We start from the raw sequence: 57,671 nt of genomic DNA on the forward strand, positions 1-57,671 counted from the left end.
ATTGGTGATCAGCTTAGTAGCATCAAAGCCGAAACTTCGAACAGTTTTGCTGAAATTGGTGATCAGCTTAGTAGTATCAAAGCTGAAATAGTCAAAATAGATGCTGCTGCCCGGTATGAACAATTTCATGAAGACCAAAAGAAATTTGATATCCCGAAATAATTTTCGATAATTACATACCCCATAATAAAGCTCCTTATAGAGCTTTATTATTTTTTGCACTATCCATTGCCGGTAACTTTCATCGGTGTTATATTCAAATATCTGAGTGTAATCAAATAAATCAATTATTTTGTCCCTAAAAGCGCAGCCCGATTGTCAATGTTATCAATTAACCAGGTATTTATTAAACAGAAGATTTATGAAAGAGTTTCTAATGCTAATCAGAGAAAATGCGGACTACGGAGAAATGACCGCACAGCAGATGCAGGACGACATCGAAAAGCAAATCAAATGGGTAGAAGAACTGATGGCCAAAGGCAATTTTAAGGATGCAAATCCGCTTAGTCCTGAAGGAGCACATGCTAAAGGAAATGTCATTACCGATGGCCCTTATGTAGAAAGTAAGGAATGCATCAGTGGCTATTATTTTCTACTGGCCAATTCTTTGGAAGAAGCAACTGAACTGGCAAAAGGATGCCCGTCATTAGCGATTGGCGCCAGTGTGGAGGTCAGAGAAGTTATTCAGGTTGGACTATAACACACATATTCCTCAGCTAACAGCACATCTTTTCCGTGAAAATTCGGGAAAGATGACTGCTATTTTATCCAGGATCTTTGGTTTACAGCATCTTGACCTGATCCTGGATATCGTTCAGGATACCTTTGAAGCTGCATTGACGACCTGGCGGTTTAAAGGAATTCCGGACAATCCTTCCGGCTGGCTGATGAAAGTCGCCAAAAACAAAGCGCTTAATGCAGTGAAGAGGGCCCAAAAGAGCGAATCATTTTCCCCTGATCTGATTTTATCCGCATCAATTGATCTGGAGGATCATTTTGAGCTGATCTGTACAGATCATGAAATTAAAGACAGTCAGCTCAGGCTGCTGATCATTTGTGGTCAGCCTGTCTTTTCCAGCAGGAATCAAATCATCATCACCTTACACATCTTATCCGGCTTTGGTGTTCCTGAGCTAGCCAACGCCTTATTGATGAAGGAGGAAGCGGTCAAAAAAAGTTTGAGCAGGTGTAAATCATCTCTCAAAGCGATTCCTCAGCTCCTGAATGTTCCGGTTGTCCTTCCTTCAGATGAGCAAACGGAAACACTCCTTCACATTTTATATTTAATGTTCAATGAGGGCTACAAAACGACAAGAGCGAAGAAGGGCATCAATAACGACTTATGTTATGAGGCGATCAGGTTAACTAAACTACTTTTAACCCCTCAACAGACCTGTTACCATCAGGTGAATGCCCTTCTGGCTTTAATGTTTTTCAACCTGTCGAGGTTCCCTGCACGTCTGACTGAAAGTGCGGAATGGCTGAGCTTAGCGGAGCAGGACAGCGGACTTTGGGAGCAAAAATTTATTCAGGAAGGCTTTTATTACCTCCATATTTCCACCCAATCCACACAAATCCACCGCCTCCATCTGGAGGCCATCATCGCTTCCTTACATTGCACTGCCCCGGATTTTAAACAGACCAACTGGACAAAGATCGTCTACCTCTACCAGCAACTGGAACTGCTGGAGCCCGGTTCTCCCTATGTCAGGCTCAACAGGATCATCGCGCAAAGCTATCTGCTAAATGCAGCAGCCTGTATAAAGGAAATCAATGAATTGGAAATCAGCTCGGGACTCCGGCAAAGTTTTCTTTTTTCTGCAAGCAAGGCCGATATCTATCAAAGGATCGGAGAAAGAGAAAAAGCAATAACGGCTTATGAGGAAGCCTTTCGGCTGAGCAATGCTGTGCTTGACAGGAAATTTTTATTGCGAAAAATTGCGGAATGTAAATCAGGAAGCAATGATGCAGCAGGCAGGCAGCACTAAGGCTTAAGTTTAAAATAATTATCTTCGCGCTTTGATACATAATATTAGGATATGAAACTGGAAGAACTATTGCTGCAGAGAAGCGAAAACAAATGTGAATTATGCCAATCCGGAGATACGCTTAGCGTATACGAAGTACCTCCGCAATCAAAGAGCAATGAGGACAACTGCATCATGATTTGTGATAAGTGTTTAGCTCAGATTGACAATAAAGAAGAACTGGACAGCAAACATTGGGCTTGTTTAACAGGCAGCATGTGGAGCGAAGTTCCCGGAGTACAAGTAGTTTCCTGGCGTTTATTGAACCGCCTGAGCAATGAGAGCTGGGCAATGGATAACCTGGATATGATGTACCTGGACGAAGAAAGATTGGCATGGGCAAAGTCTGCCGGCCTTGAAAATGGTGCCGCCGCAGAATTCCACAAAGATTGTAACGGCAGTATTCTTCAGGCAGGAGATTCGATTGTTTTAATCAAATCTTTAGATGTAAAAGGTTCTACATTGAATGCAAAAATGGGAACAGTGGTGAAAAATATCCGCCTGGTGGAAAACAATACCGATCAGATTGAAGGTAAAATCGAAGGTCAGGTTATTGTGATCCTTACCAAATATACCAGAAAACAAGGCGCTTAATTGTTAATGTTTTTTTGAGAAAAGGCTGGTCATTTCTGTTAATGGCCGGCCTTTTTTTATGGATTAGTACATAAAATGCTTTCCTAATAATTTTTCACCGGCAAGAATGGGGTTTTCATCGGTAGAATTTTCAAGCTGGTTCATGGGTAGATAGTTTTGACAAAAATTAAAAAAGATATGTCACTATTTACACCACTTATCTGGATGCTCATCATCCTGCCAATTGTCATCATTGCATTGATCAAATCAGAAAAAGGCCCGCTAAAATACCTGGCTTTCTTTGTCCTGTATTTCTTATTCGATTGTTACCTCCAACAGCTGTCCATGAAATTTATAAACCTTGAATTTATGGGGCTCCGGTTTACCTGGGCTGGTAAACTATTGAGTCTGGCAACCTCTTTAGTCGTCATCTATACGGTATCAAAATCCGACAGACAAGAAATAGGGTTTACCACTAAAACGAACGCTAAAAAGTTAGTCAAATCCGGCCTTTTGTTTTTCTTTGGCTTTTTACTTTTTGATTTCATTTTCAAGATGATTTTGTTCCCAAAAGGAGGCAGTTTCAACCTGGAAACTTTTGCTTTTCAGGCAACAATGCCGGGATTAACCGAAGAAATCGCTTTTAGAGGAATCAGTTTATGGCTATTGGACAAGGTATTTATATCGGAATGGACATTTAAAGGCCTAAAGTTTGGCTGGGGATTCATCATCGTTACGCTTTTGTTCGGGGTTGTTCATGGCGCCGTTCTCACGGAGCAGCATGCATTTAAATTTGATGTCGTCACCATAGTCTACCTCGCCTTAATTTCCTCATTGAGTGTTGGACTGCTCAGAAAATTCTCCGGAAATCTCATCTATCCTATTCTGGGGCATAACACGATCAATCTCATGAATGCCATTATCAGAATTTTATAATATAGGACCAGAAAGGTCGAAAAAGTTATCTTTGGCCAGCTTTAAAAGAGACAAAATGCAGCATACACCCGTTTTTTCCGGCTATTTTACAGAGAAGATCGCAGAATTTGATTTTGAAAAATTCTATACCAAAAAGAAGCGCATTTTGCTTCATAGTTTGATGTGGTCTGGCTTTGCCTTACTGCTATTTTTGAGCTATAGAATTGCCTATCACCTCACTGACTTTAATAGTTTCATACTGACATTACGCATGACTGTGGTGAATATGATTGTTTTCTATTCATTTTTTTATATTGCGGTACCAGGAATTTTTAAGGCAAGTGTGGGTATGGCTGCCTTATTGATCGCCATTGCTTTTCCGGTATTCATCAGCATCTGGCTTTTGATCACTTATTTATTCTCAATAACCTATCATGCACTTGGTTTTGAAATCTTAAGCGGTGAATTGAAAGGGGCGATTAAAGGCAGTGCAAGTCAGACTTTTTTCCAGGCCATAGCGCTAAGCAGAATGATCTCACAGGCCATTATCATTATTTCCATCCTGGCCCCTTTCTTCTTTGTGAAAATCCTGTTTGAAATATCCAGGTTATACAGCAGGACACTCAATATCCAAAAACAAAAGGCAACATTGGAAATTCAAAACATCAATATTGAAAAAGACTTTCTCAAAGCCCAGCTTAACCCACATTTCCTTTTTAATACCTTGAACAATCTCTACAGCCTGACACTCAGGAAAGATAAACTCGCACCCGAAGTGATCCTGAATCTTTCAGATACCATGAGCTATACCCTGTATGAATCCAATACGGAAAAAGTTCCCCTGTTTAAAGAACTGGAATTTATCAAAAACTACGCAGAGCTTGAAAAAATGAGGTATTCCGGAGATAAAAACATTCAATTTGACTTTCCCTCTGAATCCGAATGTTCCGGGCTTTACATTGCACCGCTGTTAACCTTTACTTTTATTGAAAACGCGTTTAAATACGGTTTGAAATCCAGGAAAGATGCTTTCCTGAGTTTAAAGATAAAGATTAAAGAGGGCTGCTTTTATTTTGACATTGAAAACGACGTTGATCCAGCAGGAGAAAAAGCTGATTTTGGAGGAATAGGTTTAGAAAACTCAAAAAAACGATTACAGCTGTTGTATCCCGCTAAACATGAATTGCAAATTCAAAATCCGGAAAGCTGTTTTAAAGTATCATTAAAATTAGGTTTGGAAAACTAATGGAAAAACTAAAATGTGTCATTATAGACGACGAGCCTCTGGCCAGAGATGTCATTGAATCTTTTGCCAAGGAAGTTCCTTTTTTAAGTGTTGTAGCAACATTTGAAGATCCTGTTGAAGCCCTTTTATACCTAAAAGATCATCCCGCAGATATCATTTTCAGCGATATAGAAATGCCCAAGCTGAATGGTTTGGAGCTGGTCCGCTCTTTGGAAAATTCGCTGGTTATTATTTTTATCACTGCTTACCGGGATTTTGCATTGGAAGGCTTTGATACAGGGGCGACTGATTATCTGGTTAAACCGGTAAGATTTGACAGGTTTCTGAAAGCCATTCATAAAGCCAAAGACTACCTGGAGTTAAAACGATCTTCCTCCATACAACAAGTAAACAATGATCGCATATTCATAAAATCAGAGGGGAAACTCACTAAAATTCTGCTCGATGAAATTTTATATGTAGAAGCCCAGGGGGATTATTTAAACATCGTTATCCCATCAGCTGTTTACAGCACCCAGGCCACACTGAAATCTATGGAAGAAACCCTTTCTTTGCCAAAGTTTTTTAGGATTCAGCGTTCATTCATTTTAAATCTTGAGGCCGTAAGAAGTGTAAATGGCAATATGGTGGAGCTCGTTAACGGCAAGTCGATCTCTATTGCGGTCAATAAAAAAGAAGAATTCTTTAATGCCTTAGGAATCAGGTAAACCAGTTTCTTCTTTTCCCACAGGAGGCAGCATGATGCTGATCAATCCCATACAAAGCCCCATTGGAAGCAGGAAGTCAAAGGAGAAATCCATAAAAATATCCAGATACTCAGCCACTGAATACTGCTGAAAGTCGGACAGATACCCTGGATACAAAAACAACCAGCTCAGGAGCGTAAAGAAGAGAAAAGGGGTCATAAAGCGGAAAAAGACATTGGGATAAAGAATTCCGCGGGCCTCCAGGGCAAGAATGACATAGCAGTAAATGATGGTAAAAATAAATACTCCCGGGCTGCAGCTGGCAAAAAAGAACAAAGCATATAAGGAGTCAGAACTTGCCGTACAGACAATGACCGCAAGCAGAGACACCAACAAAGCAATCGTAAAAACCCTTGAGGTTGATAATCGTTGTGACTTTATCATTTTTTATAATTTCTTTACTGATCTGGACTTTAAGATGTAACATTGGTAATTCTCGTTGATGATGATCGGGAAGGACATGGTTTCATCTCTGAAATACTGGAGCTGATGGTGATAATTTAGGGGATGTTCTCCCTCAGACTCTTTAACCGTCATCTCTGTCTTCAACTTTAACGTATCTTTTCCCAACATCAGATTTAAATAGGCCATTCCGTTCCATTCCTGATATCCTTGGCTTTCTTTATGAAAATTCGCGACATACAGATAGGGATTAGGTACCCCCAACCGGTCCAGGTTGAGTGCTTTGATGGAATCCAGTGTCGCTTTTTTCTCTCCCCCAGGCATCCCCTCCAGGTCTTTCCCAAACAGCGCATGCCATTTGTTCTGAATTAAAAAGATGACCTTATCCGTCTTTGTATCGTAAAATCGCCTTCTATCCCCCTCAGTAACGCCATTCTTTCCCCAAAGCATCTGATAACCAAAAAACTGGACAAGTGTTGCTTTCTTATAAAGCGCTTCATATTCTTGTCGCAAAGCTTCAGTTCCGAGCTTTAAGTCTTTATTTACAGGCAAATATTCCTGTCGACCTGAACTGCCGTCCAGAAACCAGGAGTAATAATAATCAGGGTGAATGATATATTCCCTGTTTAAGCTGATATCATAGTCCTCAACACGCAGCGAATCCAGGAGTGTACCATTGGCGTCGATCCTGTAATATACATTTACATCCGTGGAATTCGTTTCTTCCTGTAGGGCATGCAACAGGATCATCCCGGTTTTCGGATCCCTCAGCGGAGGAAAAAGTTTTCTTCTCTCTCCTGGATCACCTACCAACAGTTTTAACTCAAGCGCATTGCTCTTCGCAGCAGCACCCAAAGGCAGATAACCAGCGTATTGACCTGGCAGAGGGGGCTGATCGATCGTATTTCTGAATGCGAAAAACAAAACATGGCTCAGCATAAACAAGCCACTGATCAGGATCAGCAGTATTATATTTGTTTTATAGGGATTCCTTTTTTTCGATCCTTCCATTTATCAGTCTTCTTACCAGACACTAAGTAAGCATAAATATTTTTCCTTCAGGGATAAAATTAACAAAAGCAGGTTTGAATTTATCAAATGACCATGATCAAGCCCTAAGCGTAAAGCAATCTGTATGCTCAAAAACTTTTCCTCCTGTATTTTTGTTACTCCTTTATTTCTCACAATAATACTACATTTACCTGAACTATAATTAAAAACAAATGAGCAACACTGCAACAGACTTAAAAGAAATTCCCATGGATTGGGATAGCTATTTCAGCCGTGTAAACGACCTTCCGGCTTCTATCCGTTTAAATCTGGCTTTAAACCAGATTGCTCCCATTCCAGGCTTGTCAAAACTGCTGTGGTGTGGCATAAAGTTCCAAAAGCCGGACGACAATGGTTTTACCACCAACGAGGAGTTCCAAACGATTTGCGACATTGAAGACGCGATAGATGCAGCCTTAACCGGAATAAATGCCTTGTTTACCGCAGCTTTGAAATCCGACGGAAAGCTGGAATTGTTCTTTTATGCCCCAACAAATGAAGGATATGAAAGTCTGGTTCAACAGGCAATGATGAATTTCCCCCAATACCAGTATGCAACTGATAGTTCTGAAGAGCAGGACTGGAAAACCTATTTTGAGTTCCTCTACCCTAACCACTACGAATACAAATGTATTCAGAATGGAAAGGTATTGAGACAATTGCAGCAGAGCGGTGATGTGTTTGAGCTGGAGCGCGAAGTAGACCATTGGATCTATTTCAATTCCGAAGCGGACCTGAATGCCTTTACCCAGGAGGTCAATACCTCCGGTTTCAGGGTCTTATCACAGGATAAACATGATCGTGAAGATTTTCCTTATGTGGTTAACATCTCCAGAAAAAACACAGTATTGCCCTATGAAGTAAACAATTATGTATGGGAACTGGTCGAAACCGCAGAAAAGCACAAAGGCTTTTATGATGGCTGGGGTTGTCCTATAGCTAAATCTGAAGGATAGTCTTTGCCAGATTGATCATTCCTTCCGTTCCGGTATATTTTCCATGTTCGTCGGAAAGCTTCACCACTTCTGTCCATTCCCCATCTTTAGGATGTGCTTCGGTCATCTTAATGACGATATTCATCGGATCGGGTCCGGCATCATTGGTGAGGTTCGTCCCTATTCCAAAAGACATTCCTATTTTATCCCGGCAGTAGTCCGCAATGCGGGCTACTTTTTCATAGTTCAGTCCATCAGAAAAAATAATCGTTTTAGATTTAGGGTCTATGCCCATATTTTGGTAATGAGAGATCACCTTATCTGCGAAAAGCAAGGGATCACCACTATCGTGTCTCACGCCATCGAAAAGTTTGGAGAACATTTTATCAAATTGCTTAAAGAAAACTTCGGTGGTATAAGTATCCGATAAAGCGATGCCCAGGTCTCCGCGGTAAACATTTACCCAATGCTCCAGCCCCATGGCATTGGCCATTTTAAAGCCATATCTCGCGGCATGAAACATGAACCATTCATGGGCGTGCGTTCCGATAGGTTTTGTTTGATGAAGCATGGCCATGTGGACATTGCTCGTCCCGATGAATGAGCCTGTACCATAGCGGCTCAGGGATTCCAGAACCAGGCGATGAACCTGGTAAGAATACCTCCTTCGGGTTCCAAACTCCGCTACGGTAACCCCTAAATCCCTTAAGCCTTCTATTTTTTTACGGGTAACTTCCACGACTTCTTCATTGCTGATCCTTTCTGAGCCCGTCAGTACATAAAACAATTCGCAGATCAGCGACATGAGGGGAACTTCCCATAAAATGGTACGGTACCAAAGGCCTTCTACCTGAACCTCAAGCTGGTCGCCATGCTGCTCAATGCGTACTTCTTCCGGGTTATAGCGGTATCCTTCTAAAAAATCCAGGTATACGGGATCCAGATATGGACAGTTGGCCTGCAGGAAATGCTTCTCTTCCCGACTCAGTTTCAACAAAGCCATCTGATCAACCGCTGCTCTCAGTGCGTCTGAAAATCCCGGAGGAAAGGAATGTTTACCCCGGTTGATGAACTTATAACGCGCACTTGCAGCGGGAAATAAGCGGACCACACCTTGTTGCATCGTGATCTTGTAGAAGTCGTTATCCAGAATGGAAGAAAGCGTTACCCTTGGGTTTAGTTGCATCGTTAGCTGTTGACAAAGTTTATTCCAAAACTACCGATTTTAGTTTTATTTCTTTTTATCCGCAGCAGCAATCACGATCAAAGCGATGATCAACAGAAAACTATATTCACAACCTCCGGTACCATGCTCCCCTACAAACCAGCCATTTTCAAGATGGATGATCACAATGCCAAGGGCAATGATCCCAATAAATCCTGCCGATAACCATTTGGTAAAAAATCCGAAAGCGAGCAGAAATCCCCCGACGACTTCATAAACGGTAAGGCCCCAAACCAATGGCGTTCCATAAACAAAACCTTTGTTATTTAGATAATCTCCAAAGCGGACTACCGTTCCTCCGGTTACACGGATGATGGCATGGGCCAGAAAGATGAAGGCCACGGAAAGCCGCAGCAACACGAGGGTGTTCGGCAGACTTATAAAAGGGAAATTTTTCATAAAAACGAGTGCGTATTTAGTTAAATTAATGTAGGTATCCTCAAATTTGCCGATTAACATTCACAATTGCAAGTCATTCTAAAATTACAGCATTTGATTTTCTGGTCTTTATCATTGCCAAAGGTAAAGGTCCGGTACGTTGTCGTTCTTCGTTGTCCTGTTGCTGCGTTATGCCATAGCAAAACCCTTTTTAATGCTCAGAGACTATTTATTGGCAATAAAAAAACCACAGGCGCTTGTTTTATAAGGGAATTTAGCCTTTATTCGTTATGGGAAAATATTTACACCTTAATCATTACCGGAATTTCGGTTATTAATTTTTTATAGAATAGCTATATTATGTCACCAAATAAACGCTTGAAAGTTGGCCAGGGCCAAATTAGTGGGTACCTCTCCATCTTTTTATCCATTCTTGCCCTCCTGGGGATTTTCTGTTTCCGATACCCTGAACAACTGACCACTCCTGAATTTCGCGAAATCTATACGGAAGAAGTGGTAGAGATGATGATGACCGTGGGAATTATTACTTCTTTCTTTTTTGCAGTACTCAGCCTCATTTTAAGTAAAAGAATCAAATGGGCATTAATCGGAACTTCCATCGCGGCGGTTGCCATTATCCTTGGCGCTTTTACCGTTGAGGGACGCAGTGTAGAAAAAACCAACTGGCATTTCGGACTGGACTGGATGATCCTGGACTTGTTACTGATGACCGCTATTTTCATTCCACTGGAGTTGTTTTTCCCAAAAAACAAATCGCAAACCAAGTTTCATGAGGAATGGAGAACCGACCTGATGTACTTCGTCATCAGCCATTTATTCATTCAGTTCTTCGGGATTGTGACGCAAAAACCTGCAGTCTTATTCTTTGGCTGGATCGGACTGGAACAGCTGCAATTATGGGTACAGGGGCTTCCTTTTATCCTGGCCTTGTTTCTGGCTTTCTTTACCACCGATCTTTTCCAATATTGGGCGCACCGCTTTTTCCATACCCGTGTCTATCTCTGGCGCTTTCATTCCATCCACCATTCGACAAAAAGCATGGACTGGCTGGCAGGAAGCAGGACTCATTTTATGGACATCTTTTTTACCAGGGCAATGACCTTTATCCCTTTATACGTTCTTGGATTTTCTACAACGGTTTTCAACGTATACATCATTTTTATCGCCATACATGCGGTATTGATCCATGCAAATACAAGGGTAAATTTCGGCCCGCTGAAATACATTTTCACCACTCCGCAATACCACCACTGGCACCATTGCGAAGATCCTAAGTACTATGGCCATAATTTCGCTTCCATCTTCCCTTTTATCGATTGGATGTTTGGCACTTACTATCTGCCCGGAAAGAAATGGCCGGCCGGTACCGGGGTGCATGAAGCACAATATCCAAAGGGATTTGTCAGACAATCTATTTATCCCTTTACCAAAAGTCCTTTTGATACCGACTTAAATATGGACGAGCGCAGCGACCGGTAAAAAACAGCGCTGATCTTATTGTTTTTCAAAAATAGGGATGTAATTTAGTAGTAACAAACAACTTAAATTAACCACCACTAAACCAGAAAAACAATGAAAATCTTAAAAGTAATCTTAGGCGGAATCGTACTGATTGTTGTACTCCTGCTGATTGTTGCCTTATTTATTAAAAAAGATTATGCTGTAGAACGGGAAATCACGATCAACAAACCTAAATCTCAGGTGTTTGACTATATTAAACTGCTAAAAAACCAGGACCTTTACAGCGTCTGGATCAAAAGAGACCCTGCGGCAAAAAAAGAATACAAAGGCACCGACGGAACCGTAGGTTTTATCGCTTCCTGGGACAGCAACAATAAAGACGTTGGAAAAGGAGAACAGGAAATCGCTAAAATTGCCGAAGGGGAAAGAATCGACATGAAGCTTCGTTTTAAAGAGCCTTTTGAAGCGAATGATGATGCTTATATGATCACTGAATCTGTTTCTGAAACCCAGACTAAGGTAAAGTGGGGCTTTAAAGGCTCGATGAAGTACCCTATGAACCTGATGCTACTCTGTGTAAATATGGAAGATATGCTGGGCAAAGACCTGCAAAAGGGATTGGATGATTTAAAAGTGATCCTCGAAAAATAGTATCTTAGGGCCATGAAGAAAGTCACCCTGGACCTTTCCGGAAATAAAGTACAACTTTTGGAGGCTGATGCAGCACTCTCTTTCAGGCCTTTTATGGAATACCTCAGAAAAAGGATTGCAAAAGAGAAGACGGTGAGAAAGTCTTATTATCAGCAGGCACTGAAGGCATTTGAAAATCAGGCCGGGTCTGAAAAAGACATTCCACTGGAAAACATCCATGAGTATGAGCTCTTGCTGGAGTACATGTACGCCTGCCTTTCTCCGGTTCAGGATGACCAGGAATTTATTGCCTGGGGACTGTGTTTCCCCTTGCAACCCATTAATTTCTATGGAACGGACTCGCTGTATGAACTGCTAAAGAACAAACTGGATGAGAAAGAGGAAATTCTTGACGACAGAACTCCGGAAGACATTAACAGGGAAAGGCTGAGGTATGTTTATGCTTTTATCCTGGGCAAGCTTTACGACTTTCATATTCCGCTGCCAAAAGAAAAATATCATGCCAGAATCAATCATGAGACGGGCTTACTGAATTACTATCATGTGCTTGTCAATACGGACTTTATAGAGGTTAGCGTAAAAGGAGAGCTCCCAAAATTAGATTTCAGGGAGGTCCATGAACACCTTGGCCAGGGCATGGGATATGAAATGCTGGAAAACATCCTTCCCCTTGATATTTTTCAGTTCCGGGGGATCTCTATACTTACCGTAAGAGATGTGACGGCTCAAATGGCCGTAGAGAACATCAACAAAATGCGGTTAAACCGTGTTCCCGGAGAAGAAGATGAAGGTTATCAGGTCGTCATGCAATCCTTAAAAAGTCTGCTGCAAAATAGCCGGATTGAGTTTGATTTCTTTCCGTTTGTCAGGGTCAACGACAAACCGGTATATGGTTATGAAAAAGGTGGTACGGGAATTCTATTTTCTGTATGGGGCGAAAAAAGACTTAGTCCCGACGCGTTTCAACAACTGGCTTCTTCTTATATCGCCAATCCGAATTCCTTTTTCTCTCCGGATATTACCAAAGAGGACCTGAAACAATTTGCATTCCTGGTCAGCTTTATTGAATTAGGCATCAGGTCGCTGGCGCTGATTCCCTTATTTTACAACCAGACCCTTGTAGGGGTATTGGCTGTCCATACTTATGATGGTGAATTTTTCAATGAATCGGCCCTGGCCCGCCTGGAGCCAGCCTTTCCACCGATTGCGCAATTGCTGCAGATTTATGTTAACGAGTTCAATCTTGAAATAGAAAATATCATTAAGGAAAAGTTTACTTCCATCCAGCCTTCTGTGCAGTGGAAGTTCAATGAAGTGGCCTGGCATTACCTCCACAATAAGAAGAAACACCTTCCTGAACGAACAGAGTCTATTTATTTTAACGCGGTTTATCCGCTGTATGGGGCCATAGACATCAGAAATTCAACGATAGAAAGAAATATTGCCAGCAGGGCCGATCTGGAACACCACCTGAACCTTCTTTCTGAAACCTTACAATCCCTGACGCTGAATCACAGTTCTTCCCTTATGGAGGAGATGATCTTTAACTGTAAAAAATGGCAGTCTGCACTGAATGATGAGCACTGGAATACGACAGAAGAAAACAACCTGAACAACTTCCTTAAAACGGAGATGATTGACTATCTGAACCATCTTGCCCAACAGGATCCAAAAACACAGAAAGTCGTTCAGCATTACCTGGACCGTTCTGTGAAAACAGATGGGGAGGTCCATAAAAACAGGTATGCTCTGGAAGTGTCGATGCAGATGATCAACAATGCCGTGAACAATTATTTTGAGGCAGAAAAGGAGAAACTGCAACAGCCTTATCCCTGCTATTTTGAGAAATTCAGGACAGATGGTGTAGAGTACGACATTTATATTGGCCAGTCTATCGCTCCGAAAAAACCTTTTAACCATTTTCACCTTAAAAACCTGCGCCTCTGGCAGCTCTCTTCTATGGCAGCCATTGCAAAGCTTACCCATTCCCTCCTACCGGGCATGCCAAAGAAACTTCAAACGACACAACTCATCTTTGTACACAATCAGACCATCGACATCAGTTTCCGTTCGGACGAGCGCAAATTTGACGTAGAGGGGGCCTATAACATCAGGTATCAAATGATCAAAAAGCGAATTGACAAAGTATTGGTCAGTGAAACCGGAGAGCGCTTAACACAACCAGATAAACTGGCGATCATCTATTTTAGCAAGAAAGATGTGGAAGATTACCTTCCATTTATACAATACCTGCAGGAAACCGGGGTTTTTCATCCGGAACTGGAAGAGCTGAACCTGGAGGATGTCCAGGGTTTGAGCGGATTGAAAGCATTGAGGGTCGGGATTGTGCAGGCGTAGTTTCCGATGATGATTTTTCATGGCCAACTTATTGTTTGAATTTTATAACTTTATAAAATGAACCATACGGAAACTATTGAAGAATTTTATAAACGTGTTCCACAAGCCAATGCCGCTGGTCTTCGGTTAAACAATGCCGGAGCAGGTCATTTTAACGTCTATACCAGGAACCTGTGCAGGGTTCAGACGCCCTATAGCCGCCGTGATTTTTACAAGGTTTCCCTGATTCTCGGCGAAGGGATCCTTCATTATGCCGATAAATGGATTGCCATTGACCGCCCCGCATTGCTGTTCTCCAATCCGGTAGTTCCCTATTCCTGGGAGCCTTCTTCGGAAAAACAGGAAGGTTGGTTTTGCCTGTTCACGGAAGCTTTTGTAAATGCAAATGAACGTAAAGACGGCCTTCAGGACTCCCCTTTGTTCAGGATTGGCGGCAATCCGGTTTTTTTCATCAATGAAATACAACAGGAAGAACTCTCCGCTATTTTCAGAAAGATGGTCCTGGAAATGGACTCTGAATACACCCATAAATATGATTTGCAGCGCAACTACCTGCACCTGATCATCCATGAAGCCATGAAAATGCAGCCGGCAGGAAGCTTTGAAAAACATGCCAATGCACCGACCCGGATTACCAGTCTTTTTATGGAGCTGCTGGAAAGACAATTTCCTATTGACAGTCCGGAGGAAGCATTGCGCTTAAAAACAGCGAATGATTATGCACAAAGTTTGTCTGTACATGCCAACCACCTGAACCGCTCGGTAAAAGAAGTGACCGGCAAAACCACTACCGCCCTGATCTCAGAACGGATTACCAAAGAAGCGAGGGCACTTTTGCAGCATACCGACTGGAATATTGCTGAAGTGGCTTATAGCCTTGGCTTTGAATACCCGGCTTATTTCAATCAGTTTTTCAAAAAACAAACGGGTGTCACCCCGGGAGATGCACGAAGCATGACTGTTTGATTATTATAATCATCTGTTTGAATCCTATAAACAGCACAAACCCATATCCAGGTACTTTTGATATATAAAACAACGACGATATGAAATACAGAAATCTAGGAACAACAACAGAAAAACTATCTGCCATTGGATTGGGATGTATGGGTATGAGTTTCGCTTATGGTCCGACAGACGACACAGAAAGCATTGCAACCTTACATAAATCATTAGACTTAGGGATTAATTTTTGGGATACTGCCGATATGTACGGCAATGGCCTCAATGAAGAACTGATCTCAAAAGTCCTTGTTCCCAACAGGGATAAAGTATTTATTGCCACCAAATTCGGTTTCCGCTTTAAAGACGAAAATGCAGGGGCAGGCAATGTGAACGGCACTTACTTTGACGGCTCTCCGAAATGGATCAAAATTGCCGTAGAAAACAGCCTCAGACGCTTAAATATAGACACCATCGACTTGTATTATGCACACCGTATAGACCCGGATGTGCCTGTTGAAGATACAGTAGGTGCCATGGCCGAGCTGGTAAAAGAAGGAAAAGTACGCTACCTTGGATTGAGTGAAGCTTCGCCGGCTTCTATCCGGAAGGCACATGCCATCCATCCTATTGCGGCTTTACAAAGCGAGTATTCCTTATTGACCAGAGATGTGGAAGGGGAAATCCTGAATACCGTAAACGAACTGGGTATTTCTCTCGTTCCTTATTCCCCATTGGCCAGAGGATTGGTGATCAATACCACAGACATCAGCAGTCTGCATGAAAGCGATTTCCGCAGAACTTTACCGCGTTACAGTGGAGAGAACCTGGAAAACAACAAATCTCTATCCAATGATTTTGCCGCACTGGCCAAAGATAAAAATGCAACTCCTGCCCAGCTGGCGATTGCCTGGGTATTGGCACAGGATGATCAGATCATTCCTATTCCGGGCACAAAAAAAAGGAAATACCTGGAAGAAAATGCAGGTGCTGTAGACCTGGATCTTTCCCCATCTGATTTAAAGGCAATTCAGAAAGTGATTGAGCAATATCCGAATACAGGTGCACGCTATAGTGAAGGCGCAATGAGAATGGTCAACAATTAGTTAAAAGCTTTTTGTATTCAAATAATAAGGCCGGGAAGTGATTGCTTCCCGGCCTTATTATTGATATCTTGATATCTTTAATTAATGATACTTTTAAGGTGTTTATAATTGGATTTCACGGTATCCAGTACCTCATCAAACTTCCCTCCCAACATGAGTTTAGTCATCGAAAGGGCCATGCCTTTCATCATTTTAAATTCTATTTTTGGTGGCATTGCCAATGCGTTGGGATCGGTCATGACATTGACCAATACCGGTCCGTTGTGCAAAAAGGCTTCTTTTAGCAACAACTCCAGGTGATCAGGATCACTGATCGTCATTCCTTTGATCCCCATCGCTTCTGCTACCAATGCAAAATCAGGGTTTACCATATCGGTTTCCGCATCGGGTAATCCGGCAACTTCCATTTCCAGTTTTACCATGCCCAATGAACGGTTGTTAAATACAACCAGCTTAATTGGCAGGTTGTATTGCTTAATTGTTGCCAGGTCTCCAAGCAACATCGAGATCCCGCCATCGCCACAAAGTGCCACGACCTGTCTGTCCGGGCTGGAAAGCGCAGCACCGATGGCATGAGGCATGGCATTGGCCATAGACCCATGGTTAAAGGAACCCAACATGGAACGCTTACCTGTAGCATCAATGTATCTGGAGCCCCATACACAGCACATTCCCGTATCTACGGTAAAGATCGCATCCTCTGCGGCAAGCTTGTTCAGTTCAAAAGCAACTGCTTCCGGATGAATGGCATCGATTTTACCTTTATCTTCCACATAGGTATGGAGGTGTTCTTTTACTTTCTCATAAACTTTCAGCTGGGCATTCAGGAAACTGTCGTCTTCATTGGGGTCCAGTAAAGGAATCAAAGCAGCTAAACTCGCTTTGATATCACCATGCAGGCCCATTTCCAGTTTTGCCCTTCTCCCCAGACGCTCCGGCTTAGTATCAATCTGGACCAGGACCTTATCCTGAGGAATAAAAGGAACATAAGGGAAATCCGTACCTAAGAGAATGACAAGGTCACTTTCATGCATGCTATGATAAGCGGAAGGCAAGCCCAATAAGCCTGTCATCCCAACTTCATAAGGGTTGTCGTATTGAATCCCCATTTTGCCACGGAAAGAATAACCAACAGGCGCTTTCAGCATTTCTGCCAGTTTAACGACTTCATCATGTGCCTCTGCCGCCCCTATTCCACAAAAGATGGCAATCTTTTTATGCCGGTTGATCAGTTTCGAGAGCGCCAGTAATTCTTCGTCTGCGGGCCGGATCACTGCTTTTGAAAAGTAGGTCCTGTCTGCCGACATGTTCTCCACCGCATCCATACTGCTCACATCGCCTGGCAGGCCTAGCACCGCCACTCCTTTATGATGAAAAGCATGCTGCAATGCCGCCTGTGCCATTCTTGGCAATTGAGCCGGTGTGGTTGCGATCTGGTTATAATGACTGCAATCGTCAAAAAGTTTGGTGATATTGGTTTCCTGGAAATAACCAGAACCAAATTCTGTGGTGGCACAGGTAGAAGCAATGGCCAGAACCGGGGCACCTGCACGGTGTGCATCGTAGAGGCCATTGATCAGATGAACATGCCCCGGACCACTACTGCCTGCGCAGCAGGCCAGGCCATGAAGCTCTGCTTCTGCAGCCGCAGCATAAGCACCAGCTTCTTCATGCCTCACATGAATCCACTGGATATCCGGGCTCCGCCTTACGGCATCATTTAACTCATTCAGACTATCGCCTGTTACGGCATAAATACGCTTAATACCTGATTGAATCAGCATATCGACCAATTGCTCTGCAACTTTCTTTGACATATCTCAATTTTTAATGTTTAAATAAAATCGCAGATCTCAGAAATTTAAGATGGATATTATCAGTTGTTATAACATCCATCCTCTTGCTATGGTTTTAGCTAAAAGCGTTTAAATCCGACTCAGGTAGCCGCGCAGTTCTAAAACACGTTTTTTAGTGAGCTCAAGATAGGCGGAAGCCAGTATGATCCGCTGCATCGTTCCGCCTCCGGAGTATTTATCTTCAGTCAGCAGTACATTCATTTTTCTTTCTGAATCTCTGTATTTCAACCAGTTTTTCTGTACTTCTACCAGTAATGGCTTATCCTTGGCTTCCAGCACTTTGAGTACTTGCTGATAATACCTGTTCAGTAAAAGATCATATTCCTTTTCTGCGTCATAAGCTGCCTCTACCATTCCTGCAGTAGAATAATCAATGGCAAGCCGCTGTTTCATGAACTGCTCAATTTTGGTCGTATCTGTTTTAAACTCCAGGAAATCTTTATCCTCATAGTTATCCTTCTCCGGTTTTGCAAGCCATTTTTTCAACTGCTCATCTGCTGCTTTATGGGCTTTCAGCTTCATCCGGGCCAGATCCTGCTCATTGATTTGTCTCGGGAGCTGTGCCATACCTGTGCTGAAAGAGAACAGGCCAATGGCCAATAGTAGAGGTAATTTCATTTGTATTTTTCTTTGGATAAGGATTAACCCATCAGTTCTTTCATCAGCTTATCAAAAGCTTCTTTCATTTCAGCCAGTTCCTGTTCTACTTTTGCCAGCCGGCTTTCGATTTCACTTGCAGGCTTACTATAATGTTCTTCCTCATGCTCTTCCTGATTAAGATCCGGGGTTCCCGCAAGCAAATGCGTATACCTCATTTCTTTTTGTCCGGCTTTTCTTGGCAGTTGCAGGATGTAAGGCTGCTCAGCATCAGAAAGACGCTCCAATACCGATTGTACTTCTTCCAAAGATTCAAATTCATATAAGCGTCCGGAATTGGTATTCAGTTCGCCCGGGGTTTGAGGGCCCCTGAGCATCAGCAGGCAAAGCACCGCTACCTCTTGCGGGGTAACAGGAAAGACTATTGCAAAATTATGTTTGTATTTAACGCTGCGGCTTGATCCACCGGTAGCGGTAGAAATCAGTCCTTTTCTTTTGAGTACATCCAGCGTCAGTACCACCGTTTGTTCATCGTACTGAACGACAGGTTTCCGGGAAGTTTTTTGATTACAGGCCGCAGTAATTCCATTGATCGTCATTGGATAATACTCCGGTGTCGTTTTTGATTTCTCCATCAATACGCCAAGAACACGAAGCTCTTCAGCGTTTAATACGGGCAAAGTTTGTGTAGATTCCATGCCTAAAGATAAAAATTAAGGTGGAATGCCGTTTCTCTTTTGATTTCTTTTAAGACAAAACTGCTGCTTAGGGTGGAGATATTTGATAAGGATGACAAGTGCGTGACCACAAAGGTATGGTAGTCGTCGACATCATCAACAACAATCTTTAACAGGTAATCTTGTCCGCCGGCAATACACAAGACTTCCAATACCTCTTTAAATTGGGTTACCGATTCTTCAAAGTTCTTCAGGGTCTCGATAGACTGCTCTTTTAACGTCACAGTGCACAAGACCAATAAATGTTTACCCAGCTTTTCCCGGTTCACCAGGGCCACATATTTTTCGATATACCCTTCCGCTTTGAGCCGCTTAATCCGTTCATGGGTAGGCGAAACACTCAGACCAATCTGCTCTGCGATGTCTTTAGTGCTCAATGAAGCATCTTTTTGCAGTATATTCAGGATCCTGGTGTCGAGTTTATCTAATTTATAAATCATTGCATTTTACTGAAATGGGATTCAGCAGAATACAAATATGAGGCTTTTTACTGCTAAGGAAGCATTCTACAGGATTTTTTATTGAATATAATATAATCAAAGGAAAATATATGGTACTTATCTAATTTTGAAGAATTAAATACCAACACACCGCCATGAAAACTCAATTAAACACCAAGGATAACGAGCGTTTAAGCACCTATATGCAGTTAGCTGAGGAACGTTCAAAATACTTTATTGGTTATCCTATCGCTCAGGATTTCGATTATTCGGAACTCTACCCCCTTTTAAAATTACCCTTAAACAATGTCGGAGATCCCTGGGTCGAATCGACCTACGACCTGAATTCCCGTTCTCTGGAGCTGGAAGTGCTTGAATTCTTTGCCGAGCTGTTCAATGCACCCGCTAAAAACTGGTGGGGATATGTAACCAATGGTGGTTCTGAGGGGAATCTATACGGCCTGTATGTAGCGAGAGAGCTGTATCCTAACGGAATTGTTTACTATTCAGAAGCCACTCATTATAGCGTTCAGAAGAACATCCAGTTGCTCAATTTGCGCAGCATCGTTATCAGGACACAGAAAAATGGGGAAATGGATTATGAAGACCTCAATGAAATGGTTCAGATGCACCGGGATCAGCCAGTGATCATTTTAGCCAATATCGGGACAACGATGATGGAAGCCAAAGACGATTTGCAGCAAATTCAGCAGATCTTGCGCAGACAGGCTATCAAAAACCATTATATCCATTGTGATGCCGCACTTGCAGGTACTTACAGCGCATTGCTGGACCTGAAACCTGGTTTTGATTTTAACCATGGGACAGACAGCATGGCCATCAGCGGGCATAAATTTATCGGTTCCCCAATTCCCTGCGGATTGGTGCTGGTAAAGAAGAACTATAAAGACAGAATTGGCAAAGCCATTCCTTATATCGGAACAGTAGATACCACGATTACCGGCAGCAGAAATGGACATAGTCCGGTTTTCATGTGGTATGCATTGAAAAAATTAGGGAAAGAAGGATTGAAACAACGTGCGCTGGAATGCCTGGAAACCGCTGCTTATACGGTAAAGAGCATGAACGACATCGGGATTCCTGCATGGACAAACCCTTCGGCCCTTACCGTTGTGTTTCCTGCCCCTTCTGTTGAGCTGCGACAAAAATGGCAAATTGCAACGGAAGACGGCAACAGCCATATCATCTGTATGCCCGGCGTAAGCAAAGCACAGATTGACCATTTTGTGTCAGATTTGTTCGCGGAAATTAGCCTTAAGGCAAGCGTCGCGCTATAAAAACCAAAGCAAATAAAAAGGCAGGGAATTTATTCTTTGCCTTTTTTATGCCTTTATTTTTCAGTTAAGAAGCTAAGATCTGATCGATCTTTTGAAGTTCATCTGCGCTGAAAACGATGTTATTCAGGCATTTTAATGAATCTGCCAGCTGTTCAGGTTTACTTGCGCCAACCAGTACAGAAGTGACACGTTCATCTCTCAGAATCCAGGAAAGGGCCATCTGTGCCAGTTTCTGACCACGTCCTGCAGCGATGGCATTCAGCTCATTGAGCTGTCTGATTCGATCCGGGGTAATCTGGTCCTGCTGTAATGCGCCATGCGATTTAGCTGCTCTGGAATCCAATGGGATCTCTTTCAGGTATTTATCCGTCAGCATTCCCTGGGCAAGGGGAGAAAAAGGGATACAACCTACGCCTTCATTGCCCAATAAGTCCAATAATCCGCCTTCAATCCAGCGTTCATACATGGAATATTTAGGTTGATGAATCAGACATGGTGTTCCAAGATCTTTCAGGATCTGAATGGCTTTTGCCGCTTCTTCTTCCGCCTGGTAATTGGAGATCCCTACATATAATGCTTTTCCCTGACGTACAATCAGGTCCAGGGCGGCCATGGTTTCTTCCAGTGGTGTTTCCGGATCCGGGCGATGGTGATAAAAGATATCTACATAATCCAGTCCCATCCGTTTCAGGCTTTGATCCAGACTGGAAACCAGGTACTTTTTGGAGCCCCAGTCGCCATAAGGTCCGTCCCACATGGTATATCCGGCTTTGGAAGAAATGATCATTTCATCCCTATATCCTTCGAAATCTCTTTTCAATAACCTGCCAAAATTTTCTTCAGCGGATCCCGGAGGCGGGCCATAGTTATTGGCAAGATCAAAATGAGTGATTCCATTGTCAAATGCCAGTTTTAAGATATTGCTGCAATTCTCGAGCTGGTCTACATGTCCGAAATTGTGCCATAAACCTAAGGAGATTGCGGGCAGCTTTAATCCGCTTTTTCCGCACCTGCGGTATTGCATTTGAGAATATCTGTTTGGGGCAGCAATATAAGACATAGTTTTTGAGGGGAATGGGGGTATAGGATATGGGAATAAGCATCAGTAGCCATACCTGATGGCTACTGATGTTCGAATGAATCGATATTATTTATCGCTGTTCTTTTTTTCTGTTACTTCAGTACGGATTTCCTGTGCAAGAACTTTTAAATCCTGCATAGCTTTACGTACTCTTGTTCCTGCTGCACTGTTTCCTGCATTATAAAACTTCTCTGCATCAGCTTCAACAGAAGCTAGTAATTCTTTAACTTTTGAAAATTTTTCCATGTTTTGATTATTTAATTTATAGCCAAATATATATTATTTTGGAAATAAACGTACATAACTTAGCTTCTATTGCGCTTTTTCTGCTAAATCTCTGTCATTTCCCTGATTTTTTGGCTTCATTTAACCTGCACAGAGGCCCCTGGAACGCTTTTCAGGGACGCAGATACAGCTTCTCCTGCATAAAATCAAGGCGTCCGGCAAGGGAATTATAGGCTTTTGTGGCCTGTTCTTTCAACCTTTCAGTAAACAGAATTCCGTTCAAATGATCCGTTTCATGCTGGAAGATCACCGCTGTAAAACCTTCAATAATTTCTTCTTTTGCCTTGCCCTGCTGATCAAAATAACTCAGCCTGATGGCATGATGACGGACCACCTCTCCTACCGCGTCCGGAATGGATAAACACCCTTCGGTGCCTTTCCTTAACAATTCCGATTTCCAGCTGATTTTTGGGTTCAGGTACAGTTCAAAAGGTTCTCCTTCCTTGTCATAGCGCTTTACCCAGATGATGTTACGGTTAATGCCTACCTGAGGCCCTGCAATTCCTATTCCCGGGCGGGTTACATCCCGCATGGCGAGGTACATGCGCTGTGCCAGCACCTTGATCAAAGGATCTTTGGGATTGATATCTTTGGAAACTGTGGTCAGTATCTTCAACTCTTCGGCTTCGGTGATCTGAGTGACCCGCAGCATCGTTGCGCTATCCCCGGAGAGGATAATTGATTTTTCGTTATTGGTAAAGCCCTGTGTGAAGCCGGAGACAGGTTTAAAAATCAGGAAGCCCAGCAGGGCTAAAAGGAATGTTCTCATCATATGATACCTATAGTCTGACTAAGGTAATGATTTAAAATAAAACGCTTTTTACTTTGAATTTGTAAAAAAGCTACCGAGATTAGCAAAAATGAAACAGAAAACCGGTCTATATAAAGCAACACTAATGACTTATAATAAAAGTCAGCTGCAGGTATATGCCCTTTTCAAAAGGTTTTTCAGGGAGAACTATCCCTTTGGCTTTACTTACCAGATAACGAGTAAAGACTTTATTAATTAAGCCCCGAATCATTTCTTTTATACCTTCGATTCAGGGGCCTTCTTCTTCTGATCAATTCTGCTATTTAATATTTTAAGCAAGAGGAACCTTCTGTTTTGCAGGTTTCTTTTCACAAAGACTGATCTTTTACGCGATAATCCTGTTGCGTTGCCCTTCATTTTTCAAAGCAATTAAATATTTTTTTACATCAAGACATTTAAAACATGGAAACAAAATCATTATCACTGTCAAAAAGCGATTTAAAACTCTTAAAAGAACACCTGGACAAATCCAACATGAGCCCTTACAATAAGGAAAAGCTGAGACAGGAAATTAAAGAAGCCACCATTTATGCCGACCAGGAGCTTCCTGCCGACGTGGTTTGTCTGAAATCTGAAGCCAGGATCGCCAATACCAAAACCGGTAAGGAATTTACGTTCAGAATTGTGATGCCGGAAGAGGCAAACATCAAACTACAGAAAGTATCTGTTTTTGCGCCAATCAGTATCGCCCTTTTCGGATACAGAACCGGAGACATCATTAACTGGGAGATGCCCGATGGCATTCAGGAGTTTAAAATACTGGAAGTAAAGAAGATTTCCTAACTCCTCCTGCCCGCTTCAAAGCCGCATTCCATGCCCCCTCAAAGCCAGGATTGTCAGGAATGCGTCTTTGTTTGGAAAATATTCTAAAATAGATAGAAAATATTCCTACATTTGAAATAACAAAAATGAAGTATTATGGCAAGCACTCCAAAACCCTACAAAACTAAAGCTAAAGTATCGGTAGTTGCTGAAGCTGCGCTCATCGCGCCTTATCAATCTTTGTATACCAATTCAATCAGTGTACTTACCAGCGCTAAAAACGGCTTATCGGCAAAGGCGGCATTAGACTTCCTCACGCTTTCCGGCTTTACCAGGGAGGAGTTTCAGGATACCTTTAAAACAAATGTAAAAACAATAGAAAATTATGTGTCCAATGCTTCCAAACTGGATGCTTCCTTAAGTGAAAAACTGCTCAAATCTTTCTCCCTTTTCGAAAAAGGGATCGAAATTTTTGGAACCGCAAAAGCCTTTCACCTTTGGCTGGACACACCTTCTTACGGCCTGGGTAATCAGATTCCTTTTAACCTGATGGATACCATTACCGGAATCTCCCTGATAGAAGAAGAATTAATCCGCATTGAATACGGTGATTTAGCATAAGATGCAGGTATTTCGTATCGCCCTCACAAAATATGCCGGCGCTTTAATGGCCTCAGGCAGAGCTGCACGCTGGAACCCGAATGAAGTAGAAGTGATCTATAGTGCAGGGTCACGCTCTCTGGCCTGCCTGGAAAATGTGGTCCATAGAAACCAGATCGGGCTGAACAACTCCTTCCAGGTGATGACCATTGAAATTCCTGATGACATCATGATTCAGACGATTGAGCTTAAAAAGCTCCCTGCAAACTGGGTCGATTTTGAAAATATGCCACTCACACAGGAAATTGGTGAAAACTGGATAAAACAGAGCAAATCAGCAGTATTAAAAGTCCCCTCTTCCATCATCCCTGCAGAATACAATTACCTGATCAACCCGCAGCATCCGGATTTTAAGTTCATCAAACTGTTAAAATCTGAATCTTTTGTATTTGACAAAAGGATCAAGCTATAAAGGGATTACCTTCCGGCCATTTTGATCATGCGCTGTGCCAGGTCTTTTCCCAGATAACCATCAATGATGCCATGAACGAGGTATAATATCGGGGTCATCAGAATGGCGACGATAAACTTATAGGTGTAATTGACCAATCCGATGGCAGCCACCATTTGCCAGCTCCAATGGTATTGAGGGTTGAGGTAAAAGGCAATAAAGATTACCACAAAGCTATCGATACACTGAGAAACTACGGTTGAACCCGTTGCCCGCAGCCATAAGGCCTTATCCCCAGTCACCTTTTTTATCTTATGGAAGATGAGTACATCGGCGATCTGTCCGATCAGGAAAGCAATGATAGAGCCTACAATGATCCACATCCCCTGTCCGAATATCCCCGCAAAAGCAGCATTCATATTGAGCTGATGCCCCTGAATGTTCTGGTTTACCCAAAAGTCTGATGGCGTCAGTTTCATCGCAGCACCTACAATAAAAAAGGCATAAGCAATCAGTACTGCGGTTAAGATCGACAGAAACCGCACCTGTCTGACTCCAAAATATTCATTGATAATGTCTGTCATGATGAAGATCAATGGCCAGGTCAATACGCCTGCAGACATGTTAAAGGAAAGATTGGGTACCCCCAATAAATTAATGTCAAACTGCTTGATGCCAAGCGTCCCCTCGACCGTAAATATTTTTACTCCGATAAATTCTGAGAGAATGGCATTGGCGACAAAAAAAGAGCCTAAAACGAGCAGCAACCTGCTTTCTTTTGTTTTAAAAGTCATAGCAGGATGAAATTATTAAATAAATCTGATATAAGAGGATAAATATTATTTCTATTTTCGTTGTCACATGATATCTACTCAATCAAAACTACCTGGAACAGGCACGAATATTTTTTCGGTCATGTCCAAATTAGCCGAAGAACACAAAGCAATTAATCTTTCTCAGGGATTTCCTGACTATGACTGCGATCCTAAACTAATTGAATATGTAGCGGATGCAATGAAACAAGGATTTAATCAATATGCCCCTATGACTGGCCTTCCGGTCTTAAGGGAGTTGATTTCTGAAAAGATGAATAGTCTTTATGGCGCAGATTACCATCCTGAAACAGAGGTTACCGTTACCGCGGGTGGTACACAAGCGATATTTACCGCTTTGAATGCTTATATCAATGCCGGGGATGAAGTGATCATTTTTGAGCCTGCATACGACTGTTATGCACCCACGATCAAAATGCTCGGTGGTTTGGTGAAACCTTATCAGCTCGCCCCGCCAAACTACGAGATCGATTGGGAAATGGTGAAAAAGCTATTTTCTGCCAATACCAAAATGATCATTTTAAATAGCCCTCAGAATCCAACGGGTTGTGTTTTATCAGAAAAAGACATTAAAGCGCTCATCAAACTGACTAAAAACACCGACATCATGATTTTGAGTGATGAGGTCTATGAGCATATTATTTTTGATGGTAAAAAACACCAGAGTGTGGCCTTATACCCTGAACTTCGGGAAAGAAGCTTTATTGTGGCTTCCTTCGGCAAATTACTCCATACTACAGGCTGGAAATTAGGCTATTGCCTTGCCCCTGAAGCGCTGATGAAAGAGTTCAGAAAAGTACATCAGTTTAATGTATTCAGTGTGAATACCCCAATGCAGCTGGGTGTAGCAAAGTACCTGAAAGATCCGCAGAGCTATCTTGGATTATCGGCTTTCTTCCAGCAAAAACGCGACTTGTTCCGTTCCCTGCTTGCCGAAACCAAGTTTAAATTATTACCTTGCAACGGTTCTTATTTCCAATGCGTTAGCTATGAGCACCTCAGCGATGAAAAAGATGTCGCTATGGCCGAAAGGTTAATTAAGGAGTATGGCGTAGCCGCTATACCGGTTTCTGCCTTCTATATCCGGAATACGGACCACCATGTTTTACGTTTTTGTTTTGCTAAAAAGCAAGAAACTTTGGAAAAAGCCGTTGAAAGACTAGTTAAATTATAATTTACATCCCCTTAAATTAGAATAATGGAAAGTCCAGATTACCTGAATATTAAAAACCTGAAGATCACTATTTTTCAGGCCTACCTATTTTGGGAAAATATTGACAAGAACCTTCAGAACTTATCTTTGAGATTATCATCGGGTGTTAAAGAAAAAACAGACCTGATTATTCTTCCCGAGATGTTCAATACCGGATTTAGTATGAATGCGGAGGCACTTGCCGAAGAGATGGGTGGAAAAACCATGCAATGGATGAACGAAATTGCACAGAAATACGAATGTGTGGTTACCGGAAGTCTGATCATTAAAGAAAACGGACATTATTATAACCGCATGATCTGGATGCTTCCGGAAGGCGGATACAGTCATTACGACAAAAGGCACCTCTTTGGTTTAGGTGAAGAAGATAAAACCTACACCCCCGGAAATGATAAAGTGATCGTGGAATTAAAAGGCTGGAAAATCCGCCTTGCGATCTGCTATGACCTTCGTTTCCCGGTTTGGCTGCGCAACCAGAATGAAGAATACGACATCCTGTTGTTCGTTGCCAGCTGGCCGGATAAACGCGCCATACATTGGAATGCGCTCATCCCTGCCCGGGCTATCGAAAATCAAAGCTATGTGATCGCCGCTAACCGCGTAGGTCATGATGGCAAAGAAGTATACCATAGTGGTCAGTCTCAATGTATCGATCCTATGGGTAAAACCGTGTATTACAAACCTGAAGATGAAGATCTGTATACCTTCAGTATCGGTTATGAAGAACTTGTAAAAACCCGTCAAAGCTTCCCTTTTTTAAAGGATGCCGACAATTTTAATATCATTTAACCCAACAAACAAGACTAAACCAAACCATGTTTAACCGTAGAAAATTTATAAAAGCATCTGCGCTTTCCGCTTCGTTACTGGCCATCGACAGAACAAGCGCGGCGGCGATGATCCCTGCTCCTTCTTCCCATGAACCCGTAAAACCGATTGTGATCTCTACCTGGGATTTCGGTATTGCAGCCAACCAGGCGGCATGGAAAGTGCTTTCCGCTGGGGGCCGGGCTTTAGACGCGGTGGAAAAAGGTGTCCACGTTCCTGAAGCTGACCCAAAAAATCAGTCGGTAGGATATGGTGGTCTACCGGACAGAGATGGTCATGTGACCCTGGATGCCTGTATCATGGATGATTTGGGCAATTGCGGTGCGGTAGCAGGTTTAGAACACATTATGCACCCGATATCTGTGGCAAGACTCGTGATGGAAAAAACGCCACATGTGATGCTTGTTGGTGATGGTGCGCTTCAGTTTGCACTGGAAAACGGCTTTAAAAAACAGAACCTGCTCACTAAAGAAAGTGAAAAAGCATGGAAAGAATGGTTGAAAACGGCCAAATATGCGCCGGTCATGAATATAGAGAACAAACTTTACGATAAAGCTGCTCCCACTAAATTGCCGGGAAATCAATATAACCATGATACCATCGGTATGCTGGCCATTGATGCCAAAGGAAACATCTCCGGTGCCTGTACGACGAGTGGAATGGCTTATAAACTCCATGGACGTGTAGGCGACAGCCCGATCATCGGTGCAGGTTTATATGTAGACAATGAAGTTGGGGGTGCTACTTCTACCGGAGTAGGCGAAGAAGTGATCCGCAATGTAGGCAGCTTTTTAGTGGTAGAACTGATGAGACAGGGTTATGCTCCGGAAGATGCCTGTAAAGAAGCCGTAATGAGGATCATCAAGAAGAAACCAGAGATTGCAAAAGGCATTCAGGTAGGTTTCCTTGCTTTAAACAAAAAAGGTGAATACGGAGCTTATGCCATTCAAAAAGGCTTCAGTTATGCGGTATGTACCAGTCAGAAAGACGACTTGCTGATCCCTGGGAAAAGCTATTATTAATATTTTTCTTTTTATAAAATGATTCAAATGGAAGTTTGCGCCAACTCCCTATCCTCTGCCCTTGCGGCTCAGGAAGGTGGCGCTGTGAGGGTAGAATTTTGTGACAACTTACATGAAGGTGGCACGACTCCAAGCTACGCCCAGCTAAAGCTCGCAAAAGAAATGCTGCACATTCTTGTTTATCCGATCATCCGGCCGAGAGGTGGAGATTTTTTATATTCGGACCTGGAGTTCCACATCATGAAAGAGGACATTAAAATGTGTAAATCTTTAAATTGTGATGGTGTAGTGATCGGGATTCTAAAAGCAGACGGCAGTATTGATAAGGAAAGATGCGCGGAATTGATTGCGCTGGCAAGGCCGATGAAGGTCACTTTTCACCGGGCTTTTGACATGTGTAAAGACCTGGAAAAAGCTTTAGAGGAGCTTATTGAACTGGGCTGTGAAAGGATATTAACTTCGGGAGCTGCAGCTTCTGCGCTTTTGGGTGCAGAGAAGCTAAAAGGTTTAATCACCCAAGCTGCCGGAAGGATCAGCATCATGCCCGGAGCAGGCGTCAAAACAGAAAACATTGCAGAAATCATCCGGATTACGGGAGCAAAAGAGTTCCATGCTTCGGCAAAACATGCCGTAAAGAGCGATATGAAATTCAGAAATCCAGGATTGAGTATGGGGACTTCCGTAGATGAGTTCAGCTTTGACCTGACAGATACCGCAACGGTAAAAAAACTGATTGAACTCGCCAACAGCAATAAATAACGCCATAATTATCGATAATAATGATACAAAAACTGACCAGCACAACCTTAGTTGTTGCCCTGTTCTTTTCCATCAGCACTGCTCAAACTAAAAAAGATTATACGCAATATGTAAATCCATTTATCGGAACAGGTGGCCACGGACATACTTACCCCGGCCCTTCTATGCCCTTTGGCATGATTCAGCCTGGCCCTGACACCCGCTTAACGGGATGGGACGGTTGTTCCGGCTACCACGATACAGACAGCGTAGTTTACGGGTTCTCACATACCCATTTAAGCGGCGTTGGGATTCCTGATTACGGAGATATCCTGTTCATGCCGACTATAGGGAAACCAGAGTTTCAGAATACGGCTTATGCCTCTCCTTTTCAAAAGAAAAATGAAAAAGCTACGGTAGGCTATTATGCGACGAGACTTGACAAATATGGCATCGATGTAGCCCTGACAAGCACCAGAAGAGTTGCTTTACACCAATATACCTTTCCTGCTTCCAAACAATCGAATATCATCATTGATTTAAAACACAGAGACCGGGTACTGGATTCCTGGATCGAAGTGGTCAGCCCGACTGAAATCCGCGGATTCAGAAGATCCAGAGCCTGGGCAAAAGACCAGCCTGTTTATTTCTATGCGAAGTTTAGCAAGCCTTTCAAGTCTTACGGTATTGCGGTTGATGATGTCGTACAAAAAGACCTGAAAAAGGCATCCGGTAAGAACATCAAATTATTTATACAGTTTGACACCAGGGCTGGTGAAAACGTGCTTTCAAAAGTGGCCATCTCGGCAGTAAGCGCGGAAGGTGCCTTAAAAAATCTGGATGCAGAAATGAAAGGCTATGATTTTAAAGGTACTGTGGCTAAAGCTAAAACGATTTGGAATACTGAACTTTCCAAGATTGAGGCAGAGAGTACCGACCAGAAACAACTCCGTACTTATTATACCGCATTGTACCATAGTTTCCTCAACCCCAATTTATTTATGGATGTGGACGGGCAATACCTGGGTTTGGACAAAAAAGTGCACCGGGCGGTCGGCTTTGAGTACTTTACCGTTTTCTCCCTATGGGATACCCACCGTACAGAACATCCGCTCCTTGCGCTGATCGACAGAAAAAGAACACTGGATTTCATCAAAACCTTTCTGGCCATGTACGATCAGGGAAAATTGTTACCGGTATGGGAACTGGCCTCGAATGAGACTTTTTGTATGATTGGAAACCATTCCATTCCTGTGATCGTAGATGCCTATGCCAAAGGAATCCGGGATTTTGATGCAGAAAAAGCCCTTGAGGCGATGAAAGTCTCCGTCAACAGGAAACAATTCGGCATTGACCTTTACGCTGCGCAGGGCGCTGTGCCTTCCGATAAGGAAGAAGAATCGGCGTCGAAAACGGTAGAATACGCCTATGACGACTGGTGTATTTCGGAATTTGCCCGCATGCTGGGTAAAAAGGAAGACCAGGACTTGTACAGCCGCAGGGCACAATACTGGAAAAATCTCTATGATCCGGAAACAGGCTTTATCCGTGCCCGTCAAAACGGAGGTTTTTACAAACCTTTTGAACCGACAGAAGTCAACAGCAATTATACGGAAGGCAATTCCTGGCATTATTCCTTCAGCACCCAGCAGGATGTCAATACCCATATGGAATTTATGGGCGGAGAACCTGCCTATCAGGAAAAGCTGAATGAGTTGTTTACGACAAAAAAAGGATTGACAGGCAGGGCTCAGGACGATATCGCCGGTTTAATCGGGCAATATGCACATGGCAACGAGCCGAGTCACCATATGTCTTATTTGTTCAATTACACCAGACATCCGGAAAAAACAGCGCATTATCTCCAAAGAATTTACAGGGAACAGTATCATGATCTGCCTGATGGCTTGTCGGGAAATGAAGATTGTGGCCAGATGAGTGCCTGGCTGGTCATGAGTGCGATGGGCTGGTACCCGGTATCTCCCGGCAACAACATTTACAATATCGGCAGCCCCTGGTTTAAGAAACTAACAGTACACCTGGAAAACGGGAAAAAGATCGTGGTGAATGCGCCTTCCCTTAGTCAGGACCGCTATTATACTTCCGGGCTAAAATTAAACGGAAAACCTTACGGAAAACTGTTTCTGAATTATAATGACCTTGCCAGTGGCGGAACGCTTGATTTTGAGCATTCGGCAAAACCGGATATGGATTATTTAAATAGTCTGGAGAAGCCGGTGATGAAGATCAGCGGACAGCTCATTACCCCTAACCCATCGATTAATGGTCCTTCTGCTATTTTCAAAGGAAAACAAAGCATCAGCATCAGCAATTCGCTAAAGGACGCAGAGATCTATTATACCACCGATGGCAGTACACCTTCTGCGGCTTCACTTCGTTATACTCAGCCTTTTGAAATCGACAAAAGCATTCAGATCAAAGCCATTGCTTATAAAGCGGGTTATGTAAACAGTTTCCCTGTGGAAGCCTCCTACCAAACCGCAGATCAGCACTATACGATAACGGTTAAAACTGCCATTAATCCTACTTTTACCGGCGGTGGAAACCAGGCGCTGATTGACGGCATCCGCGGAACGGCGAATTACAAAATCGGGGACATCTGGCAAGGCTTCAGAAGTCCGGAAATTGAGGCTGTTGTAGACCTTGGTTTGAAGAAGAAAGTGAACATGGTAAGCATCGGCGCATTGCAGGATACCAATGCCTGGATCATCATTCCTGCGGAAGTGAGTTTTTATGGCTCTTCAGATAACGTTCATTTTGTAGAAATCGGCAAGGTAAAATCAAGGGTTGATCCGAAAGATGAAACTCCGCAAATTCAGGAATTTAGTGCCAAAGCAGGCATAGAATGCAGATATATTAAGGTGGTAGTCAAGGCTTATGGCATTCTTGGCGACTGGCATGATGGTTCAGGTGAGCTGGCCCATTCTTTCTTTGATGAAATTACGATAAATTAATCGACTCAAAATCCTATATTTGCGCCACTGATGAAGCACATACGTAATTTTTGCATAATTGCACATATTGACCACGGTAAGAGCACCCTGGCTGACCGTTTATTGGAATATACTAAAACCATTACCCAACGTGAGTCTCAGGCTCAGTTGCTGGATAATATGGATTTGGAGCGTGAACGCGGCATCACGATAAAAAGCCACGCCATTCAGATGAACTACACCGTAGATGGACAGGAATATGTTTTAAACCTGATCGATACTCCCGGACACGTAGATTTTTCTTATGAAGTTTCCCGTTCAATCGCTGCCTGTGAAGGTGCATTGTTGATCGTTGATGCTTCGCAAGGGATTCAGGCACAAACGATTTCCAACCTATATCTTGCTTTAGAGCATGATTTAGAGATCATCCCGATCCTGAACAAAATGGACTTACCGGGCGCGATGCCTGAAGAGGTGAAAGATCAGATCATTGACCTGATTGGCTGTAAGCGCGAAGAGATCATTCCTGCATCCGGAAAAACCGGATTGGGGGTAATGGACATTCTTCAGGCGATTATTGACCGTGTCCCTGCTCCTGTTGGAGAACCGGAAGCGCCATTACAGGCCTTAATCTTTGACTCTGTATTCAACTCTTTCAGAGGAATTATCGCTTACTACAAAGTAGTGAATGGTGAAATCAGAAAAGGTGATAAAGTAAAGTTCATCAATACCGGTAAAGAATACCTTGCTGATGAAGTAGGTGTACTAAAATTAAACATGTTGCCTAAGGACGTGGTGAAAACCGGGGATGTAGGTTATATCATATCAGGAATTAAAGAAGCGCGCGAGGTTAAGGTTGGAGATACGATCACTAACGTTGCCAGGCCTTCATTAGATTCCATTCAGGGATTTGAAGAGGTGAAACCAATGGTATTTGCGGGAATCTATCCTGTAGATACAGATGAGTTTGAAGAACTTCGTGAAGCGATGCATAAATTGCAGCTGAATGATGCTTCGATTGTATTTGAGCCGGAAAGCTCTGCAGCTTTAGGTTTCGGATTCCGTTGTGGATTCCTTGGAATGCTGCACATGGAGATCATCCAGGAGCGTCTGGAACGCGAATTTGATATGACGGTAATTACTACTGTTCCCAACGTATCTTATGTTGCCCATACCAGTAAAGGTATTGAAGTCATCGTAAACAACCCTTCAGACCTTCCTGATCCAAGTAAACTGGATTTTGTGGAGGAGCCTTTCATCAAAGCAAATATCATTACCAAAGCTGAATTTGTTGGTCCGGTAATGTCATTGTGTATTCAGAAAAGAGGAACCATCGTGAACCAGTCGTACCTGACTTCGGACCGTGTGGAACTGATATTTGAAATGCCTATGGGTGAGATCGTTTTCGATTTCTACGATAAACTGAAAACCATCTCCAAAGGATATGCTTCTTTCGATTACCACCAGATTGGCTATAAGCAATCTGACCTGGTACGTCTTGACATTCTATTGAATGGAGAGCATGTAGATGCTTTATCGTCCTTAATTCACCGTAGCAATTCATATGACTTTGGAAAAAGAATCTGTGAGAAATTGAGGGAATTGATTCCGAGACAACAGTTCGAGATTGTAATCCAGGCTTCTATCGGTGCAAAAATTATCGCCCGTGAGACCGTAAGGGCTTTACGTAAAGATGTAACAGCCAAATGTTATGGTGGTGATATCTCCCGTAAGCGTAAACTTTTGGAGAAACAAAAGAAAGGTAAAAAACGGATGCGTCAGGTAGGTAACGTGGAAATTCCACAAACCGCTTTCATGGCCGTACTTAAATTAGATTAATTTTCAGGGCAATGCCTGGCATTGCCTATACATAAACAACATCATTAGGATTACATGCAGTTACTGGACGGAAAATTCGCATCAGAGAAAATAAAACAGGAAATCGCGGCAGAAGCAGCGGCTTTTTTAACAGAGAGTGGCCGAAAGCCTCACTTGATAGCGATATTAGTCGGTAACGATGGTGGCAGCGAAACATACGTGGCCAGTAAAATGAAAAACTGTGAAAAGGTAGGTTTTCAATCTTCCCTGATCAGATATGATGTCACTGTTACTGAAGCAGAATTACTACAGAAGATCGAAGAAATTAATCAGGATGCCGGTGTAGATGGCTTAATTGTTCAACTTCCCCTTCCTAAGCACATCGATCCGGAAAAAGTAACGGAAACGATCGATTATCGTAAAGATGTAGATGGTTTTCACCCGGTAAACCTGGGCCGTATGATGCGGAACCTTCCCTGCTTTATCCCTGCAACCCCTTATGGAATCTTGTTAATGCTTCAGGCTTATCAGATTGATACCACAGGAAAACATTGCGTGGTAGTGGGCAGAAGTAATATTGTAGGAAGTCCAATGAGTATCCTGATGGCCAGGAATGCAAATCCAGGAAACTGTACGGTAACACTTACCCATAGTAAAACAGCAAATTTGAAAGAATTGGCTTTACAGGCAGACATCATTGTGGCTGCAATTGGCAAAAAGAATTTTGTAACTGCTGATATGGTTAAACCCGGTGCAATCATCATTGATGTGGGTATTAACAGAGAAACTTCAACAGAAACCAAATCAGGGTATAAGCTGTATGGTGATGTTGATTTTGAAAATGTAGCACCGAAAGCCTCATGGATTACTCCGGTTCCCGGAGGTGTAGGCCTGATGACGATTGTAGGTTTGTTAAAGAATACATTGGCTTCCGCAAAAAAGGAAATCTATCCATAAGGATATCATGATATCTCTATATAAAAAAGAGGGTTGATTAATCATCAGTCCTCTTTTTTTTTATTACCCAAATAATTTCTTTATCCAGCTTTCTTTTAACCCAACATATATCCCATCTTCTCTTTCCTCCACCGGATAAGTATCGATATAATCCCCTTGCCCTTCTGCCCCTCTTCCTGTTTCCAGATTATACTCATATCGGTGGATCGGGCAGATCAGATAACCATCTTTACAACGGCCGCCACTCAAAATTCCCCCTGCATGCGGACAGGTATTCTGAACCACATGAAGCTGATGCTGATGCCTCAGCATACATAACTTTTTCCCGTTCACCTTGATTTGCTGTACAAAATCCTGCTCGGGGAATGTGCCTTCTATTTTATACCACTTCAGCATCTCCGGATTCCCTTCTTTTTCATAGATTGGTCATATAAACGTTTTCAATATACATATAATCTCATTTCCCGCCGATATTTTCTTTACCTTTGCAGACTTTATATGGCACATCAAATACCAGCAGACGGCACATTACTTCCTTTAATGGAAGAGTTTTACACCATTCAGGGCGAAGGATTTAACACAGGAAAAGCGGCTTATTTTATTCGTTTGGGAGGTTGCGACGTTGGTTGTCACTGGTGTGATGTTAAAGAAAGCTGGGATGCAGAATTACATCCACTCACCTTATCCGATGATATTGTCATTAAAGCAGATAGTTTTCCAGGAAAAGCGGTAGTCATTACCGGTGGTGAGCCATTGATCTATAATCTGGATTACCTGACCCAAAAGCTAAAAGAAAGAAATATCCTGACCTTTATAGAGACTTCAGGTGCCTATCCCCTTTCGGGTACATGGGACTGGATTTGTCTTTCTCCAAAGAAATTTAAAGCACCCCGTCCGGACATCACTCCTTTTGCCAATGAGCTGAAAGTGATTGTCTTCAATAAGAGTGATTTTGAATGGGCAGAGAAATACGCAGAAAGTGTTTCTGACACCTGTAAGCTGTATTTACAACCAGAATGGTCTAAATCAAAAGAGATGACTCCCCTGATTATTGATTATGTAATGGCAAACCCCAAATGGGAAATCTCCTTACAAACTCATAAATATTTAAATATCCCTTAATTATATCTTCAGATTTTTCGCTACATTTAAAATTATTCATAAACAGTAGCGTTTTGAAAAAAATATCTATTGCGGCTTTTTTAGTCTTTGTAATCCTTGGGGTTAACGCTCAAACCTCATCCGTCAAAAAAGCGATGGCTGATTTTGATAAGGCCCAGGTATATTTGAATAATAACAATTACCAGGAAGCGATTGCGGCTTTAAAAGATGCCGCAACTGCAGATCCAAATTTCCAGAATGCCATTATTCAGCTTGCCGAACTGAACAGAAGGATTAAATCTTTTGACGAGGCCAGGTTATACTATAGCAAAGCCCTTGCTTTAGGTGCCGGATCAGATGTCCGGATCTATTATGGACTGGCCGAATCAGAACTCAACACCGGCGATTACAACAATGCGCTAAAAAACATCAGCCTTTTTATCGATAAATATACCGGCAGCGACAAGGGCTTCCTTGCAAAAGCAAAGAAATACAAAAAGGATTGTGAATTTTCGATCCTGGCTTTAAAAACTCCTCAGAAATATGAACCGGTTAACCTTGGCCCGCAAATCAACTCCAAATACCGGGACTATTTTCCAGCCATTACTGCCGACAATGAGACCTTAATCTTCAGCAGAAACATAGCAGGCAATGAAGACTTTTTCATTTCTAAAAAACGTGATAAGGAATGGAGCAGCCCCGTTTCTCTGAGCAGCAATATCAATACCTCACAATTTAATGAAGGTGCACAGTCCATTTCCCCTGACGGGCAATACCTCTTCTTTACCGGCTGCAACAGGCCCAACGGTTTGGGAAGATGCGACATCTACGTCAGTCATAAAGAAGGCAATAACTGGGGCCAACCTTTTAATCTCGGAGCACCTGTAAACACCATTTACTGGGAATCACAACCTGCCATCAGCCCCGACGGAAATACCTTATACTTTGTGAGCAACAGACCTGGAGGAATCGGCGGCTACGACATCTGGAAAACGCAGCTGAACGAGGAAGGCGAATGGTCGGTCCCCCTTAACCTTGGCCCGGAAATCAATACCCCATACGACGAAAATACTCCTTTCCTCCATGCAGATGGAAGAACATTATACTTTTCATCAGACGGATGGCCCGGTATGGGCAACAAAGACATTTTCATGAGCAGGCTGGACAGCGCCAATCATTGGAGTACGCCCTTAAACCTGGGCTATCCAATCAATAGCTTTAGTGAAGAGAGCGGATTAATTGTAAGTCCGGACGGTACAGAAGCTTTTTTCTCCTCTGATTTAAAAGATGGATATGGCGATATGGACATTTATCAGTTTAAACTACCGGAAGACAAAAAGCCGATGGCCATCACTTATGTAAAGGGCATTGTTCGTGATAAAGAGACGCGGAAATTTCTGGAAGCAAGAGTTCAGGTTGTAAACCTGGGTAATAAAAAGACGGCTTACAATGATTATACCTCTAAGGAAAACGGAGATTTTCTGGCGGTAATGCCGATTGGTGCTGATTATGCATTTAATGTAAGCGCAGATGGCTATCTTTTTTATTCTGAGAATTATCAGCTGACCGCTGCCAGCGGGAACAAACCATTTCTTCTGGAAATTGACCTGGAGCGCTTAAAGGTCGGCACAAACATGATTCTGAAGAATATCTTTTTTAACACCAATGAATATACGCTCTTGCCTTCATCAGTAACGGAATTGGCAACGCTTAAAGACCTGTTAAAAAACAACCAGAACATTCACATAGAAGTTCAGGGCCATACCGATAATGTAGGGAATGACCTTCAAAATGAAAAACTATCTGTAAACCGGGCGAAAGCGGTATATGACCACCTGATTGAAAGCAAGATAGATCCTGCCCGGTTAACCTATAAAGGTTATGGGGAAACCAAACCAATTGCAGGAAATGAAACAGAAGAAAAGCGGAAAAAGAACAGGAGAACCTCCTTTATTATTACGAAAATCTAGAGCAGCCGGCCATCCCACAACAACTGAGATGGCCATCTGTACTAACTAGATTACCGCTTTCCTTAATCTTACCAGTTTTACCAGTAAATCTTCCAGTAAATCCAGGTGTAACATATTTGCACCATCTGATTTTGCATTTGCAGGATCAGGATGTGTTTCTATAAAAAGTCCATCTGCACCAACAGCAATTGCAGCCTTGGCAATGGTTTCGATCAGTTCAGGCTTTCCACCCGTCACACCCGAACTTTGGTTCGGCTGTTGCAGGGAATGCGTACAATCCATCACTACAGGAACCCCAAAGGCCTGCATTTCCGGTAATCCGCGATAATCTACGATCAAATCCTGATAACCGAAAGTATTTCCGCGATCTGTTAAAATGACCCTGTTGTTTCCCGATTCTACAATCTTTTCTACTGCGAACTTCATCGATCCGGCCGATAAAAACTGACCTTTTTTAACGTTCACGACTTTTCCTGTATGCGCCGCAGCGATCAGCAAATCTGTCTGGCGACATAGAAATGCTGGAATCTGCAAAACATCTACATAAGCCGCTGCCATTGCTGCTTCTCCGCTTTCGTGGATATCAGTTACGGTTGGCACGTTAAAAGTTTTCCCAACTTTCTCGAGAATCTTCAATGCTTTTTCATCTCCTATTCCTGTAAATGAACCGCCTTTTGAGCGGTTTGCCTTACGGTAAGAGCCTTTAAAAATATAAGGGATATTCAGTTGATCAGTGATGGTAATGATTTTCTCTGCAATGCGCAGTGCCATCTCCTCACTTTCAATGGCACATGGTCCGGCCATTAAAAAGAAATTATTGGAATCCTGATGTTTTAAATTATCTAATGGGAAATTGATCATTTTGTATCTTGTGTATTAATTACCTAATTCAGACATGAACTTGATCCGCATCAACTGGATCTCTTCACGGGAATAATCTGTTTCCCCTAATTCTTTTAATGCTTCATCGATAGAATCGTTCTCCGCAGACTGGAAGTAATCAAATACCTCATCCTGACGGTCCTCATCAATCAATTCATCTACAAAATAATTAAGGTTCAGCTTCGTGCCTGAATTTACAATGGCTTCGATCTCTTTTAAGATATCGAAATAAGTAATGCCTTTAGATTTGGCAATGTCTTCCAGACCAATCTGTCTGTCGATATTCTGGATAATGGATACTTTAAGCTGCGATTTATTGGCCTGAGTTTTAATGATCAGGTCTATCGGGCGCTCAATATCATTGTCATCTACATATTTTTTGATCAGCTCAATGAACGGAGAACCGAATTTCATGGCTTTTCCGTTTCCTACTCCCGAGATCTGTTTCAACTCATCCATTGCGATTGGATAATGCGTACACATCTCTTCTAATGAAGGATCCTGGAATACCACAAATGGCGGTACGTTCTTTTGCTTGGCGATTTTCTTTCTAAGGTCTTTTAACAGCTGTAGCAATTGCGTATCCAGCGTTCCTGTTCCATGTTTAACATCATCCTCATCGTCGTCCGCAGCGCTTTCAATCGGCTCGTTGAGCACAAACTTAAGGCTATATGGATTTTCAATGAAATCTCTTCCGTTATTGGTTAACCTTAAAAGGCCGTAATTGTCAATATCTTTAGACAGGAAATTGTTCAGTACCGACTGGCGGACCAAAGACTTCCAGTAGTTTTCTCCTTCTACCATTCCCAGACCAAATTCCGCAATCTTACCATGCTCGTAAGCAATCGTTTGCGCGGTTTCGGAGCCGGTAAAGATGTTCAGGATATGTGTATCGTCAAACTTCTCTCCTATGCGCTGAATCAGCTTCAACAATACCAGCAATGATTCTTCTGCTTCAAAAAGCTTCTTAGGCTTTTTACAGTTGTCGCACATACAGTTACAGCCTGTTTCATTGAAGTTTTCTCCAAAGTAATGCAGGATCTGTTTCCTCCGGCAAACACCGGATTCTGCATAGTCAATTACTTCTTTCAGGATCTGCGTTCCGATTTCACGTTCAGATACCGGCTTGTCCTTCATGAACTTTGCCAGCTTATCTACATCTTTTTGTGCGTAAAAAGCAATACATACCCCTTCACCACCATCTCTTCCAGCTCTGCCGGTTTCCTGGTAATAGCCTTCCATACTCTTTGGAATGTCATGGTGGATTACAAAACGAACATCAGGTTTATCGATTCCCATACCGAAAGCGATGGTCGCCACAATGACTTCCACGTCTTCCATCAGGAACTTATCCTGTGTATCGGCCCTTACCTTAGGTTCTAATCCCGCATGGTAAGGCAACGCCTTGATTCCGTTCAGGTTCAGTGCTTCCGCTACTTCTTCCACCTTTTTACGGCTCAGACAGTAAATGATTCCTGATTTCCCGGTATTGTACTTGATGTACCTGATCATTTCCTTGATGACATCTCTTTTCGGGCGGATTTCATAAAATAAGTTCGGTCTGTTAAAGGACGACTTAAATAAGGTCGCATCCGACATCTGCAGGTTCTTAATGATGTCCTGCTGAACTTTCGGAGTTGCGGTAGCCGTTAAAGCGATAATTGGAATATCATCTCCCAGGCCACAGATGACCTGTCTGATTTTCCTGTATTCCGGACGGAAGTCATGCCCCCATTCAGAAATACAGTGGGCCTCATCGACCGCCACAAAGGATATCTTAATCAGTTTTAAGAACTCAATATTGTCTTGCTTGGAAAGCGATTCCGGGGCAACGTATAACAATTTGGTTTGTCCGCTGAGCAAGTCACTTTTTACCTGGGTAATTTCTGCTTTGTTTAAAGAAGAGTTTAAAAAGTGAGCGATGCTGTCGCTTCCGCCGAAAGCCCTCAGTTGATCTACCTGGTTTTTCATCAGGGCAATCAGGGGCGATATAACAATTGCAGTACCTTCGCTCATTAGCGCTGGTAACTGGTAACATATGGATTTCCCTCCACCTGTAGGCATAATAACAAACGTATTCTTTCCTTCAAGAACATTAGTGATGATAGACTCCTGATCACCTTTAAAATTGTTAAAACCAAAAAAGGTTTGTAAGTTATCAAACAACGACTTTTTCACATCCATTACGCGTATAAAATATTCAGTGCTATTTTTACTTCAAAATAACATAATTTTGCACTAATTCAAAGCATCAATATACTAATTAATTCTGTTTGAAAAGTAAAAAAACGATTATCGGGGACGCAGTCAACACGTTACAGCTGGAAGCACAGTCAATTTTGGGCCTGATCGAGCACATAAATGACGATTTTATCCAAATTATCGACCTTATTCTGCAATGTAAAGGCCGTGTTATTGTGACAGGAATCGGTAAAAGCGCGATTATTGCGCAGAAAATTGTTGCAACTTTCAATTCTACAGGCACTCCATCGATATTTATGCACGCTGCAGATGCGGTGCACGGAGACCTTGGAATGATCCAGAAAGACGACATTGTGATCTGTATTTCCAAGAGTGGAAACACCCCGGAAATTAAAGTACTGGCGCCCTTGTTAAAGCAATCCGGAAACCTGATGATCGGAATGGTGGGACAACTGAATTCAGAGCTTGCCATACAGGCTGATCTGATCCTGAATACCACGGTGGAAAAAGAAGCTTGTCCGCATAACCTGGCCCCTACCACAAGTACGACAGCACAACTTGCCATGGGCGATGCCCTTGCGATTTGTTTGCTGAATGCCAGGAACTTTAATGAAGAAGACTTTGGCAGATACCATCCCGGAGGTGCATTAGGTAAACGGCTGTACCTCAAGGCCGGAGACATCGCTGTTAAAAATCAAAAACCAAGCATCCCTCCTGCAGCTTCTGTAAAGGATGTCATAATTGAAATTAGTCAAAACCGTTTAGGCGCAGTCGTTGTTATTGAGGCGGATACGATTTTAGGCATCATTACTGACGGAGATATCAGGAGAATGTTAGAAAAACATACTAATTTAGCCGACATTAAAGCGAGTGATTTGATGAATCACCATCCTAAAACCATTGAAAAAGAGCTCCTGGCCATTAATGCACTGGAAATGATTAAAGAAAACAACATTACACAGTTATTGGTGACTGATGCCGGTGCTTATTTTGGGATGATACATTTACACGACCTTCTTCAGGAAGGCATAATTTAAGAATTTAGTTTAGCATGAATAAAAATAATTACGCACTAATCATGGCCGGTGGCGTTGGCAGCCGATTCTGGCCGGTGAGCAGAACAGAATATCCCAAACAGTTCATTGATTTTTTTGGCATTGGTAAAACACTCATTCAAAGCACTTATGAACGTTTCCTCAGGATTTGTCCGCCGGAAAACATTTTTGTCGTGACCAATGAGATTTATACCGATATCGTTAAAGAGCAGCTGCCCGATTTAGCAGAAAACCAGATTCTTGCTGAACCTATCATGCGCAATACGGCACCATGTATCTCCTATGGTTCCATGAAAATTCTTAACCTGAATCCGGATGCGACCATCGTCGTAGCACCTTCAGACCACACCATTACCAATCAGGATGCTTTCATTGCAGCGATTGAACAATCTTTAAAAGCCGCATCCGAAAACGACTGCCTGATTACACTGGGCATCAAGCCCAGCAGACCGGACACAGGATACGGCTATATCCAGTATGTAGAAAACACGCTAAAGACAGACGATCAGATCCATAAGGTTAAAATTTTCACGGAAAAACCAAACCTTGAACTTGCAAAATCATTTGTTCAGAGCGGAGATTTCCTATGGAACGCGGGGATCTTTATCTGGTCGGCCAAGTCCATCACTAAAGCTTTCGCCAAGCACCTTCCGGAGATGCATGAGATCTTTCTTCAGGGAAACCCGATATACAACACCAGTAATGAAACGGAGTTCATTGGCGTGGCTTATCAGCAGTGCACCAATATCTCTATAGATTTTGGAATCATGGAAAAAGCCGATAATGTGTATGTTCTGCCTGCCGATTTTGGCTGGTCAGACCTGGGCACATGGGCTTCCATTTACGACATCGCCGAGCACGACTATGTGGGCAATGCGGTAATTCCTGCAGAGAAAGTAATGATGTTCGACTCTTCAAACTGCATGGTAAATGTCCCTAAAGACAAACTCGTGATCCTTCAGGGATTGCATGACTATATCGTGGTAGAGTCCAATAACACCCTGATGATCTGCCCAAGAACGGAAGAACAAAACATTAAACAGATTGTGGCCGATGTAAAATCTAAATTCGGCACAAAGTATATATAACCAGTCGTTTACCTTTTTTTTATACATCCGGATTCTGGCAAATGCTAAAATCCGGATGTATTGTTTTAACATTTTTCGTTGCCTCAAAATTTCTCTTTACAATGACTAAGTATTTATACGGAATTGACTTTGGAACAACCAATTCTGCCCTATCGATCTATGATGATGAAAAAAAAGAAATCATCGATACGATTACCGTTCCCTCCATTTTATATTTCCAGAATGAGCTTAGTGCCGCAGAGCCTGTAAGCCATTTTGTGGGCGAAGATGCCATTACTGCCTACCTGAAAGATGGAATGAAAGGCCGGTTTATGAAATCCATCAAAAGGATTTTGCCGAGAAGCAGTTTTATTGAAACCCGTGTCTACAATAAAAAATACAATGCTTCAGACCTGGTGACTTTAATTTTAAGGGACTTAAAACTGAAAGCAGACAAGATCATCGGATATGATTGTCAGAAAGCGATCATTGGCAGACCTGTTTTCTTCGACGACGACAGTACGAGCAAAGATGCACTTGCACAGAAACGCTTAAATAAAGCAGCAGAAAGCGCAGGTTTTACCGAGATCAGGTTCCAGTTTGAACCCATCGGAGCAGCCTTTGCCTATGAGAAAACCATTACTAAAAAAGAAAAAGTACTCGTTGCAGATTTAGGTGGAGGTACAACAGATTTTACCTACCTCATCCTTGATCCTGAAAAAGTGGGCAGCAAGGACCGTAGAAACGACATCCTGGCAACGGGCGGTATTTATATCGGTGGCGATAGCTTTGACTCTTCGTTTATGTGGGACCGCGGAACCCCTCATTTCGGAAAAGATACCCTCTACGAAGCCGCACCCGGCAAAATGTTAACCGTTCCAAACTCCTATTTCAGTAACATCTGTTCCTGGGAACAAATGAACTTCTTTAACGGATTAAGGGTAAGGAATGACCTTCAGAATTATTACCATTATTCAAAACAGAACCCGAAACTAAAAAACCTGATTACGCTGACAGATCACAATCTCGGCTATTCTCTTTTTCAATCTATTGAAAAAACAAAAGTACAGTTGTCAAAAACTGATGATTCTCCTTTTGTGTATAAAAAGATGGAAATAGAGATCGATGAGCAGGTATCCATTGATCAATACAATACCATCATTCAGAAAGACCTGAGAAAAATCAGCATCTACCTGGATGAATTTATCCTTAAACACCAGATCAAATCAGAAGAAATCGACAGTTTGTTCCTCACTGGCGGAACTTCGCTCGTGGCAGCGGTTAAAACCCTGTTTAACACCAAATTTCCGGGCGTTCCCGTAAATTCAGGAGATAACTTTATCAGCGTAGCCAAAGGACTGGCCTATAGCGGATACTTATTCGAAGAAGCCTAAATAGCCTGTGGGGTTGCCTGAAAGGGCGGCCCCAATATTTTATACCCTTCCATTTCAAAGGTGATGAACATCACCTTAAAGACTGATCCCGGTCAATCAAACAAAGAAATAATAATCCAAAATTTACTTATTATTTCTTAGCCATGACAACATCAATAGAAGAAAATGAACTGAACACCGAATTGCAGGAACTTTACCTGATCGGGAAACAATGGTTGACAGACCTGGATTTTTTTGAACCTGAGATGGGATTCTTAATCAAGCTGCACAAAACGGCAATCCAATCGCCGGAGAAGGATGTTTTTACAGAACGACTGGATCAGTTAAGAGACAGCTACGAACACCTGAAAAATGATGTCCGTAAGTTCATCAATGTCCTGGGCGTACTCGTGGTCGCCTCAGAAAAAAAGATAGCCTTCAGTTTTCTGGCCGATCACATCAGCCTAAAGCTAAAAATTGAAAAACTACTGAAAGCCTTCCAGACAGAAAGAAAAGGAATTTTCGACCTTTCAATTGTGAACAGTTCTTTTTCCAAATGAATTCTTCCAGCGGCCCTCTGATCAGGCCATCCTTGTTGCTGCTTTTAATCCTGCTGCCCTCATTCGCATTTAAACCCAGCCATGCAGATCCGGTGAAGTGGATTTTAACCAAAGAATGTACGCTGAAAGTTAACGGCAGCACCAACATCAACAAATTCAGTTGTATTGTGCCGGAATATGTACAACCTGACACCTTAATCTGCTATAAAGAGAACAAAAACGGCCCCCTGAAAATCAGTGGCTCCATGGCCCTTGATGTCCAAAAATTCGACTGTAAACATGCGGTCATGACCAACGACCTGAGAAAAACGCTGAAAGCGAAAGTCTACCCTAAGATCATTATTAAATTCCTGAACCTGAGTAAATATCCAGACCTCTACAATCGGGAAGAGGCGATAAAAGGAGCCGTAACCATTGAACTCGCCGGGATAGTCAAACATTTTGAAGTAGACTATAAATACACCATGACCGGCAATGGAAATCTAAAACTAATCGGAACAAAACAGGTAAATTTCTCAGACTTCAACATCAGTCCGCCAAGAAAATTAGGGGGGATGATCAAAACCAACAATGAGCTGAATGTAGAATTTGTCCTCAACATAAAAACTTTAAACTGAATAAAATGAAGAGAATTATCCTTTCCGGACTAATTGCCGGAGCCATATTGTTTACCCTATGCTATGGCGGACTCTATATTGGAATCAGGCTTTTTCCTGTTTTATTTATGGATTACAACAACCCGCTTTTCAATTCGGACGGGAACCGGGATGTTTTCTTCTACATGCATGCCTTTATCATCAGCTTTGCCTTATCCTGGTTCTGGGACCGCTTTAAAGGGCTTTTCCAGGGACACTTTGTACTCAGGGGTCTGGAATTCGGTTTTGTATACGCCATGGTTTCCTTACTGCCCGTCATGTGGATCACCTTCAGTTCACTGGACATCACCTTCTTTATGGTGCTCAGCTGGTTCCTCTATGGATTTTTTCAGGCCGTCATTGCAGGAACACTGTTTGCGAAGCTCAATCCCTGAGCTTTTCCTTTTTTTAATCCGCACAATTAAGATGATGAATGTCATGCTTTCCGGTGCTTAACATCATCAGAAGACAAGATACAGGTCGGTAATTTTGGTTAAACAAATTAATCAATACATTATGAAAACGATCCTGTATCCCGCCCATCTATCCCGCCCGTTTAAATACCTGCTTTTACTGATTTTCAGCAGCGTTCTCTTCGCCGGCAACCTGCAGGCACAGGTTAACTACAAACTCAATGGTTCAAAGGACAACCTGGTAAAGGTTTCCGGAAAGTCAAATGTTCACGACTGGACAATGACCGCAGAAAACCCGGTATGCGAGGCCAGCTTTGCTGCATTCACAGCTGAGGAAAACGTCCCAAAAAGCCTGACTTCATTAAACTTCAGCGTAAATGCCAAAAACCTGAAGAGCGAAAGCACCTCCATGAATAACCGGACTTATAAAGCCATTAAGGCTGATGCCTTTCCTCAGATCAGCTTTAAGCTCCGCGAAGCAACAGTTACCCCCCAGCAGAAAAATAAGTTCTCTGTGAACGCCACAGGCAGCCTGACCATTGCCGGGGTTTCCAAAGTCATCAGCCTGCAGGTAAACGGAGAAGTCAAATCCGACAATACCATCGTGTGCAGTGGTCAGGAAAACATCAAACTAACCGATTATGGCATCCAGCCGCCCAGTTTTATGCTTGGTGCCATGAAAGTGGGCAACGAACTCGCCATCTCATTTACACTTCATTTTAAAAAATAGTCTATTAAAATTTCACACTTATACTACGATCATGAAAACTAAAAATTCCCCACTGTTCATACCGATAATTGCGTTAATGTGGGTTTGTTTTATACCGACACTCAGCAAAGCCCAGTTTCAGAAAATAGACAACCTCAGACCATATGACAAAACCGGTATCAATGTATTTGAAGATCCCAAAGATACCACGACCCTTTTTGACGGCCTTAAACTCAAGTTTGGCGCAGGTTTTACGCAACAGTTCCAAAGCCTCAAACATAAAAATCCTGGCGCTTTAAATAATAACATTGGAGCGGTCGGCACTCCGGGAAACAGGTTAAGAAGCATTACCCCCGGCTTTATGACTGCACAGGCCAATCTGTTTATGGATGTTCAGCTGGCGGATGGAATCAGGTTGAACATCACCACTTATCTTTCCTCAAGACACCACAATGAGGTTTGGGTGAAAGGTGGTTACATTCAGTTCGACAAACTTCCCTTCAAAGGACAGCTTTGGGAGGAGCTCATGAAAATCGCAACGATTAAGGTTGGTCATTATGAACTTGATTATGGCGATGTGCATTTCCGCAGAAGTGATGGCGGCCATACGATCTATAACCCATTTATGGAAAACAACATTATGGATGGCTTCGCAACGGAGATCGGAGGCCAGGTAATGCTGAGAAAGAACGGGTTTTTCGGATTAGCCGGAATGAGCAGCGGAATGATCAAAGGAAATATAGACTCTCTTACTGCTGCTGCCAATCCGGATAAAGATTATACCAAATCTCCTTCCATACTGCTAAAAGGTGGTTTTGATAAACAGCTGAACCCGGATCTTAGGGTCAGAGTAAGCGGATCCTATTATGGCAATCAGGGAGGCGGAGCCAATACCCTCTTTGGAGGCGACCGTACCGGTTCCAACTATCAATATGTGATGGAGCCAAATACCATAGCAGAATCTACTGCGATGGCCTTTTCAGGGCGTTTCAATCCAGGTTTCACAAAAAAGGTCAATACCTTCATGTTCAATGCATTCCTGAAAGTGAAAGGTGCAGAACTATTTGGAACTTACGAACTGGCCTCAGGAAGAACTGCAAAAGAAACCGGTAGCAGAGATGCCAAACAATTCTCCATTGATGGTGTGTACCGTTTTGGAAATAAAGAGAACCTGTTTGTTGGCCTGAAATACAATACCGTTTCTGCCAGACTGGCCAATAACGCCACCGGCACCGGAGCGGGCCCGGTTGTTTACAATGCAGATGTAAAAATCGACCGCATTGCCGCTGCTGCAGGTTGGTTTTTAACTAAAAACATCATGATGAAAGGAGAATATGTACAGCAGAAATATAAAGATTTCCCAACTGCTGACCTCCGCTCAGGCGGAAAATTCAATGGCTTCGTACTGGAAGCTGTAGTCGGATTTTAAAGCAAAATATTGGGGCTGTCCAAAAAGACAGCCCTTATTAGATTACAACTGACGTTGTCTGATGGCTTCGTAAAGAATTACTCCGGCAGAAACCGAAACATTCAATGAGCTGATTTCTCCGATCATTGGAATTTTGGCAAGATGGTTTGCCATTCTCATGATCTCATTAGAGATTCCTTCATCCTCCGCTCCCATTACAATTGCGGTAGGCACCGTATAGTCAGGTGCATAAATCAAATCATTTGTTTTTTCCGTACAAGCTACAATCTGCAAGCCGCAGTCCTGTAAAAACAAGGCGGTTTTATGCAGGTTAGGGTGTCTGCAAACCGGAATCGTAAACAATGCACCTGCAGAAGTTTTGATCGCATCTGCATTGATCTGAGCCGAATTTTTTGTAGGTACAACTATGGCGTGAACACCTGCACATGCAGCCGTTCTGGCAATCGCCCCCATGTTGCGCACATCAGTGATGCCATCCAGAATCAGGATCAAAGGTGTTTCTCCTTTTTCATAAACCGCCGGAATGATGTCTTCAATTTTCTGGAAAGTGATGGAAGAAATTACCGCAATCACGCCCTGGTGATTTTTCTGTGTCATCCGGTTTAATTTCTCTACCGGCACATTGTGAATCGGTGCATCTACCTCTTTTAAAAGGGCTTTCAACTCCAGCATCAGGTCCCCTGACAATCCCCGCTGAACATAAATACTCTCAATATCTTTAGCAGCTTTAATTGCTTCTATTACAGCACGTATACCAAATACGAATTCATTATTTTCTTTAGCTCTCGGGGCTCTCCTGGAATTTTCCATCTTTCTTAAATTGAAGCGCAAAAATAGCTGAAATATTACGATTAAAGGAAACCTATTTTTTTGTCGGGCTAAGTCCGTCTTATCCACATAGTTCTGTTGGAAAATAAGTTCGAATTAGCAGGATGATACCGGAATTCCGGTATTTGATGTTTTCAAATGTTCATAAAAGAATTAAGCAAAGGACCTAATTTTTGCCTATTTTTGTGCCTATGAGTAATGATAACGGAAATCAGGGACAAGATAAAGCAAGCTTCACTGCCAGAAAGAACAGGTTGAGCAATTCCATGAACACCATGGGAAAGATACCACCTCAGGCATTAGACCTTGAAGAAGCAGTCCTTGGTGCTTTGATGTTGGAAAAAGATGCCCTTTCTACGGTAATTGACATCTTAAAACCAGAAGTGTTTTATGCGGAAGCGCACAAAAAGATTTTTGAAGCCATCGCATTATTGTTCCAGAAATCAAAGCCGGTAGATATCTTAACCGTAACCTCAGAACTTAGAAACCTGGGACAGCTGGAAATGGTAGGCGGTGCTTACTACATTACCAACCTGACCAACAGGGTTGCTTCGGCAGCAAACATAGAATACCATGCCCGGATCATTTCTCAGAAATACATTCAGCGGGAGCTCATCAGGATCTCTTCGGAAATTATTCAGAATGCTTACGAGGATACCACAGATATTTTCGACTTGCTGGACCATGCAGAAAAGAACCTGTTTGATATTGCCCAGAACAACCTGCGCAGGGATACCCAAAAGATGGACGAGATTGTAAAGCAATCCCTGGCCACTTTAGAGGAACTTCGTGGAAAGAGTGATGGATTAACCGGGGTACCTTCGGGATTTACAGACCTCGACCGGATTACCGGTGGATGGCAGCCTTCAGATCTGGTGATCATCGCGGCGCGTCCGGCGATGGGAAAAACCGCATTCGTACTGACCTGCGCCAGAAATGCCGCAGTAGATTTTAAACGTGCAGTAGTGGTATTCTCCCTGGAGATGTCCTCAGTACAGTTGGTGAATCGTTTGATTTCCGGAGAAACGGAAATTGAGCAGGAAAAGATCAGAAAAGGAAACCTTGCAGAGTGGGAATGGCAACAACTCCATAGCAAAATAGGCACTTTAACAGAAGCACCATTATTAATTGACGATACCCCGGCTTTAAATATCTTTGAGTTCAGGGCAAAATGCAGAAGGTTAAAATCACAATACGACTTACAATTAATCATCATCGATTACTTGCAGCTGATGCATGGTAAAGGTGAAGGTGGCGGTGGAAACAGGGAGCAGGAAATTGGTAGTATCTCCAGGGCCCTGAAATCTGTAGCCAAAGAATTAAACGTTCCTGTACTGGCACTCTCTCAGTTGAGTCGTGCGGTAGAGAGCAGACCCGGACAAAACGGTAAACGCCCGATGCTATCGGATTTACGTGAATCAGGTTCCATTGAGCAGGATGCGGATATGGTGCTCTTCTTATACAGACCGGAATATTACGGGATCACAGAAGATGAGCAAGGACGTTCACAGGCAGGTATTGGTGAGGTAATTATTGCGAAACACCGTAACGGTGAAACCGGAATCGTGCCCCTACGCTTTATCGGTAAATACGTTAAGTTTGCCGATTTGGAGGAAAACTTCTCGGCACCAACTTCCTTCTCAATGGAGAGCCCAAGTGCTGGCATGCAACCTTCCCAGGACTTTGACAGGCCGGCAGGCAATGTCATCATCAAGCCATCCAGAATGGATGACATGAACGATGACGATGCACCGTTCTAATCTGAAAGATCAAATGAAATAACCTAATAAGATTCCCGCCAGCACAATGAATGGCGGGCTTATTTTGGTAAAATTAAGCACAAAAAAAGTACCGGTCATTACCCCTATCCCCATTAAGTTCAAGCCCATAGGCTTCACCAGAAGGATAAACGCGGCAATAATAAAACCTACGCTGACCGCATTAATTCCGGTCATGGAGTACTTGATACGGGAAATCTTTTTCAGGTCTTCCCAAAAAGGAACGATAAAGAGGACAAGAATCAGTCCCGGCAGGTTGATCCCCATCACTGCAACAAAGCCACCAAGGATCTGACCTGTTAAGCCATAACCAAAAGTTTTCATGCTTAAAGCACCCACATAACTCGTAAAAGAGAAAGTCGGTCCCGGTAATGCCTGCTGAAGTGCAAAACCGGAAAGGAAGCTTGGACCATTCAGGTAATGCTTCATTTCCACAAATTCGGTAAACATCAAAGGCACCAGCACCTGTCCGCCGCCAAAAATAAGAATTCCGTTTCTGTAAAAATTTTCGAACAGCCTGATCGGTAAACTGAAAGGAGAAGTTCTGTTGATGATGGCCCCCAACAGGGAAAACACCAACAAGACACTGCTAAAATAGATTAGTTTTCTAGGGTTGATGTTAGAGAATAATTTCACCCGGAGCTCGCTTTCTTCTTTCGGCGTTCCAATAGCCGAAGAGATCATCCCTCCGATTAAAATGGCAATCGGAAACACATAAGCATTCCGGAGCACCAGTGTCACGATCACCGCAGCACCTGCCAGGAACATGGTCAGCTGGGAAACCAGCACTCTTTTGCCCAGATTAAATGCACCAAAAGCGACAATTCCAAGGGCAATAGGCTGCATGTATTCCAGGATCGTACTGAACTTTTGCTTTTGGTCCCATTTGGCAAAACTGATGGCGGCAAAAGTCATCACTGCCGCAGAGGGAATGATCCAGATCAGGAAGGTAATGATGGCCAGCTTCAGCCCTCCTACCTTATAGCCAATCCCCACCAGTGTTTGGGTAGATGCCGGCCCGGGTAAGACCTGGGCCAGGGCATTCAGCTCCAGCAATTCTTCTTCAGAAATATAGGGGACATTTTTCACGAAGTACTTTAACAATAAGGACAGATGTGCCTGTGCACCACCAAAAGCGGTAAACGTAAACAAGAACACATCCCTGATAAATAGCAGCTGTCTTTTGCTCAATTGAATAAAGGTTAATCGTCCTCGTAATCTAAACCTGCCGCAGAATTATAAGCCCCCTGTAACTCAGAAAAGGCATGCATATCTCTTTTATTTCTGGCTTCTGCCATTCCCTTTTGGTACACAGGAAGTGCCGCCTCTTTCTGTCCCTGTTTTTCATACAATTTACCAAGGTGGTAATAAGTACCTACATAATCCGGATGATCCGTGGTGAGTTTCAGGTAATACTCAAAAGCCTTTTCTGTGTCATTTGAGTTGTTGTATTCCGTTGCTAAAGCGTATAGAACGAATGGATCATTAGGATCATTGGATAAAAACTCCAATAACTTTGCTAATCGGGTACTTTGCATTTTAATTCCCTGCTTTTTTAATTAGATTTGCAAAAAGACAATTTTATGAAAATATTAGTTTGTATCAGTAATGTGCCCGACACAACGACAAAAATAACTTTTACTAACGATAATACACAATTCAATACATCAGGCGTTTCATTTATCGTGAATCCATATGATGAAATTGCCTTATCAAGAGCAATTGAGCTGTGTGCCGGTGGTAAAGGAACCGTTACCGTTATCAATGTTGGAGAAAGCGTCACAGAACCAACCATAAGAAAAGCACTTGCCATCGGAGCAGATGATGCGGTCAGAATCAATGCAGAACCAAGAGATGCCTATTTCACGGCTTATCAGATCGCCGAATACGCGAAAACCACTGATTATGACATGATCCTTTGCGGTCGTGAATCCATTGATTACAACGGATCACAGGTAGCTGCAATGGTTGGCGAATTTTTAGACATCCCTTCTATTTCTATCATTAAGAAATTAGATTATGATGGAACTACTGCAACCATTGAACGTGAAATTGAAGGCGGTAAAGAAGTCGTTTCTGTAAGCGGCAAATTTATTGCAAGTTGTGCAGAAGGAACCGCTGTTGCAACCATTCCAAATATGAGAGGCATCATGTCTGCAAGATCTAAACCTCTGCAGGTTGTTGAAGCTAAAGAAATAGCACAAATATCAAAAGTACAACAGTTTGACACTCCTCCTCCGCGTGGAGCCGTTAAATTGGTTCCTGCAGATGAAACAGAAAAGTTAATCGGCCTTTTACATTCAGAAGCTAAGGTTATCTAAGCTTTCTATTTCACAGTTTAAAAAAATTATTTAATAAAGATCTTATGTCAGTTTTAGTATATGTAGAACAAGTCGATGGTAAGTTTAAGAAATCTGTTTTCGAAGCAGTATCTTATGCAAAAGCCATTGCAGATATACAAGGAAGTAGCTTAACCGCAATATCTATTGGTAATGTTGGAGAAGCCGAACTTAAAGAACTTGGTAAATACGGAGCTTCTAAAGTTTTAAATGTTTCGAACGACCAGTTAAAAAACTTCGTTAATCAGGCTTATGCCTCGGTAATTGCCGAAGCAGCGAAAAAAGAAAGCGCAGCAGTAGTTGTTTTGTCTAACTCTTTCTCCGGAAAAGGTTTGGCACCACGTGTTGCGGTAAAACTGGAAGCAGGATTGGTAGACGGTGCAGTAGAATTGCCTAAATTAGATGGAGGTCAGTTCTTGGTAAAGAAAACAGCTTTCTCTGGTAAAGCTTTTGCCATTACTGAATTGACTTCAGCCATTAAAGTGATTGCTTTAAACCCAAATGCTTTTGGCGTAAAGGAATCTGCAGTTGAAGCAACGGTTGAAGCTTTCAGCCCGGAAATCAAAGCAACAGATTTCACGGCAATCGTTAAGGAAATCGTAAGGGCAACAAATAAAGTTTCCCTGCCTGATGCAGAACTGGTGGTTTCGGCCGGAAGAGGTTTGAAAAGCCCTGACAACTGGGGGATGATCGAGGAACTGGCTAACCTGTTAGGTGCAGCCACTGCTTGTTCTAAACCGGTATCTGATGCAGACTGGAGACCTCATTCTGAGCACGTTGGTCAGACAGGAATTGCCATCAGTCCGAACTTATACATTGCAATCGGTATTTCAGGAGCGATCCAGCATTTAGCCGGAGTAAGTTCTTCGAAAGTCATTGTAGTGATCAATATTGATCCTGAAGCTCCTTTCTTTAAGGTTGCTGACTACGGAATCGTTGGTGACGCCTTCGTGGTAGTCCCTAAATTAATTGAAGCTTTAAAAGCACATAAAGGTTAATTGAATACCCGGCTGAAGCCCTTGTTTTGGCCGGGTATTATTTAATATGAAAAAAGTAAAACTCGACATTATTGGTTTGTCCTATAGCCAAACCCAATCAGGAGCTTATGCTCTGGTTCTTGGTGAAGTAAATGGCAGAAGGCGTTTACCGATTATTATTGGTGCGTTTGAAGCACAGGCTATTGCCATAGAAATTGAGAAAATGGTCCCTAGCCGTCCATTAACTCATGATCTGTTTAAAACCTTCGCCCAGACCTACAACGTGCAAATCACAGAAATCCTGATCTACAATCTGGTAGAAGGTGTTTTCTTTGCGAAGCTGATTTGTACTGACGGCGAAAGTATCCAGGAAATTGACGCGAGAACATCCGATGCCATTGCATTGGCGGTCCGCTTTAATGCCACCATCTACACTTACGAATTTATTCTTTCTTCTGCAGGTATCGTTATCGAAGGCAATGATTTTCTGTTTCTGGAGAATATGGACAATATTCCAAAAGATCAGGGCGCTGAAGACATTGGTGCCTCTATTCCGGGTACTAATTATAAATCCCTCAGCGTTGAGGAATTAAATCAAAAACTTCAGGAGGCAATTGCCGAAGAAGCTTATGAGAAAGCGGCCAGAATACGCGATGAGCTGAGCAAAAGAAATTCTGCATAACACCACTATCTCCATACTATTTTACTTAAAAAGCTGTATACAACAAATTTTTGACTACTTATTTCAAACTATTTCAACTCATTCTATATATTGTTTTAAAATAGTGATATATTCAGCTTCAATTCAAAATCAAACTAAACTATTATTATGAATGTTAAGTTTCGCTTAACTGTGATGAATTTCCTGCAGTTTTTCATTTGGGGATCATGGCTAATTACCATCGGCGTATATTGGTTTCAAAACAAAAAATGGTCCGGTGCTGAATTCGGGGCCATATTCTCAACAATGGGAATTTCGTCAATCTTCATGCCGGCACTTACGGGAATCATTTCTGATCGTTTTGTCAATGCGGAAAAATTATATGGCGTACTACACATTCTGGGGGCTATAGTGCTTTTCACCTTGCCTATGGTAACCGACCCTTCCATTTTCTTTTGGGTCATCCTCCTGAATATGATTTTCTATATGCCTACCCTTTCCCTATCCATCACGGTGGCTTATTCTGCATTAAAAAGCAGCAATAAAGACGTAGTGAAAGATTACCCACCCATCCGGATCTGGGGAACAATAGGTTTTATCGCCGCACTATGGGTAGTAAGTCTTACTGGAAACGAAGCTTCTTCTAATCAGTTCTATATCGCATCGGCAGTTTCTCTGGCACTGGGTTTATATGCATTCACACTTCCAAAATGCCCTCCTTTAGCCAATAAGATTGCCACAAAATCCTTCGTTGACGCTTTGGGATTAAGGGCATTTACGCTGTTCAAAGAACGTAAATTTGCTGTATTTTTCTTTTTCTCCATGTTTTTAGGTGCAGCATTACAGCTAACCAATGCCTATGGCGATACTTTTCTTCATGATTTCAAAAATGTTCCTGAATATCAGGATCTGCTTGCGGTAAAGTATCCGGCAGTGATCATGTCTATTTCCCAAATCTCGGAGACCTTGTTTATCCTGGCCATCCCCTTCTTCCTGCGGAAATTTGGGATAAAATATGTGATGTTGTTCAGTATGATTGCCTGGGTATTGCGCTTTGGTCTTTTTGCCTTTGCTGATCCGGCTGGCGGTTTATGGATGATCATTTTATCTTGTATTATCTATGGAATGGCTTTCGATTTCTTCAATATATCTGGTTCCCTATTCGTGGAAACGCAGATCGATGAAACAATCAGAGGTAGCGCCCAGGGCTTATTTATGATGATGGTAAATGGTTTCGGTGCACTTTTTGGAAGTTTTGCAAGTGGGTACATCATACAACACTTCTTTACCAATCCGGATCAAAGTAAAGACTGGCATCACATCTGGCTTACTTTCGCTGCCTATACGTTGGTTTTAGCTGTTATATTCCCTTTTGTTTTCAAATACAAGCATAACAAGGCAGAAGCAAAAGCCATTGAGGCGATGAACCACTAAACGCTTTTAAAACTCTCCATATTATATGTCAGGTAGATATCGTAAAGAAAAAAACTGTTTAAACTGCGGCCATACCGTTGAAGATCATTTCTGTTCGCATTGCGGACAGGAAAACATCATCGTTGAAGAAGATGCGTTACACATGATCGTTCATGCCACAGCTGATTATTTCCATTTTGAGTCGAAGTTTTTCGGCACGATAAAGCCGCTTCTGGTAAAACCGGGATGGCTTACCCAACAATATGTGGACGGTAAAAGGGTCAAGTTCATCCACCCTATCCGTTTGTATATTTTTGTGAGTATCGTCTTCTTCCTGGTGATCCTTAGTGGTGGCCACAAAGTAAAAAAACATGTGAAGGTTGCTCCGGAAACAAAGGAAGAAACACTGAAAAAAGACAGTCTTCAGAAAAATGGCATGACCATACTTAAAGAAGGCATTTCCCGTGTTCCGGTTTCAGGAAGGTTGAAAGACAGCATCATTAGCGATATTAATAAAAATGCAAAAAAACGCAGAGCGGGGCAAGAATCAGAAGTAGCCTTTTTTGAAATGGATAGCATGATGCGAGGAGGATTTGCTACGGTAGAGGATTATGAAAAGCAGCAGAGAAGTCTGCCAAAATCGAAGCGCGACGGTTTCATTGAGAACTATATCGTTAAAAAAAATATAGAGCTTAAAGACTATCCCGATGGTGTAGGGAAAAAGGTGTTGGAGGATTTTCTTCACAATCTCCCAAAGATGATGTTCCTCCTGCTCCCTTTATTCGCATTACTATTAAAGCTGATATATATCCGTAAAAAGAAATACTATTACGAACATCTGATCTTTTCTTTTCACCTCCATTCGGCATTATTTCTAAGTATATTGATTACGATATTTCTTAGCTGGCTCTCAGGCTTCGTTTATGATGCAACTGGTTTTATGCGGGGAGCATGTTTCTTTT

57 protein-coding genes (1 of these 57 only partly in view) are annotated in these 57,671 nt (G+C 42.5%); 39 read left to right on the forward strand and 18 right to left on the reverse strand.

What is annotated here, in order from left to right:
• Positions 1–361: 361 nt before the first annotated feature.
• The 6 genes from DBR43_RS15585 (at position 362) to DBR43_RS15610 (ending at position 5,468) form a co-directional block, all read left to right on the forward strand.
• Positions 362–700, forward strand: a complete 339-nt coding sequence (locus DBR43_RS15585; protein WP_124582415.1) for a YciI family protein — start codon at positions 362–364, stop codon at positions 698–700.
• Entirely contained in the window at positions 663–1,988 is a 1,326-nt protein-coding gene (locus DBR43_RS15590) for an RNA polymerase sigma factor (RefSeq protein ID WP_255420970.1), read from the forward strand. The genes DBR43_RS15585 and DBR43_RS15590 overlap by 38 nt, the downstream gene beginning before the upstream one ends.
• Positions 1,989–2,039: 51 nt before the next feature.
• Positions 2,040–2,621 carry a PhnA domain-containing protein gene (locus DBR43_RS15595; RefSeq protein ID WP_124582420.1) on the forward strand — a complete coding sequence of 194 codons (582 nt, stop codon included), beginning with the start codon at positions 2,040–2,042 and terminating at the stop codon, positions 2,619–2,621.
• 177 nt (positions 2,622–2,798) lie between these two features.
• Positions 2,799–3,536: a CPBP family intramembrane glutamic endopeptidase gene (locus DBR43_RS15600; RefSeq protein WP_124582422.1), complete on the forward strand. Its 738-nt coding sequence runs from the start codon at positions 2,799–2,801 to the stop codon at positions 3,534–3,536.
• 55 nt (positions 3,537–3,591) lie between these two features.
• Positions 3,592–4,761, forward strand: coding sequence for a sensor histidine kinase (locus DBR43_RS15605; protein WP_124582423.1), 1,170 nt, complete (start codon positions 3,592–3,594; stop codon positions 4,759–4,761).
• Positions 4,761–5,468 (forward strand): LytR/AlgR family response regulator transcription factor, encoded by a 708-nt coding sequence (locus tag DBR43_RS15610; RefSeq protein ID WP_124582425.1) that lies wholly within the window; start codon positions 4,761–4,763, stop codon positions 5,466–5,468. Before DBR43_RS15605 ends, DBR43_RS15610 begins: the two co-directional genes overlap by 1 nt.
• Here the strand turns inward: DBR43_RS15610 and DBR43_RS15615 are convergent.
• Positions 5,454–5,891, reverse strand: coding sequence for a hypothetical protein (locus DBR43_RS15615; protein WP_124582427.1), 438 nt, complete (start codon positions 5,889–5,891; stop codon positions 5,454–5,456). The two genes, DBR43_RS15610 and DBR43_RS15615, sit on opposite strands and share 15 nt — an antisense overlap.
• Before the next feature lie 3 nt (positions 5,892–5,894).
• Positions 5,895–6,920: a hypothetical protein gene (locus DBR43_RS15620; RefSeq protein ID WP_124582429.1), complete on the reverse strand. Its 1,026-nt coding sequence runs from the start codon at positions 6,918–6,920 to the stop codon at positions 5,895–5,897.
• A 212-nt stretch (positions 6,921–7,132) separates the two neighbouring features.
• On the opposite strand from DBR43_RS15620, the gene DBR43_RS15625 reads away from it, so the two are divergent.
• On the forward strand, positions 7,133–7,915 hold the full coding sequence (locus DBR43_RS15625) for a DUF695 domain-containing protein (protein ID WP_124582431.1): 783 nt from the start codon (positions 7,133–7,135) through the stop codon (positions 7,913–7,915).
• On the opposite strand, the gene pncB is transcribed toward DBR43_RS15625, so the two are convergent.
• Both pncB and DBR43_RS15635 read right to left on the reverse strand, forming a co-directional pair.
• On the reverse strand, positions 7,899–9,080 hold the full coding sequence (gene pncB, locus DBR43_RS15630; RefSeq protein ID WP_124582433.1) for a nicotinate phosphoribosyltransferase: 1,182 nt from the start codon (positions 9,078–9,080) through the stop codon (positions 7,899–7,901). The two genes, DBR43_RS15625 and pncB, sit on opposite strands and share 17 nt — an antisense overlap.
• A gap of 45 nt (positions 9,081–9,125) precedes the next feature.
• Positions 9,126–9,518, reverse strand: coding sequence for a DoxX family protein (locus DBR43_RS15635; protein WP_158622512.1), 393 nt, complete (start codon positions 9,516–9,518; stop codon positions 9,126–9,128).
• A gap of 339 nt (positions 9,519–9,857) precedes the next feature.
• Between DBR43_RS15635 and DBR43_RS15640 the strand changes: the two genes are divergently transcribed.
• The 5 genes from DBR43_RS15640 (at position 9,858) to DBR43_RS15660 (ending at position 16,036) form a co-directional block, all read left to right on the forward strand.
• Positions 9,858–10,997, forward strand: coding sequence for a sterol desaturase family protein (locus tag DBR43_RS15640; protein ID WP_124582436.1), 1,140 nt, complete (start codon positions 9,858–9,860; stop codon positions 10,995–10,997).
• Positions 10,998–11,090: 93 nt separating this feature from the next.
• Positions 11,091–11,630 (forward strand): SRPBCC family protein, encoded by a 540-nt coding sequence (locus DBR43_RS15645; RefSeq protein WP_124582438.1) that lies wholly within the window; start codon positions 11,091–11,093, stop codon positions 11,628–11,630.
• Positions 11,631–11,642: 12 nt separating this feature from the next.
• Positions 11,643–13,988, forward strand: coding sequence for a GAF domain-containing protein (locus DBR43_RS15650; protein ID WP_124582440.1), 2,346 nt, complete (start codon positions 11,643–11,645; stop codon positions 13,986–13,988).
• 57 nt (positions 13,989–14,045) lie between these two features.
• Positions 14,046–14,954, forward strand: coding sequence for a helix-turn-helix domain-containing protein (locus DBR43_RS15655; protein WP_124582442.1), 909 nt, complete (start codon positions 14,046–14,048; stop codon positions 14,952–14,954).
• An 80-nt stretch (positions 14,955–15,034) separates the two neighbouring features.
• A complete protein-coding gene (locus DBR43_RS15660) occupies positions 15,035–16,036 on the forward strand; it encodes an aldo/keto reductase (protein ID WP_124582444.1) in 1,002 nt (333 codons plus the stop codon).
• 77 nt (positions 16,037–16,113) lie between these two features.
• Here the strand turns inward: DBR43_RS15660 and DBR43_RS15665 are convergent, their stop codons facing one another.
• From DBR43_RS15665 to DBR43_RS15680, 4 genes are all read right to left on the reverse strand, one after another.
• Positions 16,114–17,853: a thiamine pyrophosphate-dependent enzyme gene (locus DBR43_RS15665; RefSeq protein WP_124582446.1), complete on the reverse strand. Its 1,740-nt coding sequence runs from the start codon at positions 17,851–17,853 to the stop codon at positions 16,114–16,116.
• Positions 17,854–17,961: 108 nt separating this feature from the next.
• Positions 17,962–18,510 carry a lysozyme inhibitor LprI family protein gene (locus DBR43_RS15670; RefSeq protein ID WP_124582448.1) on the reverse strand — a complete coding sequence of 183 codons (549 nt, stop codon included), beginning with the start codon at positions 18,508–18,510 and terminating at the stop codon, positions 17,962–17,964.
• A 23-nt stretch (positions 18,511–18,533) separates the two neighbouring features.
• A complete protein-coding gene (locus DBR43_RS15675) occupies positions 18,534–19,187 on the reverse strand; it encodes a YceH family protein (RefSeq protein ID WP_124582450.1) in 654 nt (217 codons plus the stop codon).
• 2 nt (positions 19,188–19,189) lie between these two features.
• Positions 19,190–19,666: an Lrp/AsnC family transcriptional regulator gene (locus DBR43_RS15680; RefSeq protein ID WP_124582453.1), complete on the reverse strand. Its 477-nt coding sequence runs from the start codon at positions 19,664–19,666 to the stop codon at positions 19,190–19,192.
• 155 nt (positions 19,667–19,821) lie between these two features.
• On the opposite strand from DBR43_RS15680, the gene DBR43_RS15685 reads away from it, so the two are divergent.
• The gene (locus tag DBR43_RS15685) at positions 19,822–20,964 is read left to right on the forward strand and encodes a histidine decarboxylase (protein ID WP_124582455.1); all 1,143 of its coding nucleotides are present in this window, start codon (positions 19,822–19,824) and stop codon (positions 20,962–20,964) included.
• A 64-nt stretch (positions 20,965–21,028) separates the two neighbouring features.
• Here DBR43_RS15685 and mgrA read toward each other — a convergent pair whose 3' ends face one another.
• The 3 genes from mgrA to def all read right to left on the reverse strand — a co-directional run bounded on the left by mgrA (position 21,029) and on the right by def (position 23,102).
• A complete protein-coding gene (gene mgrA / locus DBR43_RS15690) occupies positions 21,029–22,024 on the reverse strand; it encodes an L-glyceraldehyde 3-phosphate reductase (RefSeq protein ID WP_124582457.1) in 996 nt (331 codons plus the stop codon).
• A gap of 87 nt (positions 22,025–22,111) precedes the next feature.
• On the reverse strand, positions 22,112–22,291 hold the full coding sequence (locus tag DBR43_RS15695) for a histone H1 (RefSeq protein WP_073228855.1): 180 nt from the start codon (positions 22,289–22,291) through the stop codon (positions 22,112–22,114).
• A 151-nt stretch (positions 22,292–22,442) separates the two neighbouring features.
• Complete coding sequence (gene def / locus DBR43_RS15700; RefSeq protein ID WP_199757065.1) at positions 22,443–23,102, reverse strand: peptide deformylase; 660 nt, start codon at positions 23,100–23,102, stop codon at positions 22,443–22,445.
• A gap of 441 nt (positions 23,103–23,543) precedes the next feature.
• Here def and DBR43_RS15705 point away from each other — a divergent pair, with 441 nt between their 5' ends.
• The 3 genes from DBR43_RS15705 to DBR43_RS15715 all read left to right on the forward strand — a co-directional run bounded on the left by DBR43_RS15705 (position 23,544) and on the right by DBR43_RS15715 (position 24,975).
• Positions 23,544–23,924 carry a GreA/GreB family elongation factor gene (locus tag DBR43_RS15705; protein WP_124582459.1) on the forward strand — a complete coding sequence of 127 codons (381 nt, stop codon included), beginning with the start codon at positions 23,544–23,546 and terminating at the stop codon, positions 23,922–23,924.
• Positions 23,925–24,059: 135 nt separating this feature from the next.
• Positions 24,060–24,524 (forward strand): antitoxin Xre/MbcA/ParS toxin-binding domain-containing protein, encoded by a 465-nt coding sequence (locus DBR43_RS15710; protein ID WP_124582461.1) that lies wholly within the window; start codon positions 24,060–24,062, stop codon positions 24,522–24,524.
• A 1-nt stretch (position 24,525) separates the two neighbouring features.
• A complete protein-coding gene (locus tag DBR43_RS15715; RefSeq protein ID WP_124582463.1) occupies positions 24,526–24,975 on the forward strand; it encodes an RES family NAD+ phosphorylase in 450 nt (149 codons plus the stop codon).
• A gap of 5 nt (positions 24,976–24,980) precedes the next feature.
• Here DBR43_RS15715 and DBR43_RS15720 read toward each other — a convergent pair whose 3' ends face one another.
• A complete protein-coding gene (locus DBR43_RS15720) occupies positions 24,981–25,748 on the reverse strand; it encodes a queuosine precursor transporter (protein ID WP_124582465.1) in 768 nt (255 codons plus the stop codon).
• Positions 25,749–25,815: 67 nt separating this feature from the next.
• On the opposite strand from DBR43_RS15720, the gene DBR43_RS15725 reads away from it, so the two are divergent.
• From DBR43_RS15725 to DBR43_RS15755, 7 genes are read left to right on the forward strand one after another with little or no spacing between them, the layout of a single operon-like run.
• Entirely contained in the window at positions 25,816–26,961 is a 1,146-nt protein-coding gene (locus tag DBR43_RS15725) for a methionine aminotransferase (protein WP_124582467.1), read from the forward strand.
• 24 nt (positions 26,962–26,985) lie between these two features.
• Positions 26,986–27,789 (forward strand): nitrilase family protein, encoded by an 804-nt coding sequence (locus DBR43_RS15730; RefSeq protein ID WP_199757066.1) that lies wholly within the window; start codon positions 26,986–26,988, stop codon positions 27,787–27,789.
• A 26-nt stretch (positions 27,790–27,815) separates the two neighbouring features.
• Entirely contained in the window at positions 27,816–28,850 is a 1,035-nt protein-coding gene (locus tag DBR43_RS15735) for a N(4)-(beta-N-acetylglucosaminyl)-L-asparaginase (protein ID WP_124582469.1), read from the forward strand.
• 27 nt (positions 28,851–28,877) lie between these two features.
• Entirely contained in the window at positions 28,878–29,609 is a 732-nt protein-coding gene (locus tag DBR43_RS15740; protein ID WP_233602989.1) for a copper homeostasis protein CutC, read from the forward strand.
• Positions 29,610–29,629: 20 nt separating this feature from the next.
• On the forward strand, positions 29,630–32,563 hold the full coding sequence (locus tag DBR43_RS15745; protein WP_124582473.1) for a GH92 family glycosyl hydrolase: 2,934 nt from the start codon (positions 29,630–29,632) through the stop codon (positions 32,561–32,563).
• Between the two features lie 30 nt (positions 32,564–32,593).
• Positions 32,594–34,381, forward strand: coding sequence for a translation elongation factor 4 (gene lepA, locus DBR43_RS15750; protein WP_124582475.1), 1,788 nt, complete (start codon positions 32,594–32,596; stop codon positions 34,379–34,381).
• Between the two features lie 54 nt (positions 34,382–34,435).
• A complete protein-coding gene (locus tag DBR43_RS15755; RefSeq protein ID WP_124582477.1) occupies positions 34,436–35,317 on the forward strand; it encodes a bifunctional 5,10-methylenetetrahydrofolate dehydrogenase/5,10-methenyltetrahydrofolate cyclohydrolase in 882 nt (293 codons plus the stop codon).
• 63 nt (positions 35,318–35,380) lie between these two features.
• Here the strand turns inward: DBR43_RS15755 and DBR43_RS15760 are convergent, their stop codons facing one another.
• A complete protein-coding gene (locus DBR43_RS15760) occupies positions 35,381–35,713 on the reverse strand; it encodes a Rieske (2Fe-2S) protein (RefSeq protein WP_074604663.1) in 333 nt (110 codons plus the stop codon).
• Positions 35,714–35,815: 102 nt separating this feature from the next.
• Here DBR43_RS15760 and DBR43_RS15765 point away from each other — a divergent pair, with 102 nt between their 5' ends.
• Positions 35,816–36,439 (forward strand): 7-carboxy-7-deazaguanine synthase QueE, encoded by a 624-nt coding sequence (locus DBR43_RS15765; RefSeq protein ID WP_124582479.1) that lies wholly within the window; start codon positions 35,816–35,818, stop codon positions 36,437–36,439.
• A gap of 53 nt (positions 36,440–36,492) precedes the next feature.
• On the forward strand, positions 36,493–38,388 hold the full coding sequence (locus DBR43_RS15770; RefSeq protein ID WP_233602990.1) for an OmpA family protein: 1,896 nt from the start codon (positions 36,493–36,495) through the stop codon (positions 38,386–38,388).
• 45 nt (positions 38,389–38,433) lie between these two features.
• Here DBR43_RS15770 and kdsA read toward each other — a convergent pair whose 3' ends face one another.
• The gene (gene kdsA, locus DBR43_RS15775) at positions 38,434–39,249 is read right to left on the reverse strand and encodes a 3-deoxy-8-phosphooctulonate synthase (protein WP_124582481.1); all 816 of its coding nucleotides are present in this window, start codon (positions 39,247–39,249) and stop codon (positions 38,434–38,436) included.
• 15 nt (positions 39,250–39,264) lie between these two features.
• Positions 39,265–41,454, reverse strand: a complete 2,190-nt coding sequence (recQ, locus tag DBR43_RS15780) for a DNA helicase RecQ (RefSeq protein WP_124582483.1) — start codon at positions 41,452–41,454, stop codon at positions 39,265–39,267.
• 89 nt (positions 41,455–41,543) lie between these two features.
• On the opposite strand from recQ, the gene DBR43_RS15785 reads away from it, so the two are divergent.
• The 8 genes from DBR43_RS15785 to DBR43_RS15820 all read left to right on the forward strand — a co-directional run bounded on the left by DBR43_RS15785 (position 41,544) and on the right by DBR43_RS15820 (position 48,713).
• Entirely contained in the window at positions 41,544–42,509 is a 966-nt protein-coding gene (locus DBR43_RS15785; protein ID WP_124582485.1) for an SIS domain-containing protein, read from the forward strand.
• Positions 42,510–42,523: 14 nt separating this feature from the next.
• The gene (locus DBR43_RS15790; protein ID WP_124582487.1) at positions 42,524–43,615 is read left to right on the forward strand and encodes a mannose-1-phosphate guanylyltransferase; all 1,092 of its coding nucleotides are present in this window, start codon (positions 42,524–42,526) and stop codon (positions 43,613–43,615) included.
• A 101-nt stretch (positions 43,616–43,716) separates the two neighbouring features.
• The gene (locus tag DBR43_RS15795) at positions 43,717–44,988 is read left to right on the forward strand and encodes an Hsp70 family protein (RefSeq protein WP_124582489.1); all 1,272 of its coding nucleotides are present in this window, start codon (positions 43,717–43,719) and stop codon (positions 44,986–44,988) included.
• A 143-nt stretch (positions 44,989–45,131) separates the two neighbouring features.
• Positions 45,132–45,527: a hypothetical protein gene (locus DBR43_RS15800; protein ID WP_124582491.1), complete on the forward strand. Its 396-nt coding sequence runs from the start codon at positions 45,132–45,134 to the stop codon at positions 45,525–45,527.
• A complete protein-coding gene (locus tag DBR43_RS15805; protein ID WP_124582493.1) occupies positions 45,524–46,144 on the forward strand; it encodes a YceI family protein in 621 nt (206 codons plus the stop codon). The genes DBR43_RS15800 and DBR43_RS15805 overlap by 4 nt, the downstream gene beginning before the upstream one ends.
• Positions 46,145–46,149: 5 nt before the next feature.
• The gene (locus DBR43_RS15810; protein WP_124582495.1) at positions 46,150–46,557 is read left to right on the forward strand and encodes a hypothetical protein; all 408 of its coding nucleotides are present in this window, start codon (positions 46,150–46,152) and stop codon (positions 46,555–46,557) included.
• A gap of 121 nt (positions 46,558–46,678) precedes the next feature.
• Entirely contained in the window at positions 46,679–47,305 is a 627-nt protein-coding gene (locus DBR43_RS15815; protein WP_124582497.1) for a YceI family protein, read from the forward strand.
• A 31-nt stretch (positions 47,306–47,336) separates the two neighbouring features.
• Positions 47,337–48,713: a hypothetical protein gene (locus tag DBR43_RS15820; protein WP_124582499.1), complete on the forward strand. Its 1,377-nt coding sequence runs from the start codon at positions 47,337–47,339 to the stop codon at positions 48,711–48,713.
• A 42-nt stretch (positions 48,714–48,755) separates the two neighbouring features.
• Here the strand turns inward: DBR43_RS15820 and rlmB are convergent, their stop codons facing one another.
• The gene (rlmB, locus tag DBR43_RS15825) at positions 48,756–49,523 is read right to left on the reverse strand and encodes a 23S rRNA (guanosine(2251)-2'-O)-methyltransferase RlmB (protein WP_124582501.1); all 768 of its coding nucleotides are present in this window, start codon (positions 49,521–49,523) and stop codon (positions 48,756–48,758) included.
• A gap of 209 nt (positions 49,524–49,732) precedes the next feature.
• Here rlmB and dnaB point away from each other — a divergent pair, with 209 nt between their 5' ends.
• A complete protein-coding gene (gene dnaB / locus DBR43_RS15830) occupies positions 49,733–51,301 on the forward strand; it encodes a replicative DNA helicase (RefSeq protein WP_124582503.1) in 1,569 nt (522 codons plus the stop codon).
• A gap of 9 nt (positions 51,302–51,310) precedes the next feature.
• Here dnaB and chrA read toward each other — a convergent pair whose 3' ends face one another.
• Both chrA and DBR43_RS15840 read right to left on the reverse strand, forming a co-directional pair.
• Positions 51,311–52,510, reverse strand: coding sequence for a chromate efflux transporter (chrA, locus tag DBR43_RS15835; protein WP_233602991.1), 1,200 nt, complete (start codon positions 52,508–52,510; stop codon positions 51,311–51,313).
• A gap of 11 nt (positions 52,511–52,521) precedes the next feature.
• Positions 52,522–52,857, reverse strand: coding sequence for a tetratricopeptide repeat protein (locus tag DBR43_RS15840; protein WP_074604649.1), 336 nt, complete (start codon positions 52,855–52,857; stop codon positions 52,522–52,524).
• 45 nt (positions 52,858–52,902) lie between these two features.
• Between DBR43_RS15840 and DBR43_RS15845 the strand changes: the two genes are divergently transcribed.
• The 5 genes from DBR43_RS15845 to DBR43_RS15865 form a co-directional block, all read left to right on the forward strand.
• A complete protein-coding gene (locus DBR43_RS15845) occupies positions 52,903–53,640 on the forward strand; it encodes an electron transfer flavoprotein subunit beta/FixA family protein (protein WP_074604648.1) in 738 nt (245 codons plus the stop codon).
• Positions 53,641–53,684: 44 nt separating this feature from the next.
• Positions 53,685–54,656: an electron transfer flavoprotein subunit alpha/FixB family protein gene (locus tag DBR43_RS15850; RefSeq protein ID WP_124582505.1), complete on the forward strand. Its 972-nt coding sequence runs from the start codon at positions 53,685–53,687 to the stop codon at positions 54,654–54,656.
• A 46-nt stretch (positions 54,657–54,702) separates the two neighbouring features.
• Positions 54,703–55,317 carry a bifunctional nuclease family protein gene (locus tag DBR43_RS15855; protein ID WP_124582507.1) on the forward strand — a complete coding sequence of 205 codons (615 nt, stop codon included), beginning with the start codon at positions 54,703–54,705 and terminating at the stop codon, positions 55,315–55,317.
• Between the two features lie 147 nt (positions 55,318–55,464).
• A complete protein-coding gene (locus tag DBR43_RS15860; protein ID WP_124582509.1) occupies positions 55,465–56,730 on the forward strand; it encodes a nucleoside permease in 1,266 nt (421 codons plus the stop codon).
• A 25-nt stretch (positions 56,731–56,755) separates the two neighbouring features.
• On the forward strand, positions 56,756–57,671 hold the 5' portion of the coding sequence (locus DBR43_RS15865) for a DUF3667 domain-containing protein (protein ID WP_124582511.1). The gene runs 155 nt beyond the window's last position; only the first 916 of its 1,071 coding nucleotides appear in the window; it begins with the start codon at positions 56,756–56,758; its stop codon lies off the right edge, out of view.

The organism is Pedobacter sp. KBW06, assembly GCF_003852525.1.
GTDB lineage: Bacteria > Bacteroidota > Bacteroidia > Sphingobacteriales > Sphingobacteriaceae > Pedobacter.

Excerpts from the sequence above, each read along its gene's own strand:
- DBR43_RS15585 (WP_124582415.1), top strand. The coding sequence starts at position 362 with ATGAAAGAGTTTCTAATGCTAATCAGAGAAAATGCGGACTACGGAGAA.
- DBR43_RS15595 (WP_124582420.1), top strand. The coding sequence starts at position 2,040 with ATGAAACTGGAAGAACTATTGCTGCAGAGAAGCGAAAACAAATGTGAA.
- DBR43_RS15600 (WP_124582422.1), top strand. The coding sequence starts at position 2,799 with ATGTCACTATTTACACCACTTATCTGGATGCTCATCATCCTGCCAATT.
- DBR43_RS15605 (WP_124582423.1), top strand. The coding sequence starts at position 3,592 with ATGCAGCATACACCCGTTTTTTCCGGCTATTTTACAGAGAAGATCGCA.
- DBR43_RS15610 (WP_124582425.1), top strand. The coding sequence starts at position 4,761 with ATGGAAAAACTAAAATGTGTCATTATAGACGACGAGCCTCTGGCCAGA.
- DBR43_RS15615 (WP_124582427.1), bottom strand. The coding sequence starts at position 5,891 with ATGATAAAGTCACAACGATTATCAACCTCAAGGGTTTTTACGATTGCT.
- DBR43_RS15620 (WP_124582429.1), bottom strand. The coding sequence starts at position 6,920 with ATGGAAGGATCGAAAAAAAGGAATCCCTATAAAACAAATATAATACTG.
- DBR43_RS15625 (WP_124582431.1), top strand. The coding sequence starts at position 7,133 with ATGAGCAACACTGCAACAGACTTAAAAGAAATTCCCATGGATTGGGAT.
- pncB (WP_124582433.1), bottom strand. The coding sequence starts at position 9,080 with ATGCAACTAAACCCAAGGGTAACGCTTTCTTCCATTCTGGATAACGAC.
- DBR43_RS15635 (WP_158622512.1), bottom strand. The coding sequence starts at position 9,518 with ATGAAAAATTTCCCTTTTATAAGTCTGCCGAACACCCTCGTGTTGCTG.
- DBR43_RS15640 (WP_124582436.1), top strand. The coding sequence starts at position 9,858 with ATGTCACCAAATAAACGCTTGAAAGTTGGCCAGGGCCAAATTAGTGGG.
- DBR43_RS15645 (WP_124582438.1), top strand. The coding sequence starts at position 11,091 with ATGAAAATCTTAAAAGTAATCTTAGGCGGAATCGTACTGATTGTTGTA.
- DBR43_RS15650 (WP_124582440.1), top strand. The coding sequence starts at position 11,643 with ATGAAGAAAGTCACCCTGGACCTTTCCGGAAATAAAGTACAACTTTTG.
- DBR43_RS15655 (WP_124582442.1), top strand. The coding sequence starts at position 14,046 with ATGAACCATACGGAAACTATTGAAGAATTTTATAAACGTGTTCCACAA.
- DBR43_RS15660 (WP_124582444.1), top strand. The coding sequence starts at position 15,035 with ATGAAATACAGAAATCTAGGAACAACAACAGAAAAACTATCTGCCATT.
- DBR43_RS15665 (WP_124582446.1), bottom strand. The coding sequence starts at position 17,853 with ATGTCAAAGAAAGTTGCAGAGCAATTGGTCGATATGCTGATTCAATCA.
- DBR43_RS15670 (WP_124582448.1), bottom strand. The coding sequence starts at position 18,510 with ATGAAATTACCTCTACTATTGGCCATTGGCCTGTTCTCTTTCAGCACA.
- DBR43_RS15675 (WP_124582450.1), bottom strand. The coding sequence starts at position 19,187 with ATGGAATCTACACAAACTTTGCCCGTATTAAACGCTGAAGAGCTTCGT.
- DBR43_RS15680 (WP_124582453.1), bottom strand. The coding sequence starts at position 19,666 with ATGATTTATAAATTAGATAAACTCGACACCAGGATCCTGAATATACTG.
- DBR43_RS15685 (WP_124582455.1), top strand. The coding sequence starts at position 19,822 with ATGAAAACTCAATTAAACACCAAGGATAACGAGCGTTTAAGCACCTAT.
- mgrA (WP_124582457.1), bottom strand. The coding sequence starts at position 22,024 with ATGTCTTATATTGCTGCCCCAAACAGATATTCTCAAATGCAATACCGC.
- DBR43_RS15695 (WP_073228855.1), bottom strand. The coding sequence starts at position 22,291 with ATGGAAAAATTTTCAAAAGTTAAAGAATTACTAGCTTCTGTTGAAGCT.
- def (WP_199757065.1), bottom strand. The coding sequence starts at position 23,102 with ATGATGAGAACATTCCTTTTAGCCCTGCTGGGCTTCCTGATTTTTAAA.
- DBR43_RS15705 (WP_124582459.1), top strand. The coding sequence starts at position 23,544 with ATGGAAACAAAATCATTATCACTGTCAAAAAGCGATTTAAAACTCTTA.
- DBR43_RS15710 (WP_124582461.1), top strand. The coding sequence starts at position 24,060 with ATGGCAAGCACTCCAAAACCCTACAAAACTAAAGCTAAAGTATCGGTA.
- DBR43_RS15715 (WP_124582463.1), top strand. The coding sequence starts at position 24,526 with ATGCAGGTATTTCGTATCGCCCTCACAAAATATGCCGGCGCTTTAATG.
- DBR43_RS15720 (WP_124582465.1), bottom strand. The coding sequence starts at position 25,748 with ATGACTTTTAAAACAAAAGAAAGCAGGTTGCTGCTCGTTTTAGGCTCT.
- DBR43_RS15725 (WP_124582467.1), top strand. The coding sequence starts at position 25,816 with ATGATATCTACTCAATCAAAACTACCTGGAACAGGCACGAATATTTTT.
- DBR43_RS15730 (WP_199757066.1), top strand. The coding sequence starts at position 26,986 with ATGGAAAGTCCAGATTACCTGAATATTAAAAACCTGAAGATCACTATT.
- DBR43_RS15735 (WP_124582469.1), top strand. The coding sequence starts at position 27,816 with ATGTTTAACCGTAGAAAATTTATAAAAGCATCTGCGCTTTCCGCTTCG.
- DBR43_RS15740 (WP_233602989.1), top strand. The coding sequence starts at position 28,878 with ATGGAAGTTTGCGCCAACTCCCTATCCTCTGCCCTTGCGGCTCAGGAA.
- DBR43_RS15745 (WP_124582473.1), top strand. The coding sequence starts at position 29,630 with ATGATACAAAAACTGACCAGCACAACCTTAGTTGTTGCCCTGTTCTTT.
- lepA (WP_124582475.1), top strand. The coding sequence starts at position 32,594 with ATGAAGCACATACGTAATTTTTGCATAATTGCACATATTGACCACGGT.
- DBR43_RS15755 (WP_124582477.1), top strand. The coding sequence starts at position 34,436 with ATGCAGTTACTGGACGGAAAATTCGCATCAGAGAAAATAAAACAGGAA.
- DBR43_RS15760 (WP_074604663.1), bottom strand. The coding sequence starts at position 35,713 with ATGCTGAAGTGGTATAAAATAGAAGGCACATTCCCCGAGCAGGATTTT.
- DBR43_RS15765 (WP_124582479.1), top strand. The coding sequence starts at position 35,816 with ATGGCACATCAAATACCAGCAGACGGCACATTACTTCCTTTAATGGAA.
- kdsA (WP_124582481.1), bottom strand. The coding sequence starts at position 39,249 with ATGATCAATTTCCCATTAGATAATTTAAAACATCAGGATTCCAATAAT.
- recQ (WP_124582483.1), bottom strand. The coding sequence starts at position 41,454 with ATGGATGTGAAAAAGTCGTTGTTTGATAACTTACAAACCTTTTTTGGT.
- DBR43_RS15790 (WP_124582487.1), top strand. The coding sequence starts at position 42,524 with ATGAATAAAAATAATTACGCACTAATCATGGCCGGTGGCGTTGGCAGC.
- DBR43_RS15795 (WP_124582489.1), top strand. The coding sequence starts at position 43,717 with ATGACTAAGTATTTATACGGAATTGACTTTGGAACAACCAATTCTGCC.
- DBR43_RS15800 (WP_124582491.1), top strand. The coding sequence starts at position 45,132 with ATGACAACATCAATAGAAGAAAATGAACTGAACACCGAATTGCAGGAA.
- DBR43_RS15805 (WP_124582493.1), top strand. The coding sequence starts at position 45,524 with ATGAATTCTTCCAGCGGCCCTCTGATCAGGCCATCCTTGTTGCTGCTT.
- DBR43_RS15810 (WP_124582495.1), top strand. The coding sequence starts at position 46,150 with ATGAAGAGAATTATCCTTTCCGGACTAATTGCCGGAGCCATATTGTTT.
- DBR43_RS15815 (WP_124582497.1), top strand. The coding sequence starts at position 46,679 with ATGAAAACGATCCTGTATCCCGCCCATCTATCCCGCCCGTTTAAATAC.
- DBR43_RS15820 (WP_124582499.1), top strand. The coding sequence starts at position 47,337 with ATGAAAACTAAAAATTCCCCACTGTTCATACCGATAATTGCGTTAATG.
- rlmB (WP_124582501.1), bottom strand. The coding sequence starts at position 49,523 with ATGGAAAATTCCAGGAGAGCCCCGAGAGCTAAAGAAAATAATGAATTC.
- dnaB (WP_124582503.1), top strand. The coding sequence starts at position 49,733 with ATGAGTAATGATAACGGAAATCAGGGACAAGATAAAGCAAGCTTCACT.
- DBR43_RS15840 (WP_074604649.1), bottom strand. The coding sequence starts at position 52,857 with ATGCAAAGTACCCGATTAGCAAAGTTATTGGAGTTTTTATCCAATGAT.
- DBR43_RS15845 (WP_074604648.1), top strand. The coding sequence starts at position 52,903 with ATGAAAATATTAGTTTGTATCAGTAATGTGCCCGACACAACGACAAAA.
- DBR43_RS15850 (WP_124582505.1), top strand. The coding sequence starts at position 53,685 with ATGTCAGTTTTAGTATATGTAGAACAAGTCGATGGTAAGTTTAAGAAA.
- DBR43_RS15855 (WP_124582507.1), top strand. The coding sequence starts at position 54,703 with ATGAAAAAAGTAAAACTCGACATTATTGGTTTGTCCTATAGCCAAACC.
- DBR43_RS15860 (WP_124582509.1), top strand. The coding sequence starts at position 55,465 with ATGAATGTTAAGTTTCGCTTAACTGTGATGAATTTCCTGCAGTTTTTC.